The organism is Campylobacter concisus (genome assembly GCF_015230015.1).
Lineage (GTDB): Bacteria > Campylobacterota > Campylobacteria > Campylobacterales > Campylobacteraceae > Campylobacter_A > Campylobacter_A concisus_AF.
In genome coordinates, this window is the sequence record NZ_JAAKZC010000014.1 from 1 (window position 1) to 57,315 (window position 57,315).

Annotated in this window: 57 protein-coding genes and 2 pseudogenes; 17 read left to right on the forward strand and 42 right to left on the reverse strand. The window is 38.7% G+C overall.

The genetic code is table 11. The annotated features are described in order from the left end of the window. Positions 1-418, forward strand: a 418-nt coding sequence (locus G6W42_RS07675) for a hypothetical protein (RefSeq protein WP_194173556.1), incomplete at its 5' end; no start/stop codon positions are given. Positions 419-436: 18 nt separating this feature from the next. Here the strand turns inward: G6W42_RS07675 and G6W42_RS07680 are convergent. Next, positions 437-2,800, reverse strand: coding sequence for an EAL domain-containing protein (locus G6W42_RS07680; RefSeq protein WP_194173557.1), 2,364 nt, complete (start codon positions 2,798-2,800; stop codon positions 437-439). After that, complete coding sequence (ciaB, locus tag G6W42_RS07685) at positions 2,793-4,637, reverse strand: invasion protein CiaB (protein WP_194173558.1); 1,845 nt, start codon at positions 4,635-4,637, stop codon at positions 2,793-2,795. The genes G6W42_RS07680 and ciaB overlap by 8 nt, the downstream gene beginning before the upstream one ends. Before the next feature lie 90 nt (positions 4,638-4,727). Here ciaB and G6W42_RS07690 point away from each other — a divergent pair, with 90 nt between their 5' ends. Both G6W42_RS07690 and G6W42_RS07695 read left to right on the forward strand, forming a co-directional pair. Continuing rightward, the gene (locus tag G6W42_RS07690; RefSeq protein ID WP_021084995.1) at positions 4,728-5,141 is read left to right on the forward strand and encodes an acyl-CoA thioesterase; all 414 of its coding nucleotides are present in this window, start codon (positions 4,728-4,730) and stop codon (positions 5,139-5,141) included. A 149-nt stretch (positions 5,142-5,290) separates the two neighbouring features. Further along, complete coding sequence (locus G6W42_RS07695) at positions 5,291-5,929, forward strand: Crp/Fnr family transcriptional regulator (RefSeq protein WP_194173559.1); 639 nt, start codon at positions 5,291-5,293, stop codon at positions 5,927-5,929. A 2-nt stretch (positions 5,930-5,931) separates the two neighbouring features. Here the strand turns inward: G6W42_RS07695 and G6W42_RS07700 are convergent, their stop codons facing one another. The 8 genes from G6W42_RS07700 to G6W42_RS07735 all read right to left on the reverse strand — a co-directional run bounded on the left by G6W42_RS07700 (position 5,932) and on the right by G6W42_RS07735 (position 12,741). Further along, a complete protein-coding gene (locus G6W42_RS07700; RefSeq protein ID WP_194173560.1) occupies positions 5,932-7,038 on the reverse strand; it encodes an NnrS family protein in 1,107 nt (368 codons plus the stop codon). Further along, positions 7,031-7,720, reverse strand: a complete 690-nt coding sequence (locus G6W42_RS07705) for an ABC transporter ATP-binding protein (protein ID WP_194173561.1) — start codon at positions 7,718-7,720, stop codon at positions 7,031-7,033. Before G6W42_RS07705 ends, G6W42_RS07700 begins: the two co-directional genes overlap by 8 nt. Next, on the reverse strand, positions 7,720-8,517 hold the full coding sequence (locus G6W42_RS07710; RefSeq protein WP_194173562.1) for an ABC transporter permease: 798 nt from the start codon (positions 8,515-8,517) through the stop codon (positions 7,720-7,722). Before G6W42_RS07710 ends, G6W42_RS07705 begins: the two co-directional genes overlap by 1 nt. After that, the gene (locus G6W42_RS07715; protein WP_194173563.1) at positions 8,514-9,479 is read right to left on the reverse strand and encodes an ABC transporter substrate-binding protein; all 966 of its coding nucleotides are present in this window, start codon (positions 9,477-9,479) and stop codon (positions 8,514-8,516) included. The genes G6W42_RS07710 and G6W42_RS07715 overlap by 4 nt, the downstream gene beginning before the upstream one ends. 11 nt (positions 9,480-9,490) lie before the next feature. After that, on the reverse strand, positions 9,491-11,341 hold the full coding sequence (locus G6W42_RS07720) for a TonB-dependent receptor domain-containing protein (RefSeq protein WP_194173564.1): 1,851 nt from the start codon (positions 11,339-11,341) through the stop codon (positions 9,491-9,493). Positions 11,342-11,605: 264 nt separating this feature from the next. After that, positions 11,606-12,073: a molybdate transport repressor gene (locus G6W42_RS07725; RefSeq protein WP_107714139.1), complete on the reverse strand. Its 468-nt coding sequence runs from the start codon at positions 12,071-12,073 to the stop codon at positions 11,606-11,608. A 10-nt stretch (positions 12,074-12,083) separates the two neighbouring features. Continuing rightward, complete coding sequence (locus G6W42_RS07730) at positions 12,084-12,518, reverse strand: molybdopterin synthase catalytic subunit (RefSeq protein WP_194173565.1); 435 nt, start codon at positions 12,516-12,518, stop codon at positions 12,084-12,086. Position 12,519: 1 nt separating this feature from the next. Beyond that, complete coding sequence (locus G6W42_RS07735; protein WP_002941462.1) at positions 12,520-12,741, reverse strand: MoaD/ThiS family protein; 222 nt, start codon at positions 12,739-12,741, stop codon at positions 12,520-12,522. A gap of 84 nt (positions 12,742-12,825) precedes the next feature. Between G6W42_RS07735 and nspC the strand changes: the two genes are divergently transcribed. Next, positions 12,826-13,965 carry a carboxynorspermidine decarboxylase gene (nspC, locus tag G6W42_RS07740; protein WP_194173566.1) on the forward strand — a complete coding sequence of 380 codons (1,140 nt, stop codon included), beginning with the start codon at positions 12,826-12,828 and terminating at the stop codon, positions 13,963-13,965. A gap of 333 nt (positions 13,966-14,298) precedes the next feature. On the opposite strand, the gene G6W42_RS07745 is transcribed toward nspC, so the two are convergent. Further along, entirely contained in the window at positions 14,299-14,895 is a 597-nt protein-coding gene (locus G6W42_RS07745) for a DJ-1/PfpI family protein (RefSeq protein ID WP_194173567.1), read from the reverse strand. A 398-nt stretch (positions 14,896-15,293) separates the two neighbouring features. On the opposite strand from G6W42_RS07745, the gene G6W42_RS07750 reads away from it, so the two are divergent. From G6W42_RS07750 to G6W42_RS07795, 10 genes and pseudogenes are all read left to right on the forward strand, one after another. Beyond that, a complete protein-coding gene (locus G6W42_RS07750) occupies positions 15,294-16,241 on the forward strand; it encodes a formate dehydrogenase subunit gamma (protein WP_021092159.1) in 948 nt (315 codons plus the stop codon). Positions 16,242-16,387: 146 nt separating this feature from the next. After that, positions 16,388-16,990 (forward strand): sulfurtransferase-like selenium metabolism protein YedF, encoded by a 603-nt coding sequence (gene yedF / locus G6W42_RS07755; RefSeq protein WP_194173568.1) that lies wholly within the window; start codon positions 16,388-16,390, stop codon positions 16,988-16,990. After that, positions 16,987-18,009, forward strand: a complete 1,023-nt coding sequence (selD, locus tag G6W42_RS07760) for a selenide, water dikinase SelD (RefSeq protein WP_194173569.1) — start codon at positions 16,987-16,989, stop codon at positions 18,007-18,009. The genes yedF and selD overlap by 4 nt, the downstream gene beginning before the upstream one ends. 111 nt (positions 18,010-18,120) lie before the next feature. Continuing rightward, positions 18,121-18,749: pseudogene (locus tag G6W42_RS07765) on the forward strand (NAD(P)H-dependent oxidoreductase). Positions 18,750-18,868: 119 nt separating this feature from the next. Beyond that, positions 18,869-22,921 carry a diguanylate cyclase domain-containing protein gene (locus G6W42_RS07770; RefSeq protein ID WP_242042723.1) on the forward strand — a complete coding sequence of 1,351 codons (4,053 nt, stop codon included), beginning with the start codon at positions 18,869-18,871 and terminating at the stop codon, positions 22,919-22,921. Then, positions 22,914-23,774 carry an ATP phosphoribosyltransferase regulatory subunit gene (locus G6W42_RS07775; protein ID WP_002941488.1) on the forward strand — a complete coding sequence of 287 codons (861 nt, stop codon included), beginning with the start codon at positions 22,914-22,916 and terminating at the stop codon, positions 23,772-23,774. The genes G6W42_RS07770 and G6W42_RS07775 overlap by 8 nt, the downstream gene beginning before the upstream one ends. Before the next feature lie 2 nt (positions 23,775-23,776). Next, positions 23,777-25,027, forward strand: coding sequence for an adenylosuccinate synthase (locus tag G6W42_RS07780; RefSeq protein WP_194173571.1), 1,251 nt, complete (start codon positions 23,777-23,779; stop codon positions 25,025-25,027). Beyond that, positions 25,024-25,446: a flagellar export protein FliJ gene (locus tag G6W42_RS07785; RefSeq protein WP_103573801.1), complete on the forward strand. Its 423-nt coding sequence runs from the start codon at positions 25,024-25,026 to the stop codon at positions 25,444-25,446. The genes G6W42_RS07780 and G6W42_RS07785 overlap by 4 nt, the downstream gene beginning before the upstream one ends. Beyond that, complete coding sequence (locus G6W42_RS07790) at positions 25,446-26,009, forward strand: MotE family protein (RefSeq protein WP_194173572.1); 564 nt, start codon at positions 25,446-25,448, stop codon at positions 26,007-26,009. Before G6W42_RS07785 ends, G6W42_RS07790 begins: the two co-directional genes overlap by 1 nt. A 92-nt stretch (positions 26,010-26,101) precedes the next feature. Next, positions 26,102-26,611: an NAD(P)/FAD-dependent oxidoreductase gene (locus tag G6W42_RS07795; protein ID WP_194173573.1), complete on the forward strand. Its 510-nt coding sequence runs from the start codon at positions 26,102-26,104 to the stop codon at positions 26,609-26,611. A gap of 31 nt (positions 26,612-26,642) precedes the next feature. Here G6W42_RS07795 and G6W42_RS07800 read toward each other — a convergent pair. The 7 genes and pseudogenes from G6W42_RS07800 to G6W42_RS07830 form a co-directional block, all read right to left on the reverse strand. After that, positions 26,643-26,930: pseudogene (locus tag G6W42_RS07800) on the reverse strand (hypothetical protein); the annotation flags it as partial. A gap of 274 nt (positions 26,931-27,204) precedes the next feature. Continuing rightward, positions 27,205-27,843, reverse strand: a complete 639-nt coding sequence (locus G6W42_RS07805; protein WP_194173574.1) for an HAD family hydrolase — start codon at positions 27,841-27,843, stop codon at positions 27,205-27,207. Between the two features lie 72 nt (positions 27,844-27,915). Next, positions 27,916-28,929, reverse strand: coding sequence for an OmpA family protein (locus G6W42_RS07810; RefSeq protein WP_194173575.1), 1,014 nt, complete (start codon positions 28,927-28,929; stop codon positions 27,916-27,918). A 154-nt stretch (positions 28,930-29,083) separates the two neighbouring features. Further along, complete coding sequence (gene rpsI / locus G6W42_RS07815) at positions 29,084-29,473, reverse strand: 30S ribosomal protein S9 (RefSeq protein ID WP_002939337.1); 390 nt, start codon at positions 29,471-29,473, stop codon at positions 29,084-29,086. 2 nt (positions 29,474-29,475) lie between these two features. Beyond that, a complete protein-coding gene (rplM, locus tag G6W42_RS07820; protein WP_002939292.1) occupies positions 29,476-29,904 on the reverse strand; it encodes a 50S ribosomal protein L13 in 429 nt (142 codons plus the stop codon). A gap of 80 nt (positions 29,905-29,984) precedes the next feature. Next, entirely contained in the window at positions 29,985-32,804 is a 2,820-nt protein-coding gene (locus tag G6W42_RS07825; RefSeq protein WP_194173576.1) for a RecB-like helicase, read from the reverse strand. Beyond that, a complete protein-coding gene (locus G6W42_RS07830) occupies positions 32,801-35,146 on the reverse strand; it encodes a PD-(D/E)XK nuclease family protein (protein WP_194173577.1) in 2,346 nt (781 codons plus the stop codon). The genes G6W42_RS07825 and G6W42_RS07830 overlap by 4 nt, the downstream gene beginning before the upstream one ends. Positions 35,147-35,296: 150 nt before the next feature. Here G6W42_RS07830 and G6W42_RS07835 point away from each other — a divergent pair, with 150 nt between their 5' ends. The 3 genes from G6W42_RS07835 to G6W42_RS10680 all read left to right on the forward strand — a co-directional run bounded on the left by G6W42_RS07835 (position 35,297) and on the right by G6W42_RS10680 (position 37,363). Further along, on the forward strand, positions 35,297-35,884 hold the full coding sequence (locus G6W42_RS07835) for a flavin reductase (protein WP_194173578.1): 588 nt from the start codon (positions 35,297-35,299) through the stop codon (positions 35,882-35,884). Positions 35,885-35,968: 84 nt separating this feature from the next. Further along, complete coding sequence (nhaA, locus tag G6W42_RS07840) at positions 35,969-37,129, forward strand: Na+/H+ antiporter NhaA (protein WP_194173579.1); 1,161 nt, start codon at positions 35,969-35,971, stop codon at positions 37,127-37,129. A 105-nt stretch (positions 37,130-37,234) separates the two neighbouring features. After that, entirely contained in the window at positions 37,235-37,363 is a 129-nt protein-coding gene (locus G6W42_RS10680) for a hypothetical protein (protein ID WP_258031921.1), read from the forward strand. A 66-nt stretch (positions 37,364-37,429) separates the two neighbouring features. Here G6W42_RS10680 and G6W42_RS07845 read toward each other — a convergent pair whose 3' ends face one another. From G6W42_RS07845 to G6W42_RS07960, 24 genes are all read right to left on the reverse strand, one after another. Continuing rightward, positions 37,430-37,900, reverse strand: a complete 471-nt coding sequence (locus G6W42_RS07845; protein WP_194173580.1) for a FixH family protein — start codon at positions 37,898-37,900, stop codon at positions 37,430-37,432. Next, positions 37,893-38,462 (reverse strand): hypothetical protein, encoded by a 570-nt coding sequence (locus G6W42_RS07850; RefSeq protein ID WP_194173581.1) that lies wholly within the window; start codon positions 38,460-38,462, stop codon positions 37,893-37,895. Before G6W42_RS07850 ends, G6W42_RS07845 begins: the two co-directional genes overlap by 8 nt. 103 nt (positions 38,463-38,565) lie before the next feature. After that, positions 38,566-38,781, reverse strand: coding sequence for a DUF4006 family protein (locus G6W42_RS07855; protein WP_103634443.1), 216 nt, complete (start codon positions 38,779-38,781; stop codon positions 38,566-38,568). Then, positions 38,781-39,644, reverse strand: coding sequence for a cbb3-type cytochrome c oxidase N-terminal domain-containing protein (locus G6W42_RS07860; RefSeq protein ID WP_194173582.1), 864 nt, complete (start codon positions 39,642-39,644; stop codon positions 38,781-38,783). The genes G6W42_RS07855 and G6W42_RS07860 overlap by 1 nt, the downstream gene beginning before the upstream one ends. Then, positions 39,632-39,844: a cytochrome c oxidase, cbb3-type, CcoQ subunit gene (locus tag G6W42_RS07865; protein WP_002939259.1), complete on the reverse strand. Its 213-nt coding sequence runs from the start codon at positions 39,842-39,844 to the stop codon at positions 39,632-39,634. The genes G6W42_RS07860 and G6W42_RS07865 overlap by 13 nt, the downstream gene beginning before the upstream one ends. A 9-nt stretch (positions 39,845-39,853) precedes the next feature. Further along, the gene (ccoO, locus tag G6W42_RS07870) at positions 39,854-40,519 is read right to left on the reverse strand and encodes a cytochrome-c oxidase, cbb3-type subunit II (RefSeq protein WP_103558642.1); all 666 of its coding nucleotides are present in this window, start codon (positions 40,517-40,519) and stop codon (positions 39,854-39,856) included. After that, positions 40,519-42,009, reverse strand: a complete 1,491-nt coding sequence (gene ccoN, locus G6W42_RS07875) for a cytochrome-c oxidase, cbb3-type subunit I (RefSeq protein ID WP_194173583.1) — start codon at positions 42,007-42,009, stop codon at positions 40,519-40,521. The genes ccoO and ccoN overlap by 1 nt, the downstream gene beginning before the upstream one ends. Positions 42,010-42,101: 92 nt before the next feature. Beyond that, positions 42,102-42,785: a response regulator transcription factor gene (locus G6W42_RS07880; RefSeq protein WP_012001191.1), complete on the reverse strand. Its 684-nt coding sequence runs from the start codon at positions 42,783-42,785 to the stop codon at positions 42,102-42,104. Then, a complete protein-coding gene (locus G6W42_RS07885; RefSeq protein WP_194173584.1) occupies positions 42,778-43,518 on the reverse strand; it encodes a sensor histidine kinase in 741 nt (246 codons plus the stop codon). The genes G6W42_RS07880 and G6W42_RS07885 overlap by 8 nt, the downstream gene beginning before the upstream one ends. Further along, positions 43,511-44,176: a sulfite exporter TauE/SafE family protein gene (locus tag G6W42_RS07890; protein ID WP_194173585.1), complete on the reverse strand. Its 666-nt coding sequence runs from the start codon at positions 44,174-44,176 to the stop codon at positions 43,511-43,513. The genes G6W42_RS07885 and G6W42_RS07890 overlap by 8 nt, the downstream gene beginning before the upstream one ends. Then, a complete protein-coding gene (carA, locus tag G6W42_RS07895) occupies positions 44,176-45,294 on the reverse strand; it encodes a glutamine-hydrolyzing carbamoyl-phosphate synthase small subunit (protein ID WP_194173586.1) in 1,119 nt (372 codons plus the stop codon). Before carA ends, G6W42_RS07890 begins: the two co-directional genes overlap by 1 nt. Next, entirely contained in the window at positions 45,294-45,845 is a 552-nt protein-coding gene (locus G6W42_RS07900; protein WP_012001188.1) for a DUF507 family protein, read from the reverse strand. The genes carA and G6W42_RS07900 overlap by 1 nt, the downstream gene beginning before the upstream one ends. 49 nt (positions 45,846-45,894) lie before the next feature. Continuing rightward, positions 45,895-46,335 carry an isoleucyl-tRNA synthetase gene (locus tag G6W42_RS07905; RefSeq protein ID WP_194173587.1) on the reverse strand — a complete coding sequence of 147 codons (441 nt, stop codon included), beginning with the start codon at positions 46,333-46,335 and terminating at the stop codon, positions 45,895-45,897. Between the two features lie 241 nt (positions 46,336-46,576). Then, positions 46,577-47,437, reverse strand: coding sequence for a formate/nitrite transporter family protein (locus G6W42_RS07910; RefSeq protein ID WP_194173588.1), 861 nt, complete (start codon positions 47,435-47,437; stop codon positions 46,577-46,579). 185 nt (positions 47,438-47,622) lie between these two features. Continuing rightward, a complete protein-coding gene (locus G6W42_RS07915; RefSeq protein ID WP_021087517.1) occupies positions 47,623-48,069 on the reverse strand; it encodes a hydrogenase 3 maturation endopeptidase HyCI in 447 nt (148 codons plus the stop codon). After that, positions 48,069-48,413: a formate hydrogenlyase maturation HycH family protein gene (locus G6W42_RS07920; protein WP_012001185.1), complete on the reverse strand. Its 345-nt coding sequence runs from the start codon at positions 48,411-48,413 to the stop codon at positions 48,069-48,071. The genes G6W42_RS07915 and G6W42_RS07920 overlap by 1 nt, the downstream gene beginning before the upstream one ends. Then, entirely contained in the window at positions 48,410-49,234 is an 825-nt protein-coding gene (locus G6W42_RS07925; RefSeq protein WP_021087529.1) for an NADH-quinone oxidoreductase subunit B family protein, read from the reverse strand. Before G6W42_RS07925 ends, G6W42_RS07920 begins: the two co-directional genes overlap by 4 nt. Further along, a complete protein-coding gene (locus tag G6W42_RS07930; RefSeq protein WP_002939210.1) occupies positions 49,231-49,770 on the reverse strand; it encodes a formate hydrogenlyase complex iron-sulfur subunit in 540 nt (179 codons plus the stop codon). The genes G6W42_RS07925 and G6W42_RS07930 overlap by 4 nt, the downstream gene beginning before the upstream one ends. Continuing rightward, positions 49,767-51,503, reverse strand: coding sequence for an NADH-quinone oxidoreductase subunit C (locus G6W42_RS07935; protein ID WP_009294856.1), 1,737 nt, complete (start codon positions 51,501-51,503; stop codon positions 49,767-49,769). Before G6W42_RS07935 ends, G6W42_RS07930 begins: the two co-directional genes overlap by 4 nt. Continuing rightward, a complete protein-coding gene (locus G6W42_RS07940) occupies positions 51,500-52,981 on the reverse strand; it encodes a hydrogenase 4 subunit F (protein WP_194173589.1) in 1,482 nt (493 codons plus the stop codon). Before G6W42_RS07940 ends, G6W42_RS07935 begins: the two co-directional genes overlap by 4 nt. Positions 52,982-52,983: 2 nt before the next feature. Then, positions 52,984-53,628, reverse strand: a complete 645-nt coding sequence (gene hyfE, locus G6W42_RS07945) for a hydrogenase 4 membrane subunit (RefSeq protein ID WP_002939315.1) — start codon at positions 53,626-53,628, stop codon at positions 52,984-52,986. Position 53,629: 1 nt separating this feature from the next. Beyond that, complete coding sequence (locus tag G6W42_RS07950; protein ID WP_002939300.1) at positions 53,630-54,550, reverse strand: respiratory chain complex I subunit 1 family protein; 921 nt, start codon at positions 54,548-54,550, stop codon at positions 53,630-53,632. A 9-nt stretch (positions 54,551-54,559) separates the two neighbouring features. Beyond that, complete coding sequence (locus G6W42_RS07955; protein ID WP_009294858.1) at positions 54,560-56,527, reverse strand: proton-conducting transporter membrane subunit; 1,968 nt, start codon at positions 56,525-56,527, stop codon at positions 54,560-54,562. Position 56,528: 1 nt separating this feature from the next. Next, positions 56,529-57,098, reverse strand: a complete 570-nt coding sequence (locus G6W42_RS07960; protein ID WP_009294859.1) for a 4Fe-4S dicluster domain-containing protein — start codon at positions 57,096-57,098, stop codon at positions 56,529-56,531. Between the last annotated feature and the right edge of the window lie 217 nt (positions 57,099-57,315).

Consider the following 57,315-nt stretch of genomic DNA (forward strand, 5'->3'; position numbering starts at 1 on the left):
CATTATAGCTGGATTTATCGCTGATATGCTCTTAAAAACCAAAATTTTTACTATTATTGGCACCATTTTTGCTATCTTTTGGATCATTTTTTATCCAATTTTTTTAAAAAATAGACGAAGAGTGGCGCTAAAAAGCTTAGAAATTTCAGACTTTAAAAAAGAGATGATCTTTGAAGTAGATGAGAAAAATTTGGCATTTTATGAAAATGAGCCAAAAGAAAATGAAATTTTTGACATAAAAGATGTAAGTGAAATTTACGAGCTTAAAAATATCTTTGTCATCTTTATAAATGAAAAAATTCATCTTGTCTTGCCAAAAAATAAAGAAACCTCAGAGCTAGTAAAAGCACTTATAAAAAAGAGCAGAAAAGAGCTACTACTTTTTGAAAATTTAGACTACAAAAGCGTTATGGGCTAAGCTTGTAAATTTACAAGCTTAGATGTGATCAAGCGTGCTTCTTATGAGCTCTTCAAAGTCTTTAGCGTTCATCGGCTTACCCCAGAAATAACCTTGTATCTCATCGCAGCCTAGCTCTCTTAAAATTTCAAGCTGAGTTTCATCTTCAACACCCTCAGCGATCGTCTTTAGCTCGATATTTTTAGCTAGAGTTATAACGCTTTTTACAACGTCTCTATCGATCTCGTTTATAGCGATGTTATCAACTAGTTCTTTTGCGATCTTTAGCCTATCTAGTGGATACTTTTTGATGTAGTTCATCGATGAAAAGCCAGTGCCAAAGTCATCAATGGAGATGCTCATGCCCTTATCTGAAAATTTCTTTAAGACTGTTTGCATGATCTCTTCGGCATTGACGAGACTTGCCTCTGTAAGCTCGATATCAACGCACTTTGGATCCATGCCAAATTCTTCAACATAGCCAAAGATGTCCGATGCAAAATTTACATTATCAACCTGTTTTGGCGAGATATTGATGCCAACTTTTAGGCTGATACCATACTTTTTGTTCCAGTAGCTCATCTGCCTTATGGCCTCTTTTGCCACCCATATTCCTATTGTATTTATGATAGAGCTTTGCTCGGCTACTGGGATAAATTTAGCCGGACTTACAAAGCCTTTTACCGGAGAGTTCCACCTTATAAGAGCCTCAGCACCTATTATCTTTTTACCATTTAGCAGATACTGCGGCTGGAAATTTAGGCTAAATTCCTCATCAAAATTCATAGAATTTAGCAAAATTTCTATGTAGTTTTTCTCCTGAATGATCTCTTTTATATCATCGTAAAAGACATATTTTGTATTAACATCTCTTTTTGCTGCATCAAGTGCCGCTCCAGCTTGCATGATAAGATCATCAGCTAAAATTTCACTTGTTTGCGTTGAGCTAACGCCAACCTTTGCTCCAAGAGCTATCTTATAATCGCCAACTGAGATTTGCTCGGCTATGATGTTTAGCAGATAGTATAAAAATTCTCTATAATGCCCCTCATTTTTTTGCTTTAAAACTATCATAAAGTCATCGCCGCCAAACCTTGAGACGATAGCGCCCTCTGGCAAGATCGCTTTTATATTTTTAGAAAATTTCAAAAGCACCTCATCACCCACGTAGTGGCCGTATGAGTCATTTATAGCCTTAAAGTGGTTGATGTCGATGCTATAAATATCTATCTTTTCGCCAAGCGCTTTGGTCTTTATCATCTCTGATAGTTTGCTTAAAAATGACTGTCTATTTAAAAGCCCAGTGAGTGAGTCAAATTCGCTAAGCTGTCTTAAGCGCTCATTTTTCTCTTCAAGCTCTTTTAAGCTATCTTGGATATCTTCGTCAAGTTGAGCGATGATATGCCTTTCAGATCTAGCTAAATCCCTCATAGCAACTGTGCTTGAGATACTATAAATTAGCGCTGCATAGGCTAGCAAAACCATAAGTAGAAAAACTATCCAAACAGAGTAAATTTTATCTGTATTAGCAGCTCCTAAAAAAAGTAGAGAGATGAAAAGCAATGTAATAAATTTATATATAATCACTCTTATATAGTCTTTTCTACAGCTTCTTATCTTGATATTTGCCTCGTTTTCCTTTAAATGCAAGCAAGCTACAAATATAATAAAAAATGCAACTTTAAAGAAAAACTCGTAATGAACATTTGTACCACCGTATGCCAAAAAGGCCTTTGACGAGTAGTATGCATCACAAACACAAATGATAAGCAAAGCTAATAAATATAAAAGAAGGCTCACTCTTTTATAGCTAAAAATTGGTTTTTTTGATACGAAATTTAGTGAAAACGCGACAACAAAGACAAAGCAAAAGATAAAAATATCCATTATGATGTATGAAAGGCTAGTTACGAATTCTTTATTAAGCGCTACTGCTAGACTTCTATCAAAAACTACAAACCAAAAAAAACTAACCACAATAAGCATCAAAGCAAGCGCATCTACTGCGACTTGTTGCCATATCACTCTTTTTAAAATCCTTGTAAAAAAGGCAATAAAAGAGACAATAAACATAAAAAATGGGATCAAATATAAAATTTGCATAAGCTCCGTGCGAGAGATATTTTTTCCTTGCATGATAAGTGATCTATCATAAAGTAGCAAAAGGATATCTGCTAACGCCCAGCTCGCTATAGCTAAAAATATATAGGTCCAGTATGAGTTTAAATTTCTACTACTTTTTAATAAAAAGAACAAAAATATGGCGATCACTACATCAGTGCCAACTGATAAAGCCGTCAGATAAAACTGATCTCCCAGATAAATAGCAGAAAAATAAGCAATAATCAGGGCAAATATAAATAAAAAAGAGCCACTATGAAAATTTGTTATCCTATCAAGCACGGCTCTTCTCCGCTTGTTGGGCTAGTTTTTGCCACCTTTGCCACTCGCCACTATCATCGACATCGTTGCCGATAGCCTCGTAGCTAGCGTAAAAATGCTCAACAAATTTCTTGCACTCTTCATCTTTTGGCAGATAGCTTTGCTCATCTTTTTGGCAAAATTTCTCCAAAAACACGCTCGCATCATATTTTTTAGCGTATGTTTGCGCTAGATCGAAGTAGTTTTGCAAGCAAATTTCTTTAAATTTAGCGTAGGCTTGCTCGCTCATATCCACGCTTAGTTTGCCGTCAAATTTAAGCACTCCAGCCCTAAAAAGCAAGCTAAGATGTATGAGCCCCTCGCAGTAATAAGCCCTCACCTCATCGACCTTTCGCCACGCGATAAGCCCAACCGCGCGAGCTATCAGCTCATGAAAGACGGCCATTTTATACTCCGCCTCTTCGTGCAAGAAGAAATTTACTAGCCCACCAGTCGTCGCCTTGTACTCTTCGATAAATTTAAAGACGCCACTTTTATTCATGCTCATCTCAGTATCAAGTCCGATAAAGAGGATGTGTCCAAACTCATGGCCGATCGTTGAAATTTCATATACTTTTTTCCAAATTTTTGGCTTTAAAAATAAAATTTCTCTACCAAAATCCAAAAATTCCTTGCTAAAAATTTCAGCCCCAAGCTTCATAAAAGGCTTTGCTTTTGCGCCCTCGTAGACGTGATTTACAAAGGCAAAAATTTTCTTGCCGCATTTTGCACTCACGCTCTCATCATTTGGCACGACCTGAGCGCTAAAAAGCCCGTTTAGCTCCGCTGCGTAATATATCATCGGCACACTTATATAAAGCTGCGTTCTAGCGATATTTTCGCTAACTGCTTTGTTTGTCGCGGCGTTATCAAATTTGATCTTTTCGCAAACGCTCTCGTAAGTTTTTGTCACTTTTTCTTTAAATTTAAGCTCATCAATGCCCTCGCTATCGACCAGCCTGATGTCCCACTCAAGTGCGACTGCGTGCGTGTAGGCATCCTCGTAGTACTCTAGCGGATGGCCTGGCTGAAGCGCGCCTTTTACACCCATCCACGCTATCTCAGCCTCTTGCCAAGCGTTTATAACCTTTGCATTGTCCTCTTCACAAAAGGCATTTTGCAGCTTTTCAAGGTATTTTACGTAGGATTTTTGCTCGTCGCTCTTAGCTAAATTTCTTAAAATTTCAAGATTTTTTATAAATACTTTTTTAAGCTCTTTTACCTCATCTTTAAAAGCAAGCGCGTAAGGTAAAAAGCTAAATTTCTCGCCCTCTTTGCAAACTGCGCCATACGTTCTATCAGCTCTTACGCCGTTACTATCACACTGAAATAAGCCGTTTTTAGTAATAAACTCATTTGCCTCGCCTAAATCTTTAAATTTAGCCTCAAACTCTTTATTTGTGGTGTCTATTATCTTATCTTGCCATGAAATTTGCCACGCATTTAGACTAAGCCCAAGCTCGTGCATAGCCTCAACAAAAGCTTGATAAAACTGGTCTAAAATTTGCTCATCACGTGCCTTTTTTATAAGCTCGGCGTGCAGATTTTCATATAAATTTCTAACGTAGCCGTAGATCAAATTTAGCACGCGCTTTTGCTCGTCCTCGGCTAAATTTAGCTTTTTTAGCTCATTTTGAAGTGGATCAACTTTAAGATCAACTATCCTTCTAGCAAGAGCTAGTTTTTGGCTCGGCGTGCCAGCAAGGGCGCAAATTTTCACAGCATCAGCTATGATCTTGTCATCTAAATTTTTATAAATAGCATTTAGCTTGGATTTTTGCTCTTTTGTAAGTTCGTTTAGTCTTTTAAAATCATTCATCTTTTCATCCCTTAAAGTTGCAGGATTTTAGCATAAAGCCATTAAAATTTGCTACAATTTACCAAAAATTTAAGATCTAAAAGGCAAAAAATGGATATTTTAAAGGACTTTGGCGAGCCTCGTATAAAGCAAGTTATGCTACCAAAAGATACAAACTCAGCTGGCAATATCTTTGGCGGCTGGATAATGAGTCAGATAGACCTTGCAGGTGCTCAGGCTGCCAGAGAAATTTCGCCTGAGCGAGTTGTGACAATTTCGATGAAAGAGATCATATTTAAGCAACCAGTCTTTGTTGGCGACGTGCTAAGCTGCTATGCAAAGATCATCGCAGTTGGCAAAACATCGATAACAACGCAGATAGAAGTAACTGCACTTAGGCTAAATGATGGCGGTTTTAGAGAGACTATACACGTCACAAGCGCTACTGCGACCTATGTCAGTGTGACAAAAGATGGACACAAAAAACCTATAGATGAGAAGCTAAAAAAGCTTCACGGCTTTTAAAATTTGGTTGCGATTTATGCAACCAAACCCCTAAATTTATCGCTATTTTTAAAAGAATTTGAAAAAAAATAACTTCAAAAAAGAGAAATTTCAACTTATTTAAATGCTTTATAAAGTAAAATCTGCCCTTACACTTTTTTGGGAGAAAGATGAAAAAATCACGCTTAGGGCTTTTACAAACGCATATTTTAGATATCTTAACACAAGATGAGCTGGAGAAATTTGAGTTTAAAGAGCTGCCAAAAACAAGCACGATCTACACCGAAGATATCGAGATAATTATCCTAAAAAGCGGCTCAGCAAAGCTCTCATTTTTTGAAGATGGCGAGGAATTTATCCTTTATCATTTAGAAAAAAACAACATCGCCATACTTGATGACAACTGCGCCTTTGAAGTGCTTGAAGATGCCCAAATTTACGTTATTAGACTAGATAATATCGGCGAAATTTTACACAATCCAAAAGCTGCAAGCGAGATTTTAACAACCACACTAAACACCATCATCGTGCAGCGCCAAATCACAAAGTCGATACTTTTTGAGGACGCAAAGGGCAGGATTGCAAATTTCTTAATCGAGCTTGCAAATGAACAAGATCTAAAACAAAACGGCTACCGCTACGTCTTTTTGCCATTTTCCCTAAAGGTGCTATCAAGCTTTGTTGGTCTTAAACGCCAAAGCGCCTCAACAGCATTTAATGAGCTTATCAAAGACGACATCATCAGAAAGATCACACCGCACGAATTTCTCATCATCGACCACGAAAAACTAGAAAGTTATACAAACTAATATCACTCAGGATCCTCAGAGAATTCATTATCTCTAAAAATTTCATAAAAATTTATGAGCCAAAAGATAAAAGCAAGTGCTATCAAAGTGGCTGGCAGATGAATATAAAATCCACTCCAAAAATATGCCAAAATACCTCTACTAATGCCAGCTAAAATAACTAAAATAAAAGCAATTTTGCTAAGGCGTAAAAATTCGAGTTCTTGTCCGCTGTGACGAAGTCCAGCAATATTAAAAATAAGCATAACACTAAAAATAACGGCATTTATGGCTATTAAATGCATAAAATTTATTTCAAGACCTAGATTTAAAAGCCCACTTGCCCCGATACCTAAAAAACCAACCGCTAAAAATATCTGCATAAAGTAATAGTAAATCACAAAATTATGCCTCAAAAGCTGCTTGTAGTGCCACTCTTTAAGTTTTGCAAGCACCGCACATCCGCAAGCAATGGCTACATAGTGGGTGCCGATGCTTTTTTCAAAAAATATATTAAAAAGCAAAAATGCACAAGTCATGCAAATAGCGATATTTTTATAGATAAAATTTGGTACAAAGATAGCCTCATCCATATCTTTTTCTCGCTTTAGCGCTTCTTTGCCAAGTACAACGCTAACACGATATGAAATAAGCAAGATAGCGATGATATGAAGATAAATTTGCAAATTTAAAAATTTTTCGTTGCTACTTATTAGATAATAAATTTCAAAGCCTAAAATACCAAACAAAAATCCAAGTACGCCAAATTGATCAAGATTTTTATCTCGCCAGATCATATAAAGGCAAAGCATCACTAGATATGCCCAAAAAAGCATAATAAAAAAATGTGCTAAAAATAAGCTAAAAAGTGCAGCTATAAAGCTAGTTGCAAAGAGTGAAAATAAAATGTAAGCGTGGGCTTTTAGTGAGGAGCTGAAATTTGTCCAGTCGGTTAGTCCAGTGAGTAAAAATCCAGCATAAGCAAGTGCTAGAAAAAGGTGTAAAAATATAAATTTATGCAAACTCACAAAATCAGTTGGTGTAAAAAATATAGCAGCTCCCAGCACAGCACAGGCAGCACTGGTAAGAAAAAATATCCTCATAGGATAGGTAAAAAAGTTGTTAATCATAATAAATTTGCCCTTTAAAATTTTCATCTATTGTTTTGCTAATAAATGCAAAATCACGGTTTTTAAAAGCCTCATCTAAAATAAGCTCTTTTTGTATGACCGCACCTTTATTTGCGAGAAAATAAATTCTATTTGACATCTTTACGGCCTCCATTCTGTCGTGCGTAACGAGTATTATGCTCATACCCTCACTCACTCTTTGGCTAACGATATCGATCAAAATTTCTTTCATATCATAATCAAGCCCAGAAAATGGCTCATCCATTAAAAGCAGGTCAGGTTTTGTCACAACCGCTCTTACAAAAGCAACCCTTTGCCTCATGCCACCACTTAGTTCATTTGGGTATTTTAGTGCGTCTTTTTGACTAAGACCAACCTTAGCAAAGAGCTTTAAAACGCTGTTTTGATCAGCTTTATCCATAACCAAAAGCACATTTTCAAGAGCATTTTTCCATGTAAGCAGACGATTTTCTTGAAAAAAATATGTAGTCTTTTTAAATTTATTAAAAATTTCCCCTTTTCTAGGCTCATTTAGTCCGCTAATAAGGCGCAAAATGGTAGTTTTTCCACAACCTGATGGTCCAAAAAGCGTCACCACTTCGCCTTTTTCTACCTTTAAATTAAAATTTCTTACGACCTTATCTCTTAAAATTTCATACTCTACATTTTTAAGCTCAAGCATCATCTTCTCCAAGGCATCAGGGCTATTTTTAAAGGCTCAATGATGAGGTACTCAAAAAGCATGATAAGAGCGATGCTTAAAAGAACATACGCCATCACTTCAGTTGTTTCAAGCATTGCCCTTGCATTTGCTATCTTTGCTCCCATGCCGTTATTTGCACCTAGTAGTTCGGCCATTATGACTATTTTTACACCCATTGCAACAGCTACGCTAACAGAGCTTATGATATAGCTTGTAAGATGTGGGATATAGAGGTGTTTTATCTTTTTTAAAAAGCCTAAATGATAGGCATCAAACATCTCTTTTAGCTCCTCATCTACACTACTCATAGCAACTGCCGAGCTTGCAAAAGTAAGCGGTAAAACGGTTATAAAGATAGTAAAAATGGTGCTAAAATTTCCAAATCCAAACCAAAAAATAGCAAGCACTATCCAAATAATTGGTGGCATCGATAAAAGCAAGGTAATGACAGGTTTTAAAAGGGCTGCAAAGCTTTTAAAGCTACCTGCTATTAGCCCTAAAAATATACCAAAAAATGTTGCCGTGCTAACCCCAACTAGCGATCTGCAAAGCGTTATATTTATCTCGCTATTTTTGTAATCTTTTGTAATTTCGCAGGCTTTTAAAAATACATCTTTTGGCGATGGGAGTAGGAGTGGGGAGCTAAACTCGCTTCCCACTTGCCAAATGGCTAAGATCAAAAAAACTACGGCAAATCCGCTAAATCCACCCCAAAAATAATCAATTATTTTTAAAAAGGCTGAGCGATCTTTTTTGACGCCGTCGATTAGTATCATAAAAATAGACCTTTATCTGGCATCTTGCCGCCTAGAAATTTTGGATTGAACTGATAAATTTCTTCAAAAAATGCCATGATCTCATTTTGTAGTTCATTTGCTTTTGTCACTGTTAGATTTGCCTTATCAAAGGCATTTGCAAGTGCCACTTCTGGAGCTGGTAAGTAGCTTGAACCTATCTTTGCTGCACTTTGCTTGTTCTCAAGTATCCAAGAAAGAGCATTTTTAAGATCGCTATGAAGCGTATCAAATAGATTTAAGCTCTTCTCATAAAAGCCCTTTTCTACGATAATGCCAGCCATTGGGATTATCGGTTTTGTATTAAAGCTCTCGCCCCAAATTTTTGGAAAATCAACTGAGTAATATACGCTAACGCCTGCTTTTTTACCACGCAAAATAGTCGCTTCGCCAAGAGGTTGCGGGACTAATAAAATGTCAAAATCTTTTTGTAAAAATAAAAGTAGAGCTTCAGGAGGTGTTGCCGTATAGGTGATATCTATTTTGCTAGCGTCTATGCCTCGCTTCTTGCAAAGTGCCCTTAGGACAAGATCTGGCATGTCGCCACGAAATGGCATGACTAGCTTTTTACCTACAAAATCTTCTAAATTTTTGATATTTTCATCCTTGACCATAGCGTTCATTACGCCAAGGGTCAGTAAATTTAACATCGCAAAGTCAAGCCCTTGGTTTCTTAAATTTGCAGCGACATTTGATGGTGACATCGTGACTTTAATATCCCCACTAGCCACGCCTGCACGAAGCTGATCTGGTGTTTTCCAGATATTTAGGCTCACATCATAAGTTTTATTTAACTCCCCTTGCAGTGCAGCAACTGCCATTATGACACTTGGGATCGCTGGTGCGCCCCACATACTAAAGCTCTCTTTTGCAAATAAATTTGGTGCAAACGCGCTAACGCCTAAAGCTGTGCTAAGTCCTAAAAATTTTCTTCTATCTAACATATTTTTCTCCTTTAAAAACTGCTGTGAAAGCTAATAAAAAATGTCCTGCCAGGGGCATGAACGACTACCGGATCAAGTGCTGCTACGTGATCACCGCTAATAAATTCTGCATAATCTTTATCAAATAAATTTGCTACGCCAAATCTTATGCCAACTTTGTTTTTAAACTCTACGCCACCATAAAGATCGAGCAAACCAAACCCCTTTGCGGCCTCTTTTTTGTCGATACCTAGACCATTTTGCTTGCTAAAATCGCCTCTAGTTTGCTTTGAAACTAGTCTTAGTGCAGTGCCTAGGTTGTAGCTACCAAAGCTTGCATAGTCTTTGTAGTCAAACGCAAAATTTGCCTCAAAAGGCCTTATTTGATAAAGTGGCCTGCCATCGGTTTTATTTTGTCCGTAGTTGTAGTAAAGTGAGCTTTTTAATCCAAAGTGCCTTGCAAAGCTGTATTCTGAGTTTAAATTTAGACTATAAAGCGTTGCATCAACGTTTCTTGAGATGACAGCATTTTTGTTTAATGGCATAGCAGCTTTTGAGTGGCGTCTATCAAAAATGATTAAATTTTTAACGCTATCAGCGATGAAATGTCCGCTAAAACCAAATGCATCTTTGTTTTGCAAAGAATTTAGGTACTCTTTATAAAACTGGCTGCCAAATTTAAAGCCAAGAACTGCTCTATTGTGTCTCTCTGGTTCTAAATTTGGATTTGCTATCCAGCCAGAGTCATTTTGTCCATAAAGCGCGTTAAAACGCTCCATATTACTTGGCAAGCGAGATAAACTCTCAAGTTTTGCAAAATAGCTATCCTTGTCGTTTGGTGTAAATTTATATTTTAAACTTGCACTAAAAGCGTCTTTTTTGATCTTATCACTTACGTCTTCGCCATAAATTTGACGAAGTAGCCCACGAGGAGTGCTAATGGCTGGATTTGGTGCAAAATATTTAGTGTCAAGCCCATTAAGCTTACTTCTTTGCTCTTCATATTTTAAGGCAAGAGAAGCTTCGTTAGCTTCATTAAATTTATAAGCTAGTGTGTCAAAAAGCATAAATTTATCATTTCTAACATCAGCAAATCTATATCCGTTAAATACCCAGTTACTGCCTTGCTTTATGTATCTTTTGCCATCATGTTTATCTTTTTCAAAGCCAGCACCTATTTGATTATGAAAGCTTGAAAAATCAACATCATACTTTAAATTTGCCTCAAGTACATCTCTTCTTATATCAACTTTTACATTTGGAGTAGAATTTCTTAGGTGAAAATTATCTGCTTTTCTCTCAATCTTTTTTGCAGCAAGTTCAAGATTTAGCGTGTTTGAAAGATCTTCTTCGCCCAAGCGAATATTTAGCTTGCCGACTTTTCTGGTTGTTTTAAAGGCGTCCATTGCGTGTTCTGGCTGCTTGTCTTTATCGATATTATCCCTTAAAAACGTAAGTCTAAGCTCGCTAAGCTCATTTGGCACGAAACCTAAAATAGCGCTTTGGCCCTGTCTGTTGTAGCCATAGTCCCATCTTTTGCCACTTCCATCTTTATAGCTATTTGCCTTAGTGAAATTTGCGTTTAAAATGGTATAAAAATTTGTGCCACGATATTTAAAAAGCGATGAGTTGTAAAAGCTTTTGCCATACATTCCAGCTGAAATATGAAACATATCGGCTGAGTTGTCGAGCAAATTCGTAACAAATGGATATTCGCTTCTTTGAGTGCGGTCAAACTGATTTTCTATAAAGGCGCTTTGTGCAACATTTGGCGTTATAATTGGCGGTGGGGCAAATTCTTTAACAGGCTTTATAGTGTCCAAATTTGCTTCATTTGCTAAAAGCAGTGACGAAAAAACTATTAGGCTTAAAACTTGCCTCATAAAAACTCCTTTTAAAATACAATTATGATTTTTCTTATCGAAATTGTAAATAAAAATCTCTTATAAAATATTGATATAAATCATCATATATTTTTATAAAAAAATTATTGAATACATAATTAATCAGCAGGTAAAAATAACATAATAAGGCAAAAAATAATGTAAAATTTTGCTATATATTTTGATAATTATTATATAAAAATAAAATTTAAACTATAAATAATTAGACAAAGGACAAAAAGTTAATTAAAATTTTTTACCTAACTAAGCCCTATCTTTAAATTTAGCCAGCCTATCTCGAAGCTCTTTTGAGAGTGTAAATTGTGAGAGTTCGTATCTGTCAAAAATAACGATCATGTCATCGCCAAGTGCCTGAACTAGCCCAAAACAAGCATCTCTATCAAGGCGATTTTTTCTAAATTTAACACTTAACGCATCGACCTTTTTCTTATCACCAAAGCTCTTAATAGCGATCTCATCGATATCTTTGAAGAAAAATTTGATATTTTTTGAGCCTTTTGTGATGACAAATCCATCATCATCTATCTCAAAAAAGTTATTTTGCAAAATTTTTCTCACGCAAAAAAAGGTTGAAACGGCGCCAACGATGATGCCAAAAAGAGACGGCGTGCCAAGATCAAGATAAAAGTAGCCAATGATGCTAAAGACAAAGAGCCCAAGCCCAAAGGCAAGCGCCCAAAAAACATCTTTTTTACTCTCTTTGGTTATCATTTTTGCCCTTTTATGCCAAAAGTCCGGCGCCATTTATCGCTTGGCTGCGCTCTTTGGCGTAAATTCTCTCGCCATTTATCACGTCATATTTCCAGATCGGCGCATTTGCCTTAAAGTCCTCGACAAACTCGTTTATAAGCCTTAGCGCGACCTTTCTTTGAGGGCTTACTACACCTGCTACATAAGAGCTCGTATGCACCGGCACATCGCCTTTTGAGTGAGCAAAAAGCACGTAGGCATTTTCTTTTTTGGCTCGCTCCTGCCAAGTATCTAGCCATTTTTTAAGGATTGGCTCATAGATATCAAAGCTAAGCGCCGAAATTCCGCCCTCTTCTCTTACTATGCCTACAAAGGTGATGAGCGCGCCACAGTTTTTATCTTTAAATTTATCATACCACTCGTTTGTGATGCTTTGAACGTCCAAGCTTCCATTATAAATTTGCATCTTAGCCTCCACAAACTGGTGGCAAGATAGAAATTTTATCGCCTGATTTAAGAGCGAAATTTATATCGCTCACGATCTCGTCATTTACAGCCACAGCGCAGATATTTAGCCACTTTTTAAGCTCTTCTTTCTCGCTTAAAGCCGCCTTTACCTCGCCTAAATTTTTCGCTTCTACTTTTATACTCTCAAGCCCGATAGGCCCAAGAAATTCGATCTCTACCACATTTTATCCTTTGAAATTTTTGCTGATTTTACTTAAAAATAAATTTAGATATACTTATTTGAAAATTTACAAAAGAGAAAGAAAATGAACGAAATTTTAAAAAGCATAAAAACCCCAGCCTACGTCTGCGAAGAGGCCAAAGTACGTAAAAATTTAGAGCTTTTAAAGTATGTCAAAGAGCAAAGCGGAGCTAAAATTTTAGTGGCTCTTAAGGGCTTTGCTTTTAGCGGTGTGATGGATATGGTGGGCTCATATCTTGATGGAGCGACTTGCAGTGGGCTTCACGAGGCTAAATTTGCAAGCGAATACGTAAAAGGCGAGATCCACACATATAGCCCAGCCTTTAAAGATGAGGACTTTGATGAAATTTTAAAAATTTCAAAGCACATCACCTTTAACTCTTTTGCGCAATGGCAAAAATTTAAAGGCATTGCCCTGCAAAATGGCATCATCTGCGGCCTACGGGTCAATCCAGAGGTCTCACTTGCACCAACTGATAGCTACAACCCATGCGGTAAATTTAGCAGGCTTGGCATTACAAGGGCAAATTTTAAGCCCGAGCTTCTTGATGGCATTAGCGGGCTTCACTTTCACGCACTTTGCGAGGAGAGTGCGAGCAGCTTGCAGACTGTGCTAGAGGCGTTTGAGGAGAAATTTGGCGAGTTTATACCAAAGATGAAGTGGATAAATATGGGCGGCGGCCACCACATCACGAGGGCTGACTACGACGCGGAGCTGCTTATAAAGATCATCAGACGCTTTCGCGAGAAGTACGGCGTAGAGGTCTATCTGGAGCCTGGCGAGGCCGTGGGCTGGCAGACTGGCTTTTTGATAAGTAGCGTGCTTGACATCGTGCATAACGAGAAAGATATCGCCATACTTGACACTTCAGCTGAGGCGCACATGCCAGATACTGTGCTCATGCCCTACCGACCGGCCGTTAGAGGCGAGAGCGAAAATGGCAAATTTGCTTATAGATTTGGCGGTAATACCTGCTTAGCTGGCGATATAGTGGGGCTTGAAGCGGGCGATGCGGAGTATAAATTTGATAGTGAGCTAAAAATCGGCGACCGCGTCATCTTTGAAGATCAAATCCACTACACGATCGTGAAAAACACGACCTTTAACGGCATAAAACTGCCTGATCTGCTACTTCTAAAAGAAAATGGCGAGATAAAGATGATTAGAGAACTAGACTACGAAGAGTATAGGCGCAGAAACTAGGCTAAAATTTGTTTTTTGAAGGTAAATTTGGCTATTTAAATTTAAGATAGGTCAAATTTATCTGCCACGCAAATTTTGCCAAAATACCTTTAAACTGCCGCCTAAATTTAAGCTCTAAAGCTTTTTGGATTTGTATTTAATATGAAAAGATGGGATAAATTTAGTTTCTATAAATTTATCTTTATGGCATTTTTGGCAAAGTTATTTTTATTTTAAAATTTAAACTCGCCGAATTTGGCGAATTTCTAGCTAGTTCTGTGAGCTACAAACTACTTTAAATTTAAAGCTACATCACCAAATTTAATTTACTAAAAACCGCAAACCGCTTTAAATTTAATACCCATAAATTTTGGCAAATTTATCTATCTTTGAGCTTTTTTGCCAGTTGTATTCAGTTTCGTTTGCGATATTTTGGGCTAGCTCCTTGCCAAAATGATCGCTGATAAAGCCAAGCGCCATATCCATGCCAGCAGCCACACCTGAAGCTGTGTAAAACTTACCTGCCCTCACCCACCTAGCGCGCTCTTGCCACTTTACCGCCTTGCCGCAACTTTTTACCCACTCAAGCGATCTTTTATTTGAGGTAGCCTTTAAGCCATCAAGCTCTCCAGTGCGAGCGATGAGCGCCGAGCCAGTGCATACACTTAGGCAAATTTGAGATGCCAAAACGCACTCTTTTAGCCTAGAGATAAACTCACTATCATTTACAAGCGCCCTTGTGCCCTGACCTCCAGGAACTAGCAAAACGCTCTCTTTTGGCATCTTGCTAAGCTTTTTTGTTTTTATAAAAAAGCCCTGCTTGCTTCTTTTTATCCCACCATCAAACGAAACATAGCTTATCTTCATCTCAGGTACCCTTGCTAAAAACTCTACCGGCCCCATAAGATCAAGCGTCTCATAATCATCAAAGATAAGAGCGTAAATGTCCATTGATTCGCCTTTTAATAGAGATATAAAATGCTTTTGATATTTTAATTCAATTTTTAGAAAATATAAATTTAATAAGGTATTTTGAGTTAAAAATCTAAATTTATAAAGCATTAGCTTTTTGATAAAAATATTCAAATTTATCTAGCACCATTTCTAAATTTGAGTTTAACCACGTTTTTAGGTAAAAAATTGAGATTTTTACTGCTCAAAATTTATATCAGCGTTTATCAAAATTAACAAAACTTAAATATTTTTTATAAAAATTTTAGTAATCTTTTTTGCTAAGGTTTGCTTGTGATTAGCTCTGATATAATAGCCACAAAACGGCATAGCTGTGTGATTTTAGCATATTTAACCAAAGCTTAAATCATTTAAGCTTTAGCAAATAAAGGAATAAAATGACGAGAATTCTTACTCTACTTTTTACATTGTCCGTTGCGGCAATGGCCATTGAAGGACCAACTGGTGTAAATCAATTTGACAGCACCATTTGGGCAGCACAGAGGATAGAAAATATCAAGCCTTATGAGCATGGCTGGGGCCCGATATTTACTTTTATACAAGGCAACGACTACTTCGCGATAGCTGCACTTTCTATCATTTTAGCTGTTATCGGCGCGTTCGTGCTACACTTCTTGATCATCGGACCAAAACACTTTAGTCACGATGGCAAAAAAGTATTTGCGTTTTCACTGATCGAACGTATAGCTCACGGCTTAGCTGCGATCTCTTGGATCATCTTAGTGCCAACTGGCATCATCATCATGTGGGGTGCAGAGCTTGGTGGTGGCACATTTGTGCGTTTCTGTAGATACTTGCACGATATAGCGACTATTATATTTGCTATTTCTGTGCTTCCTATGTTATTTGCTTGGACTATCAGAATGCTTCCAGCTGTTTATGATATCAGATGGATGATGATAGTTGGTGGTTATCTATCAAAGAAGAAAAAACCAGTCCCTGCTGGTAAATTTAACGCAGGACAAAAAGCATGGTACTGGATCGCCATCCCTGGTGGTATCGTGATGATCATCACTGGTGCGATCATGTATTTCATGGATATTAAAGAGCCAGCAGTTGCTAGTTGGTTTGGTATCTCTCAAATCGATCTTTTAAGATATAGCGTAGTTATCCACAACTGCCTTGGTATCGTCTGTGCGGTATTCTTCTTAGTTCATATCTATATGGCTGCGATCGCTATACATGGCGCTATCTGGTCAATGGTTACTGGATACAAAGAAGAAGAAGAGGTTTATGTACTTCACCACTACTGGTATCAAGAGCTTGTTAAGGAAAACAAGATCCCAGTATCTGACTACGAAAAATCTTACACAAATTTAAAATAATTAATCTTGACCTTGCGACTTACGCAGGGTCAAACTCTCTTTTATAGCAAATTTCACAGCACATATCCTTTTAAAAAATTAATATTTTTTAGCTATAATCCAAAATCAGTTTCAAGGTTTGAAATACTAATCACAAAGGAAAAACAATGACAAGAACAATTGATTGCAGAAATTTAGAGTGCCCAAAACCAGTCATCATGACTAAAAACGCACTTGAGGGTTTAAATGAGGGAGAGAGCCTAGAGATCATCGTAAATGCCCTAGCTCCAAAAGAAAATATATCAAGATTTTTAAAAAATCAAAATATAGAATTTAGCCTAGAAAGCAATGGCACTGAGACTAAAATTTTAGCCATCAAGGGCAAAAGCGTACTTGAGCTTACAAATTTTGACGAATTTGTCTGCGATATAACACCAAAAAACGAAAAAGTGCTCTATCTAAACGAAGAGCGCGCAGGTAGCGGCGAAGTTGGCATAAATTTGCTATCAAAATTTCTAGGCGCACTTCTTCAAGTAGAGAAAAAACCAAAGATAATAATCTGCGTAAATAACGCCGTTAAGATGACCACAAACCGCGCGCATCCAAGCTTTAAGCCACTTAAAGATCTTGAAGCTGCTGGCGTTCAAATTTTAAGCTGCGGAAGCTGCTTAGAGGCTTATAAGCTAGTAAGCGATCTTGCGGTTGGCGAAATTTCAAACGCTTATGAGATCATCGACATACTATCAACTCACGAGCAGATCAAACTATGATCTACCACGACAAAAAGCTTACGCAGTTTGTTAGAGCCGCTGGCTGAGCTGCTAAGCTTGACCCGTCGGGTCTTCACAAAACGATTAGTAGTTTAAATTTATCTCATCCAAACCTGCTCTCAAGCATCGGCTCAAACGAAGACGCGAGCGTTTTTAAGCTCTCAGACGATCTTGCACTTGTTCAGACGCTCGACTTTATCACGCCAGTAGTCAATGACCCATTTATATATGGACAGATCGCTGCTGCAAACAGCCTAAGCGACGTCTTTGCGATGGGCGGCGAGGTGATAAACGCTCTAAACATCGTGGGCTTTGATAGTTGCAACCTTGCGCCTGAAATTTTAGGCGAAATTTTACAAGGAGGAGCCGATAAAGTAAGAGAGTGTGGCGGCGTCATCGTTGGCGGACATACAATAGAGACGCAGCAGATGTATTATGGGCTAAGTGCGACTGGTAAGGTGAGCCCACAAAATTTCTGGGCAAACAACACTGCAGAAGTTGGTAATGTTTTGATCCTCACAAAACCTCTTGGCAGTGGCATCTTAAGCACAGCGATCAAGGCTGATCTACTAAGCATGGAACAAATAAGCGAGGTCGCAAGCATCATGGCTCAGCTAAATTTCTACGCTCTAAAAGCGCTAAGTGGCATCAAGGTTTATGCTGCTACCGATGTGACTGGATTTGGATTTTTAGGGCATTTAAGTGAGATGTTAAACGACAAGATCAGCTTTAAAGTCTTTGAAAAAGATGTGCCAGTGATCGCAAGCGCGAAAGAATTTGCCGATATGGGCATCATCCCAGAGGGAAGCTACAAAAACCGCGAATTTGCAAAGCATTTTGTGAGCAAAGAGGCTGATATCTTGCTTTACGATGCGCAAACTTCTGGCGGACTTTTGCTAGCCGTTGGCGAGAACGATGCAAGCTTAGCCCTAAAGCGCCTAAGAGAGGCTGGCTATGAGCGCTCAGCTATCATTGCAGAAACGATCCAAAAAGGCGAGTTTGATATATTTTTAAACTAACTCTAGGCTAAATTTAGCCTAGTTTTCATGCACTAGATGATAAAATTTTTAAATTTCTTTTAATTTACCTAACCACTTTATAATGTCAAGAAATTTAACAAAGGAGATATGATGAATTATCTTGAAATTTTAAAATTTCGTCACGCTTGCAAAATTTTTGACGAGAGCAAAAAGATAAGTGCTGGCGAATTTGACTTTATCCTAGAGGCTGGCAGACTAAGCCCAAGCTCAACTGGCCTTGAGCAGTGGGACTTTTTAGTCGTGCAAAATAAGGAGCTTAGAGAAAAAATCAAAGCAGTTTCGTGGAACCAAGCGCAGATCACCTCTTGCTCGCATTTGGTTGTCATCTTAGCAAAGATCAAAGAGATAAAAGTTGGCAGCAGCTATGTGGATAAAATGATCGCTAGACGCGCAGATAAAGAGCCTGAGATGATCGCTGCAAGGCAGAAATTTTATCACGACTTTTTGCTATCAAATTTCAAAAACGATGATGAGCTAACATTTCAGTGGTCACACGAGCAGTGCATGATAGCTGCGACAAATATGATGAACGCAGCCGCGAGTCTTGGGATCGACAGCTGCCCGATCGAAGGCTTTGATAGACACGCTTAAATGAAATTTTAGGGCTTGACGAAAGCGAGCAAAGAGTGGCTATCGTAGTGCCATTTGGCTACCGCCTAAATCCACAGCCAGAAAAATACCGCAGACAAAGATCTGAAGTAGTTACTTGGATCTACTAACTCACGGGGCAAAACGCCCTGTGTCTATTTAAATTTAAACAAAAAGGCATTTTATAAGCTAAAAAAAGTAAATTTGCGTTAAAATCATGACTAGTTTTAAAAAGCGAGGCTTAAATTTAATGCAAAAAAATAGCGCTAAACCAGTTTTGCAGATTTTTAAAAGGTTCTATGTAAAGACAGCACTACTTCTTTTTGCTTTCATCTTTCTTGCACTCTTTGTCATATTTGCCGGCATAAACGACATAAAATATGAAATTTCAACACTAAATTTAATCACTAGAAACAACATCACCAACGCATTTTCAGATGTAAAAGATAACATATCTACAAAGGCAAGACTCATTGCAAACGGCATAGAGCCGTTTTATGAAGATACTATTATAAGTAAATTCTACGCCTCTTTTTACGTGATATCAAAAGATAACTCTTTGCTTTACGAGCGTAAATTTGACGGTGCTTTAGAGCTACACGACTACGATATTGCATGGTTTTCAGATATTAAAGCGGGCGAGTTTAGGCTCTCTGATAGATTTTACAAAAATAGACGCTTTAAAGATATCTACATAGCTTATGGGCTAAAAAATGGCAATAAAATTCTCGCTCAACTAAGTCAAAATTTTTTAAAAAACAGAGTCGATACAGGCTATAACAAAAATTTTGCCGCATACGTCTTTTTGGTTGATAAAGATGGCAATCTCTCAAGAGATGAGTTTTATAAAAAATTTGTAAAAGAGGACTTTGACAAGTATATCTCGCAAGGTGGCGAGTTTAAAAGTGACAAGATCATTTTTATACTAAAGGATATGAATTTTTACAAGATCAGCTACCTAGAAGAGCAAAAGCTATTTGTCATAACAGGCTCTAGCAGGCAGCTCCAGATATTTATCCAGCTAGTTCTAGTCGTGCTTTCGTTTTTCTGCTTTGTAGCATTTAGCATACTTTGGCTACGTGATAACTCATATATAAAAGATAAAATTCTCTTTGCATTTACCAGGATCGCTCTTTTTGCAACAGATAAAAGCAAACCGACTGATGAGGACTTTGATGTAAAAGAATTTATCTTGCTAAATAACAGCATAAAAAAACTCTACGAAGATAGAGATAAAGCTTACGAGACAGCACAAAGCTATGAGAGCAGATTTGGCTATGTCTTTGAAAAGAGCTTTTTAAAGATCGTAGTCTTTGACGCTTATACTGGCGTCATCACGGACATTAGCAACGCTCTTTTAGAAAAACTAGGCTACAAAAAAGATGACGTAGCAGATCTAAACATAAAAGAACTTCTTGAAGATGAGTCTAAAAATTTAGCAGAAGATAGAGAAAACTCTATCAATAATAATCTATCATACGAGGCTAAGCTAAGGCGTAAAAATGGTGAAATTATCGACGTTTTAGTGACCCAAAGTAGCTTTGAGCTAGAAAACACAAGGCTAAATTTCATACTCATAAAAGATATCACTCAAGAAAAGATGACGCAAAGAAATGACGATATCATCAAAAGCTACGTCTTTTTATCGCCAAATGTCATCGCCATCGCTTCGGCACAAGAGCCATTTTTGATCATCCAAAGCACAAACAATGTCGAGAGAATTTTTAATGTCCAAAGCCAAGGTCTCATAAATTTAGAAGATATCATCGCAAGCGAGGACTTTGATAGCTTTAAAGCTGCCGTGCTAGCAAGTAAAAAGGCCTTTTTGCAAGCAAGCTTTAAAAATGAAGAGCTAAATTTCATAGCAAATATGACAAACGCTTACGGCAAGAAAATTCCATTTAAGATAAAGGCTAAATTTATCGATGCAGACGAGCAAAAGGTCATCTACTCATTTACCGATCTTAGCGATATGCTAAAGCTTCAAGAGAGATTTGACAAGCAAAGCAAAGAGAGTAAGGCGCTGCTTTGGGCGAGTGAGGCAAATATCTTTACTTGGGATAAAAGAAGCGATATGCTCAACATCTCAGACGAGCTAAGTAAAATTCTTGGCACGCAAAGCACTCTAAATTTCGAGCAAGCAAAGTCGGTCTTTGTCGATGAATTTGATAGTTTTTATAGCTTTTTTGAGAGCTTAAGAGATGCTCAAACATACATCAAAGATATCAAGCTTTACAGCATAGATAAAGAAATTTTACACTTTAGACTAAGGGCAAAAGCGCTTGAATACGACGAATTTGGCGAAGTAAGCTTGATAAAAGGCACATTAAGAGACCTTAGCCTAGAAGATAGCTTTTTTGTCTGCCAAGACCTGCTTGCAAAAATTTTCTCATTTAGCAAAGAAGAGGTTGTCTTGCTTGATGAGGAGATGAGGGTCATTGACGCAAATGACGCATTTTTTGAAAGTGCGGGCGCAAAAGATAGCGTATATCTAAAAGATATCACCTTTATAAAGCAAGGCTTGAGCGATATAAAACACCAGATCATAGAGACCATAAACCAAGGTGGCTCGTGGAGTGGCAAGGTTTGGAGCGAAAATAATAAAAACAAAAGCAAGCTTGAAGTCATAGAAATTTTACCGCTTATCGATGCGAACGAGAAAAAAACTGGCTACATCATGCTAGCAATGCTTGCAAATAACGAAGCGCAAAATGAGAAATATCTAGAATTTATCGCATATCACGATCCGCTCACAAAGCTACCAAATAGATTTTTACTCTACAACAAGCTAAATTCTCTCATACAAAAAAATGAACAAAAAATAGCCGTCATCTACCTTGATATGGATGATTTTAAGAGCATAAACGACAACTTCGGCCACCAAATAGGCGATAAATTTTTAGTAGCTATCTCTGAAAAGATAGGCGCTATGTTTAATGGCAAAAATATCTTTGCAAGGATAGGCGGAGATGAGTTTGTAGGCGTCATCAACTACGAAAATTTAGGCGAAGTCTATGAGATAGCGCAAAATATGTTAAGGCTAGCTTCAGATGAAGTAAAGATAGACGAGCTAAAACTAAAAGCAAGCGCTAGCATAGGCATAGCCTTGGCTGATAGTGAGCTTGGGGCTGATGATGTGCTACAAAGAGCCGACTGGGCGATGTACCAAGCCAAGATAAGTGGCAAAAACAGAAGCTATACATTTGATGCGAAAAAAGATGTCTATTTTAAGAGCCAATACGAAGATGGCTCAAAAATTTTAAAAGCGCTTGACGCTGGCGAGATGTTTTTAGAATTTCAACCAGAGATCAGCTTTAGCACGGGCGAGACTTTAAGTTTTGAAGCGCTTATTAGATGGAGAAAAGATGGCGAGATCATCTACCCAAGCGACTTTTTACCACTTATAAAAACAAGTAGCGCATCGAGCAATATCGCTTTATTTACGATAAAAGAGGCGCTTTTAGCAAGAAAAATGTGGCTAGAAAATGGCATAAGTGCAAAGGTTCGTGTAAATTTAAGCGTTAAAAAGCTCTTTACGGAGGAATTTTGGCATAAATTTAAAGCGATATTTGATGAGGATAAAAGCCTTGATCCAACTGGACTTATCATCGACGTTATCGACGCTGCAACAGCTACAAATTTAGAAGTTTTAGAAATTTATGTAAGAAAATATAAAGAGCTTGGCATACACTTCTCGCTTGATGACTTTGCCTCATACTCAAGCTCTATAGAAGCTCTTGGTATGCTAAAGACAAATCGTTTCAACATAGATAATAAATTTTGCCAGCATATCTTTAACTCAAAAGAGGCGCTTGAGAGCATAAATATGATAAGGTTTGTGGCTGATAAATTTGGACTAAATGCGACTATAAAAAATATCGATGACAAAAGAACGCTTGAGTTTTTACTTGGTCTTGGTTTTGATAAATTTCAAGGCAACATTTTCTCATTAGCGCTTTTGGCAAAAGATGCTGCTTCGTTTAAATTTGAAAGGCCATATCTACACATAAAAGACTATAAAAATAACGAAAATTTCGAGCTTTTTAAAGGCTTAGTCGTGCTAAAAGAGCTTGCAAACGAAGTGATAGCAAATTTAAATCAAGACGACAAACTAACACAAAGCCTAAAACAAAAAATAGAAGACGAGATAAAAAATATAGGTAAATTTAATCAAGAAATTTCTATAAATTTAAGCAAACTAGCAAGCAGTAGTGACAACGGCGAACTCTATAATCTAGCCATGTCCATCATCAAAGAGTGCGATATAAATTTAGGTTTTAGTAAGGAGATAAGAGTTGAGTGATGTAAATGTTTATGAGCACGAGATCCCAAACGGAAGCAAACTTTACTTTGCAAAAAGTGCGAAGTTAAAGAGAAAAATCGAGCAAAAAGCGAGTGAAATTTTAGAAGATGAAGGTTTTAGCGAGATCGTAACGCCGTTTTTTTCGTATCATCAACATCTAAGCGTAGATGCGACAAACCTTCTGCGCTTTAGCGACAGTCTAAACCACGAGATAAGTCTAAGAGCTGATAGCACGGTTGATACCGTTAGGATCGTGCTTAGAAGACTTAAAGCAAACGAGCCAAAGAGGTGGTTTTACATCCAGCCAGTCTTTCGCTATCCAAGCCAAGAAATTTATCAAATAGGCGCTGAACTTATCGGTGAAAACGACATTTTAAAGAGCATAAACATAGTAGCAAAGCTCTTTAGCGAGCTTGAGATCGGCGCTTGTTTGCAGCTTAGCAACATGCAAATTCCAAGGATAATTTGCGAAATTTTAAACTTAGAGATAGAAATTTTTGAAAACTCATGGCTAGAAAAGATCTTAGCCCAAAATGTGCCATGGCTTAGCAAACTAGCCCTTTTAAAGGACGCTAGCGAGCTTGATGAGATAATAAATTTAGTCCCTGATAAGCTAAAAGAGGCGCTAAAAAATTTACAAAGCGTAGCCAAATCACTAGAATATAAAAATTTAAGAATAGTTCCGCTATATTACTCAAAAATGAGATATTATGATAGTTTATTTTTTAGATTTTTAAAAGACAACGCCATCTTAGCAAGTGGCGGAAACTATGAAATAGACGACATTTCAAGCAGCGGGTTCGCTGTTTATACTGATGCATTAATAGAAGAAAAAATTAATTTAAGGAAGTAAGAATGAGAAAGGCTGATTTAGTAGTTGGTGTTCAATGGGGTGATGAGGGCAAAGGCAAGATAGTTGATATGCTAGGACTAAACTATGACATGATTTGTCGCTCCCAAGGTGGCCACAATGCTGGTCATACGATCTGGGTCGATGGTGTAAGATACGCACTTCACCTTGTCCCAAGCGGAATTTTGCACAAAAATATCGTAAATATCATCGGCAATGGTGTCGTTGTCTCTCCAGAGGTGCTCATCACTGAGATGGCGCAATTTGACAACTTAGAGGGCAGACTTTATATAAGCGACAAAGCACACTTAAATTTAAGCTACCACAGCCAAGTCGATCAAGCAAAAGAGCGCTTAAAAGGCGAAAAAGCGATCGGAACGACTGGCAAAGGCATCGGACCAACATACGCAGACAAGATAAGCAGAAGCGGCCACAGAGTTGGCGAGCTACTTGAGCCAGAGCGCTTATGCGATGCTTTGATGCATGATTTTGAAACAAATAAATGCGTATTTGACGCTCTTGGCGTAAAGATACCTGAAGAAAATGAGCTACTTGAAGAGCTAAAAAGATATAAAGAGGTGCTTGCTCCATTTATCGCAAACACTACAAATTTAGTTTGGAAAGCGCTTGATGAAGATAAAAAAGTCCTACTTGAAGGCGCTCAAGGCACACTTTTAGACATCGATCACGGCACATATCCTTATGTAACTAGCTCAAATACCATAAGTGCTGGTGCTTGCACTGGTCTTGGACTAAATCCAAAAGAGATAGGCAAGGTCATAGGCGTCATCAAAGCATATACAACTCGCGTAGGCCACGGACCTTTCCCAACTGAAGACAAGGGCACAAATGGCGATAAGATGTGCGAGATAGGTAAAGAATTTGGCACAACAACAGGCCGCCGCAGACGTTGTGGCTGGTTTGACGCAGTAAGCGTAAAATACGCTTCAAGGCTCGACGGCGTCGATACTTATGCACTTATGAAGCTTGACGTGCTTGATGGCTTTGAGGTTGTAAAAATTTGCAAAGCATATCAATATAATGGTGAAACTATCGACTACGTGCCAACAGATCTTGAAAATGCAACGCCTATTTATGAGGAGCTTGCAGGCTGGGATAGCGTAAAAGGCATCAGCCGATATGACGACCTGCCAGCAAACGCAAGAGCATATATCGAGCGTATCGAGGAGCTAACTGGCGTGAAGGTCGGCTATATCTCAACAAGCCCTGAAAGAAGCGATACGATCATTAGATGAAAAGTAAATTTACCTCCGTCGTCCGCGTCAAAAAGCAGGAGATGGATAAGGTAGAGGCTAAGCTCGTCGTTGCTAGACTAAATGTAAGAAGTGCCGAAGAAAAAATAGCACTCTTAAGAGCCAAGCTCAACGAGTTTAGCCTGCCAAAAAGCGGAAACATAGGTGAGCTAAGAGAAAATTTAGAGCTCATAAATATAGCAAGAGCCGAGCTAAATGCCTGCAAAGAGAGCTTAGAAATGGCAAAAAAAGAGGTCCTGCACTACGAGCATAAATATAAAAATGCAAATTTAGAGTATGAAAAGATGAAATATCTAGAAAAAGAAGAATTTAAAAAAGAGATAAAACGCATACAAAAGGCTGAAGCGCTTGCTCTTGATGAGTTTGCGGTGATGAAATTTGCAGCTAAAAGCGAGGCGTGATGAGAGCGGTTTTACTATTTTTTGTGCTATTAAATTTTGCATTTTGTTTTGAAGTGCCAGTTGATTGCACTCAGATCTTTGAAGCTAGAAAAGAGGAAATTTCAAAGGAGCTTGAGGTCATCGACGAGCAGCGCCAAGCCCTAGAGGTCTTTCGAGCAAGCTCGGCTGCAGCTTATGAAGAAAATAACAAAAAGCTCGCCAAAAAAGAGGCTGATCTAAATGCGACGATGAAAGTGATCGAGCAAAAACGCAAAGAGATCGACGAAGTAGTCGCTAAAAATGAGAAAATTTTAAAAGAGCTTCGCACGATGACTACCGACAAAGTCAATGAATCCTACGCCAAAATGAAAGATGGCGCAGCAGCCGAAGTGCTCTCGCAAATGCCAAGATCAAACGCAGCCACCATACTTTATGCCCTTGATGCCAAAAAGATCTCAACCATAATGGCAAAAATGAATCCAAAGGTTGCTTCTGAAGTGACAGCACTACTTCAAAAAGGTCCCCCATTTATCGACGAAAAAGGCGATATGCCATCTCCAGCTGGAAGTATAAATATGCAGTAAATTTAACTTACTGCAGCTCTATAAAAGCCAAATTTAACTGATAAATTTAACCTACTTGCTTGCCCTTTCTCAAATTTTTACCCCTGCTCTTGTTGTATAAATTTAGCGGCGATGTGCTTTTTACGCACAGGGGCATAAGCGGTCCAGCGATACTAAACGCCTCACTTTTTTGGCAAAAGGGGAGAATTTGCATAAATTTCTTGCCTAAATTTAGTGAGAAAAATTTAGTAAATGGCAAAAAACAGCTTAGCTCGGTTTTGCCTTTGCCAAAGAGATTTGTACTGGAGTTTTTAAGAAATTTTGGCTTAAAAGATAGGGCATTTTATGAATTTAGTGATGAAGAAAAAAGCATCATAAAAAGGCTTTTTGCTTACAATTTTGCCCCTGCTGGGACCTTTGGCTTTGAAAGGGCAGAAGTTACAAAAGGTGGTGTCAAAAGCGAGTTTTTGGATGAAAATTTAGAGAGTAAAAACGTAAAAGGGCTTTATTTTATAGGCGAAGTTTTAGATATTACTGGTATGCTTGGCGGATACAACTTGCATCTAGCCTTTGCAAGTGCTCTAAAAGTAGCAAGTGCTTTAAATTTAAAGAGTAGGATTTAGCTCGTGGCAGCCAAAACTGCCACTAAATTTATTATTTCTCGCTTAGATACTCTTGCAAGCTTTTTACTTCAAGTGCCTTGCCAGTTTGAACTGTGCTTAGAGACTTAGCAGCTGCGAGTGCTGCGCGGATGGTTGTAAAATATGGAATTTTAAATCTAAGCACATTTTGGCGTATCTTTTTGCCATCATCCACGCTTGATTTTGTATCGCTTGTATTTATAACAAGTGCGATGTCACCGTTTTTAAGCCTATCTTCGACGTTTGGTCTGCCCTCGCTTATCTTATAGACGAACTCAGCCTCCACGCCAGCTTCGCTTAAGTGTGATATTTATAAATTCTTGCTTCTTTTTAATGCCTACAAAATCCCTTGTTAGTAAATTTTAAAACTTATATGTAAAGATAGGTCTAAATTTACTAAAAGTAAGGATTGCCTAGATCAACGATCATAGAAAAATAGTTACATATATTTTTTTGATATGAAGTTATAAAGTCTATTTAGAATGTTTTTATGGTAAGTGAAAATTAAAAATTTTTATCAATAAATTTATATTTAAAATAGTATCAGGCTCAAGAGTTTTAATAAACTTTCACTATTAAACTTCTTTGATAAAGCTAACAACCTCATGTGGATTTGTAAATATATGCTCGCTAAACTGCCTTAAATCAGACTCTTTGCCATATCCGCATGTAAGTCCAACTCCAGTTATTAAAGCGGCTTTGGCAGCCTTTAGATCCATGATGGTATCGCCAACCATAAAGGCATTATCTTTTCCTTTGCCTAGTCTCTTTAAAGCTAAATTTATAGGTTCCGGATCTGGTTTTGGATTTACGACATCATCTCGTCCGACAACCGTTTTTATAAATTTCATAACGCCTAAATGCCCTAACAAAATGATAGAAAATTTTGATGTCTTTGTCGTAACAACACCAACATCAGCAAATGTGCTAGCTTCTTTTAAAGCGTCCATAGCACGCGGTAAAAGCACGGTCTCATCTAAATAAATCTTCTCGTAGCAAGCCTTATACTCTTTTACGTATTCACCTATTAAATTCTTCTTGGCACCAAGTTTTTCAAACATTATTTCAAGCGGATATCCTACTAGCGATTTTAGTGCATCATGATCAGACTCTTTCTTGTCGTGAGCTAAAAACGCCGCATCAAAACCTTTTAAAATAGCAGAAGTAGAATCTATAAGTGTGCCGTCTAAGTCAAAAAGTATAGTTTTTTTCATGATATTCTCCGCAGAAATAAAAAAGGGCTCAGCCGAAGCCAAGCCCTAAAGAAGTAATTTTAAATAGTAAAATTATTTGTTGAAAGTAGCTTCAACACGTCTGTTTTCAGCGCGACCTTCTTTAGTTTTGTTTGTAGCGATTGGTTTAAGTTCGCCGTAACCAACTGTAGAAATTTTAGCTTTTTCTACGCCGTAACCAGCAAGAACCTCAGCCACTGCTTTTGCTCTTTTTTCAGATAGTTTTTGGTTGTAAGCTTCTGTACCAATGCTATCAGTGTGTCCTGCAAGTACAACTTTATAATCTGGGTGTTCGCCCATAAAGTCAGCTACTTTTTTGATCTCAGCTGCATATTTTGGTCCAACTTTATAGCTATCAAATGCGAAGTTAACATCTAGATCTCTAAGAACGATAACTTTTTCACATCCTCTTTCGTCAACAACTACACCAGCTGGAGTGTTAGGGCATTGATCGATATCGTTTGGCACGCCATCGTTGTCATCATCAAGAACTGGAGCTGGAGCTGCTGCTGGAGCTACTGGAGCTGCTGCTACAACTGGAGCTGCTTTTGAATCAAGACCGATGCCAAAGCCTAGTGAATAGAATAGGTTGTGATCAGCATGCTCAAATTTGATAGCGTCTCTTGCCTCTGCTTTAAGAGCAAATCTATCAGTTACTTGGTATCTTAAACCAAGACCGTATTGACCAAAACCACCATCTTCATTTTTAACAAAAATAGCTGGAACATCTTCATAACCAGCACCGATTAAACCATATAGGCTAACTGGTCCAAAGTCAACGATATTTTTTACAAGGTTTGCGTGGTATCTAAGAGCTCTACCCTCTCTTACAACGTTGCCTGTTCTCTCTTTTAGTTTTTGAGAGTAATCAACACCAAGCTCAACTTGATCAAAGAAGAAATCTTCAAGGTTTCTAGCCGCTCTAATACCAACAAAGTTGTGGTCTTTTACACGTAGATTTCCTTCTGGGTGAACACCACCAATAGTTGGAGTGATCTCATAGTTGTATGCTGCGTTAGACGCAAAAACCGCTGTTGCGGCAACCATAGCTAAAGCAATCTTTTTCATAATAGAATTCCTTTCAAATAGGGTTTATTTTAAAGTGGTTTTATTTTAACTAAAAAAATATAAACCAACTCTAAATTCTAATTTAATTAATAATGTAAATCTGAAATTTACACAACCTAAATTTTGCAAATGCAAAAGCACTTGCAAAAAACCATTAACGTTTAGAGAATTGTGGGCTTCTTCTAGCCTTTCTTCTACCAAATTTCTTACGTTCAACAACACGAGAATCTCTAGTTAGCAAGCCTTTTGGTTTAAGAGCTGCTCTAAAATCAGCATCCATGTCAGCTAAAGCACGTGAAATGCCGTGTCTTAAAGCCTCAGCTTGTGCTGAATAACCGCCACCTAAAGTTGTAGCTACTACGTCTATTAAACTCTCTTGTTTTGTTACTAAAAGTGGTTGAATAACTTTAAGCTTGATAGCCTCGTGACCGCCAAGCCAAGTGTTAAGATCCATGCCATTTACTACGATTTTACCGCTTCCAGACTTTATCCAAACCTTTGCTACGGCAGTTTTTCTTTTACCAGTTGCATAAACTTTTGCCATAATTATTTTCCTTCTTTTTTAGCTATTTGTGCCGTATGAGGATGCTCACTGCCAGCATAAACTTTTAGTTTTTTTATCATCTCTCTTCCAAGTTTTGTCTTTGGAAGCATGCCACGAACAGCTAATTTAAATAGTTTTTCTGGCTTATTTGCTATCAAATCGCCAAATTTCTCGCTCTTTACGCTACCAAAATATCCTGAGTGTCTGTGATAAAGTTTATCTTCAGCTTTGTTATTACCAGTAAATTCTACTTTAGAAGCATTTATGATGATAACATAGTCGCCACAATCTACGTTTGGCGTGAAGCATGGTTTGTTTTTGCCACGAAGTATAGTTGCTACCTCAGTTAGCAATCTACCAAAGCGCTTACCAGCTGCATCAACTACGATCCAGTCTCGCTTAACTTCGTTTGGCTTTGTTATTTTTGTCATTTTCTTACCTTTGCCAAGTTAATTTTTGAGTTGTGATTGTATTTAAACAATGCTTTAATAAAGCTTAAATTAAGTAGCGTTTAAACTTCAATATATGAAATTTTGCCTTCAAGTGCGTAGAAGATGACGGCGATTATACTATGTTTTTCATAAAATTTAGCGAGTGCATCTTTATACTCTTTTACCTGTTTTTTGTTCTCTTCTATGTTTTTTTCTGTCGTTTTATAATCAATCACGCAAATTTCTCGCTCATTAAAGCAAAAAAGATCCATCTGTTTTAGCTCATTTTTTACTTTAAATGGCTGCTCTTTATAAATTTCCTTACCCTTTATGCACTCTATAAATTTTGGCTCACTTATAAGCATTTTTGCCCTAGTAAGGGCATCTTCAAGGACTTCAAGCGGCAAAAATTTATGAAATTTATTTAGCATCAAATTCTTAGCTTTTTCTAGTGAAATTTCATCAAATTTTTCGCTCATCTCAAGCAGATAGTGAAGCGCCAGGCCAAAATATATCGCGCTTAAATTTTTCCCGCTCGTCTTTTGCTCTTTCGCCTCAACCTCTTGCCTCTCTATCTTTAAAATTTCAGGCATTTTCTCATCTTTTTTTAGCTCTTTTTGCTCGCTCTTGCTAGGCAAAATTTTGCCGAAGCTAAACTCTTTTAGATCGAGATAGTCGCTTGCTTCGCTCTTGTCGCTTCTTGTGTAAAATGAAAAAAAGCTTGGACTATTTCCGCTTGGGACGGCTTGCTTGATGATGATGAGCGACTTTGTTGCCCTTGTGAATGCGACGTAAATTTTATTGATATTTTCTTGCTTTTCAAGCTCTTTCATCTGCTCTAAAACGATTGCATAATCGCTATCAAAATTCTCTCTGCCTGAAATTTTACTCTTTACGATCCACTCGCCCTTTTCGCTGTATTCGGTTATGAAATTTGAGTCATCTCCCCTGCCCTTGCTCATCATGTCGCAAACTATGACGTGAGCAAACTCAAGCCCTTTTGACTTATGCACGGTCATCACTCTCACGCCGTCGCTACTTTTTGGGCTGATCTTTGAGCTAAAGTTTTCAAGGTTAAATATAAAATCACTTAAATTTTTATACCCTGCGCTTAGCTCAAACAGCCTCAAGATATCAACGTCTGCCATACTTATGCCTAAATTTTTCGCTAAGTAAAATAGGCTATTTGTAGCGCTTTCTTCAGGCTTTATATTTAGTTTTTTGACGCTTGCATTTACTAGCGCTTTTACATTTTTCTCATAAATTTCTTCTTTAAATAGGCAAAATTTCGCATACTCGATGATCGCTGCAACAAGTGGCGTTCTTTTTAGCTCCAAAGTACCTTCATTGACGCTTTTTATCCCTTCACTGCTAAGCACTTCTGAGATGAGACTAATGTCGCTATTTTTCCAGCAAAGCACGGTTATATCGCTTGCATTTACACCAGCTTTTAAAAGCTCACTTGCTTGCGAAACGACCACACCTGCGATATCTTCATCGCTTAGCACACGCAAGTAGCCGTAGTCGTCTTTTTCTACTTCAAAGTATGCACACTCGCCGCTTACTGCGTAGCCTAGTGTCTCATCTTTTTTAGCTGGCTCTTGAGGCTCAAAACTAAGCCCATATCTGTGATAAATTTCTTCAAAAACGGCGTTATTAAATTTCACCAACGCCTTTAAACTTCGGTAGTTGCTTGGTAAATTTTCTATATCTATCTGGCTAAAATCATCTCCCAGCTTGTCAAAAAGCTCCTTTTTACCACCCCTAAATTTATATATGCTCTGCTTTGTATCGCCCACATAAAAAAAGCTTCCAAGCCCGTTTTGACCGTATCCAGAGACGATTTCAGCGATTAGCGGTAAGATGATCTCATACTGGATCACGTTTGTATCTTGAAACTCATCGACTAAGAGGTGATTTATCCTGCCATCAAGCCTAAAATAAAGCGCCTCTTTGTCCAGGCTTTGCACCAAAAGCTTAAAAACCAGCTTGTTTATATCAGCAAAACTTAGCGCATTTATCTCCTTGTTTAGCTCTAAATTTGAAGCCTTATAAAGCTTTAATAGCTTACTAAAGCCACTTAGCCTATACTTTTCGACCTCTAGGATGTAGTTTTTCGCAGCCTCTTTTAGCTCGTTAAATAGCCTATCAAGCTCAGGGGTATAAATTTTGCTAAAAGTGCGGTAGTCTAGGCTTTGCCTAGCAAAAACCTTACTCTTAAATAGCTCAAATAAATTTTGCTCGCCAAATGTCTTTTTAGCCACATCGCTAGCGCCATTTTGCAAGGCTATATGCTCATTTAACGCCCTTTGCGCCGCCCTTACCTTGCTATCATCTGGATAGCTTGCGCCACTATCTTTTAGCTCTCCGCCAAAGCTCTCATAAAATTTCGCCAAAGTCTGCGAAAAACTAGCCTCTTTTTGGCTTGAGATGATCATCATTAAGGCTAGCTCGCTAAGAAGCTTTTTATCCTTGCTCGCCTCTTTTACAAATTTTTTCCACGCCATATCTTGCAAGCTATCTTGCACGCTGTAATCAGGGCTAATGCCTAAATTTTGGCTAAATTTCTTTAAAATCCCAGAGAAAAACGCATCAAATGTATAAATTTTTAGCTCACTTTGCAAAAAGACGCCAAGCCTCTCATCTCGCCTTTTTATCGCCTCGTCTTGGCTTATATCAAGCTCCGCGCACACCGCTTCAAGTTCGCCTTTTTTGTTTTGCAAGTCCAAAAAAGTGGCGATTATGCGCTCTTTCATCTCGTTTGCTGCTTTTTTTGTAAAAGTTAGAGCGACGATCTCGTTTATATTTTCACCTCGAAGCATCAAAGCGATGTAACGAACGCTCAGCGCAAAGGTCTTACCGCTTCCAGCGCTTGCTTTTAGGGCTAAAAAATTTTTCATAACTCTCTCCTGCAAAGTGTAGCGTATTCGCAAAATGCGCAAGCACCGCTCTTTCTTTCAAAATTTATCTTGGTTTTGTTTATGGCTTTTAGCTTTTCTATCTCGCCGCTTAGATCCTCTACGCTTTTTTTCGAGCTAACTAAGCTAGGCTCGTTTTTTAGGGTATAGTAAGCACTTCGCACCTTGCCACCGTAAAGCGCCTCGTAAAAGGCAAGCTGGAGCGAATTTACATTTGCTTCGCCTGTTTTATAATCAAGTATAAGCACGTCGCCGCTTGCGTCCGCATCGATCCTATCGATAAATCCCTTTATCTGCACGCCACAAAACTCGCTTTGCATCTCTTTTTCGCACTCAAGCACCCTAAAACCAGCCCTAAAACGAGCGTTTTCATAAATTTCATACTCTTTAAATTTATGCGTCCAAATTTCAAACTCAAGTGGCGTAAGATTTTGCCTTGCTAGCATCTCTTTAAAAACGGCTAGATCAAAGGTGTTATTTTGCTTATAAAATTCGCTCGTGTAATACTCAAAAAGTGCGCTATGAACGCTATTTCCTTGTTTTGTACCAAGCTCTTTTGCTACGCCTTTTGCAGGCTTTATGCCAGCTATCTTTGTGTAGTAGTATTTTCTTGGGCAGGTTAGAAATAAATTTAGCGTCGAAAACGAGAGTGGGTTTGTGAAAAAATCATGCTCTAAAACGATCTCATCATCCTTTAAATTTAAGCTCGCCTCTCCCTTTAAAAATAGCTTCAAATAGGCCTCGTCGCTAAAATTTTCATCTTTTATCGTTTTGAAATTTTTTAAAAATCTTGAAGGTATGCTCTCCTCATTTACGCAGCAGCTTATCGCCACTTTTTTGGCGTTATTTATGAGGCTTTCGTAGTAAAATCTCTGCAAATTTTCACGCTCCACATAGCTTATAAGCCCCGCTTTTTGCCTCACTTTTGAGTTTAAAAACATCTCATTTGCGCTTCTTGCTGGGATGAAATTGTCGTTAAAATCAACTATGATGACGCCATCAAATTTCATCCCACGGCTCTCTAGCATGCCCATGACGCTGATCTTTCCGCCGCCCACGTCGTCGATGCTTAGGCGCGAGATATTTAGCAAGAAAATTTCACTTAGCTGCTTTAGGCTAAAGCTAAAATACCTGCATAAATTCTCCATCCTAAAAAGCTCAAGTGCGAGCTTCTCTTCGCATCTTGGCTCATTTTCAAGCACCAAAAGCTCATCTATTAGCTCTTTAAATTTAGCAAATTCACACAGCTCAAAATAGCTAGCCTTAAATTTCTTAAAAAGCTGCTCACTCACGCCAAATTCGCTCAAAATAAAGCCAAGCTCCTCGTAGCTCTCACACTTACTTTGATCAAAAACTGGGCTTGCTTCTTCGTTGATCGCTCTTGTGATGTAGTAAAGTGCTTCATAAAATTTTGTATTTTTAAAGCTCTCGCCCATGGCGTAGTTAAAAATTTTAGCACCATCATGAAGCCTTAAAATCTCGCTAAAGCCCTCATCTGGCAAGATAACAGCGATATTTTCAGGTTTTATGCCCTCACGCACAAACTCGCTCGCCTTTGCCATAGCATAGGCGCACTGCAAGCTTCTTGTGGCAAATTCTCTTACTAAAACTGGCTCAAATTTTGTGATATTTTCTAGACAGACTAGCTCGTTTGTATTTAAATTTAGCTCATATTTTTTATAGTTTTCAAACTCGCTAATGGCTGAAATTTGCCTTATCTTATCGATAAGTTTTTTATTAAAAATACTAGTTTGAAAGATGATCTTTAGCGTGGTTAGTTTTGAAATTTTCTCTAAAATTTCCCACTCAAACTCGCTTAAAATGCCATCAATGTGCAGTGAAATTTCACTAAAACTTCTTATGTAAGCTTCATTTATCGAGTAAATTTTTGGCAAGGTTATATCATCATAAAGATCCTCTTTATCAAGTAAGCTCTCATACTCTTTTAAAACCGCTTCAAGGATGCTTAGATGCTCCTCAAAATCAGCGTAAATGTCGTTAAATTTAATATCTGCAATGCTCTTTTTGCTGATGACAAGCTCTTTAAAAAACGAAAAAAGATAGTCGTTGTTTTTCAAAAACCCAAAAAACTCAGTTGGGATTTTAAGCACCGAATTTGCCTCTTTGACGCTGGCACAGGCTCTGTTCATAAGCACCAAAGCGTAGGTGCTGTCAATCTCAAAGCGGCCATTTACAAAAACAGCTTTTTTATAAAACTCTGCGATGCTTAGACTTTTTGGAATTAGCTCGTCATTAAAACCAGCGTTAAATTCCCTGATCTTACGCGAGTTTGTAAAGACGAAAAGTTGATTTAGATTGCGCATTTTACTCTCTTAAATTTTTAAAAAATGATAGCCAAAAGCTGATAAAAGAGCGCTTTTTCTCACTTAAAGCAAGCTTTGAAAATTTTTCTAAATTCATTAAAATTTTAAGCCTTAAACTGCCTGGGGATACAATCTAAAAAAGGAGCAAAAATGCATAAAGAGTTAAATAGATCTGGCTTTTACTACGGCTTTCCGGTTTTATTTGCCACTACAAAAGATGAAAAAGGGCGAGATGATATCACCGTGCTTTCGTCGTCTTGGACGCTAGGAGATAGCGTGGTGCTTGGTATCGGAGTTGATAACAAAGGCTATAAAAATATCCAAAATGGCTCAGACATCACGCTAAATTTATGTGATGAGAGCTTGCTTGAAGCTATAAAGAAGATAGAAAAACTAACTGGTGATGAGGACGTGCCAGAAGAGAAAAGAGCCCTTGGATACAGCTACGAAAGTGATAAATTTAAGGTGGCAAATTTGCACAAAGAACCTGGCATAAACGCAAAAAGCGTGCGCATAAAAGAGTGCAAGATACAGATAGAAACGATCGTAGAAAAGTGCGAGATAAAGGAGTGGTTTTGCATCGTCACTTGCAAGATAGTTGGCATCTTTGTGGATGAAAGATTATTAAAAGATGAAAAGCTAGATACTAAAAAATACTCGCCACTTATCTATAAATTTAAAGAGTACGTTGCAACTAGCAAGCGTTTGGGCTTAAATTTTGGCTTTAAAGAGGTTTGATCTAGCATTTAGCCAAATTCGCCCGAATTTTATGCGAGCGTAAAAATACGCTATAATCGCCAAATTTTATAAAAAGGAAGCAAAATGGGCGGAATAAAAGAGTTTTTAAAACACGAAGCCAGCGGCGGGATTTTGCTGATGATCGCTACGGTCGCGGCGCTACTGTGTCAAAATACGTTTTTGAGCGATTTTTACAACGAATTTTTAAATACCAAATTTACCATGAGCTTCGGCGAATACGGACTAAGCAAACCCCTGATCTTGTGGGTGAACGACGGGTTGATGGCGGTATTTTTCTTTCTCATCGGACTTGAGCTAAAGCGCGAGGTGCTGGAGGGCGAGCTAAAAAATCCGTCGCAAATCGCGCTGCCAGCGATCGGCGCGGCAGGCGGCCTGATAGTGCCTGCGGCTATCTTCTATCTTTTTACGAAGCACGACTCCTTCGCGCTTGGCGGCTGGGCGATACCGACGGCGACGGATATCGCGTTTGCTCTGGGGATTTTGAGCCTACTCGGGCCTCGCGTACCGACTAGTTTAAAAATTTTCCTCATGACGCTAGCGATCGTCGACGACCTTTGCGCGATCGTGATTATCGCGCTATTTTACACGAGCGAGCTTAGCGCCCAAATGCTTGCGGTCGCGAGCGTTTGTCTAGCCGCGCTTTTTGTGCTAAACAGACTCGGCGTAAAGAGCAAGGCGGCGTATCTGATCGTAGGTGCGGTGATGTGGGTAGCGGTGCTAAAATCAGGCGTTCACGCCACGCTTGCCGGCGTCGTGGCGGCCTTTTTCATACCGCTTAGCTTTAAAGACGAGCCGGGCAAATCTATGCTAAAAAGCATCGAGCACGACCTGCACGGCTGGGTAGCGTTTGGCGTGCTGCCGATATTTGCCTTCGTAAACGCAGGCATCTCACTGCGAGGCGTCGGACTGGACGAGATTTTGTCTCCGGTCGCGCTAGGCACGGCGCTGGGGCTTTTCGTCGGCAAGCAAATCGGAGTATTTGGATTTAGCTTTTTAGCGATCAAATTTAAGCTAGCCAAGCTGCCCGAGGGGTCAAATTTCATCCAGCTTTACGGCATTGCCGTGCTTTGCGGCGTAGGATTTACGATGAGCCTTTTCGTTAACGGCCTAGCCTACAACGACACGGACGCCTTTGCCTACACCGACAAGCTCGCTATCTTGCTAGGTTCGGTAGTTTCGGGTGCCGCGGGGTTTATATTGCTTAAATTTAGCGCCAAAAACTAAAGCGCGCGCATAAAAGAGTGCAAGATACAGATAAAAACGATCGTAGAAAAGTGCGAGATAAAGGAGTGGTTTTGCATCGTTACTTGCAAGATAGTTGGCATATTTGTGGATGAAAATTTACTAAAAGATGAAAAGATCGATACTAAAAATTGGTCGCCTCTAATCTATAAATTTAAAGAGTATGTTAAAACTGGCAAGCGTTTGGGCTTAAATTTTGGTTTTAAAGAGGTTTGATCTAGCGTTTAGTAAAATTTATTTGTTTTTAACTTTGGCTAAAAAACTTTTGGGTACAAATTTAGTCTATTTTGTAGCGTTAAAATCAAATTTATAATATCTCGTATCTTGCTTGTCGCTAAGCCTTAAAAGTAGCTGCCACCTGCCCTCTTTTAGGCTAACGCTCTCGCTTACAAGCTCATTTTCTTGCCATGAGGCGTTTAATGTTTTGTTATCTTTGTTTGTTTGTGGGCGGGTTAGTAAAATTTCATAGCTAGGGCTTGAAATTTCACCGTTTTTTGGCGTTAAAAGAAATTTAAATTTGCCCTGCAAGCCTTTAAATTCTGGCTCAAATTTAAGCTCAAATTTCTTATCAAACCTAGCCTCACTCTCTTTTATAAATGTGATGTTTTCATCGACACTTTGGTGACTTTGCATATAAGCACTATCCATCTCGACTGGGTTGTTGATCGCAACAACGATGGTTGCGACGCAAGCTAAGATGATAGCTACTATGCTAAGCACGATGCCATAAGGCCAAAAGCTCTTTTTAGCCATTTTTTACCTTTTTATAAAAGATGATGAGAATGAAAAATGCGATCAAGCCGTAGATAAAAATTCGCAGGAAATTTAAGGTCGTTTTGTTTGAGCTGCCGATACCGCTTTCTAGCTTTAAATTTAAGCTCCCAGCGATCTGCTCGGCGATATCTGCGTAGCCGTTTAAGATAGCGGCGTTATAGACATCTTTGCCGTTTTTTGAGACTAAAATGGGGATGATTGTGCCTGATTCTGGATTTACGCTTAAAATTTGCTCCTTGTTAAAGAGCTTTGAAGTGTTTGTATCGCTAAAAATTTCAACCTTTTGCTTATCTTTTATGAGCGCTAAGAAGACAAATGGCGAGCTTAAATTTTGCTCTTTAAAAAGCATGCCAAGCTCGCCATCTTTATATACGCCAACTACTAAATTTATGCCGCTTTTTTGATAAAGCTCGTCTCCTATCTCATTTAGCTTTTGGCTCACTTTTTGGCTTAAAATTTCATCATCATTGATAACAAAATTTGCACCCCAAGCCAAATTTTGCCAGAACAAAATGATAAAAATGAGTGCAAATTTCTTCAAATTTAGCCTACAAAGAGGTGATTTGGTGTAAGCACTGACCACGCACAAATGGCGCCTGCGACGATTATTAGCAGGATAATGGCTTTTTCTATTATGCCTAGCATCACTTCTCCTTTACAATGACATGTTTAGCGTTATCTACGCTCTTCATCTCGATGCTAGCTGCATCTTTTAGTGAGTAAGGCTTGGTTGCGACCTCTTTTTGCAAGCCGATGCCAACGTAAGTAAGCACTGCTAGGATAGAGAGCAAAAGCACCACCGCTATTAAAAACCCGCTAATGCCATTTAAGGCAAAGATGTTTCTATTTTTATTTTCCATTATTCGCCCTTTGATAGCGATATGACGTACTCGCCAACTGCGCTTTGCTGGATCTCGTTTAGCCTGCCATCATTAAATTTAGGCATAGTGCCGATCGCTCCTTTTTTGCCGCGATTTAGCACGTCAGCCACAAAACCGGCCGAGCCATATTTGCTAAGATCAACCGACATGCCATCCATGCCCTTGCCATCTTCGCCGTGACACGACGCACAAGCTGCATAAAGCTCTTTGCCAGTGGCTACTAAATTTTCATTTTTAGTGCTTTTTATAGCGCTTATCTCTTTAGCTACGTATGCTGCGATCGCCTTTGCGCCATCAGCGTCAGCTAAACCTGCTGGCATCTCACCCATAGGATAATCAAGCCCTTTTGAGCCATTAAGTATAGTCTCAACTATGCCTTTTTCGCTACCCCAAATTTGTAAATTTGCAGCCTTGCCGCCTATGCCATCGCCTGTTATGCCGTGACATGCTGAACACTGCACGAGATATATGCTCTCGCCCATAGCGTGAAGCGTCTCTTTGCTTGGATTTGCATACTCTTTTTCAAATTTGGCATTTGCTTCCTTAACCTCTTTGTTATACTCGCCGATTTGTGAGTAAGAATTTAAAGGATAGCCAAGTAAATAGTACCAAATAGCCCAAATAAGCGTTAATAGAAAAACAACTGCCCAGCCAAATGGGACTGGATTTTTGTATTCTCCTATGCCGTCCCAGTTGTGCTCGCTAAGCTCAACGCTCTCATCTTTTTTAACCTTCATCTGCCCAACATACCTACCAGCTACAACGATGGTAAGCACGATGATTAGAGCCGCTCCTATTAGAGCTAGTAAATTTACATTATCTTCTAAATTTAGCCATTGCATACGCTCTCCTTTGTAGCCTTACGCTCTAAAATTTCGCCACCGATCTCATCGTTAAGCGCTAGTTTTGAGTATTTCTCGTAGTTTCTTCTGCCAGTTTTTTCGCTCTTATAAAGATGAAAAAAGTAGGCATACAAAGTGATCGCCAAAAATGCCGTCAAGAAAAAATAGCCATAAGCTTGAAACTCTCTAATGTTTTCCATCTCTCGCTCCTACTTTAGGCTGTTTAGATAAGCGATAAGTGCTACGATCTGGCGAATTTCACCTTTTGCAAAAGCACTTTTTACCTGCTCATCTTTCATATTTTCAACGATAGCTGCAGCCTCAGCCTTGACGTTAGCATTAGTCTGCTCTAGCGTGCCAAGTGCTGGCATATCTTTTTCGTCATAAGGCGTATTAAAGACCTTTTTAACAGTTAGGGCTTCAGCGTATGCAGTCTCGATATCAGCATTTTTCTTAAATAAAAATGGATATGCTGGCATAATCGAGCCTGGCACTACTGAGGCTGGATTTAGCATGTGATTTTCATGCCAGTCAGTCGTTCTATAGTTGCCCACACGCATAAGATCTGGTCCTGTTCTTTTTGAGCCCCAAAGGTGCGGACGATCATATGCAAACTCGCCACTTAGCGAATACATACCGTATCTATCGGTCTCTGCTTTAAACGGACGGATCATTTGAGAGTGGCAAGTGTTGCAGCCATTTTGCATATAGATATTTTTACCAGCTAGCTCCAAAACGGTGTAAGGCTTTGTGCCCTCAAGCGGTCTAGCTCTGTTTGCAAAGTCTGGCAAAATTTCAACTATGCCAGCGTAAGCGATAACAACAAATACGCAAACCGCAAAAAAGAATGGATTTTTTTCTAACCAAGCAAACATCACATCACCTCCGCACTAGCTTTTGCCCCGCCACCCATTGGCGAAGCGCTTTTTGGCTCTGCTAAGATAGCTTTAGCAGAAGTTGATTTGTAGATGTTATAAGCAAACATCAAGAAGCCAACTAGATAAAGAAGTCCGCCAATAGCCCTTATATAGTAGTATGGGATAAGCACAACTACCGTGTCTATAAACGAGTAGAGTAAATTTCCATAGCTATCAGTCGCTCTCCACATCATACCTTGTGTGATACCAGCGATCCACATAGACGCAAAGTATAAAACAATACCTGTTGTTTGTATCCAAAACTGAGCTTCCATTAGCGACTTTGAGTAAATTTCACGCTTAAATACACGTGGTGTCATGTGATAAAGCGCTGCCATAGTCATAAAGCCAACCCAGCCAAGTGCGCCGTCATGAACGTGTCCTGGCACCCAGTCAGTATAGTGAGCTAGGGCATTTACTGATTTAATCGCTAAAATCGGACCTTCTAGTGTTGAAAACATATAAAATGTTGAAGCTAGAATCATAAATTTAATAAGTGGGCTCTCACGCAGTTGTGTCCATTCACCTTTCATCGTAAGAAGGATATTTATCGCTGAACCCCATGAAGGAAGTATCAAAACGATAGAAAAGACAGAGCCCATAGTCTGCATCCAATCAGGTGTAGCAGTATATATCAAATGGTGACCGCCAGCCCAAAGATAGATAAACATCAGACCCCAAAACGAAAATAGCGATAATTTATATGAAAATATCGGCTGGCCGCTCTCTTTTGGCAAGAAATAATAAATTTGAGCGATGATAGCCACTGTAAAGACGAATGCAACTGCGTTGTGTCCGTACCACCACTGAACCAAAGCATCGTTTGAGCCAGCGTACATAGAGACAGAGTGTAACCATGAGCCATATCCGCTAACAAGTCTTGTTGGAACTTCCATATTATTAAAGAGATATAGCATCGCAACGCCTAAAAATGTAGCGATGTAGTACCAAACTGAGATATAAAGTGTCTTTTCACGGCGGATACCAATGAGGCCAAATATACTAACACCCCAAAGCACCCAAACAACAACCACTGCGATATCTAGTGGCCACTCAAGCTCGGCGTACTCTTTCGCTGTGCTCTCGCCCATAAAAAGCGTAACAACAGCTAAAATCATAACAAGCATATATAGCCAAAAGTGAAGCTTGCCAATAAACATCAAAAATGGCGACTCGCTCATCGAGACCTTTAAAACACGCTGTCCGATGTAGTACCAAGTGGCAAAGATGCCTGAGAGCATGAAGCCAAAGATGATGCCGTTAGTATGAAGAGGACGCAACCTCCCAAACGCCGAATATTCGCCGGCTATGTAGTTAAGCTCTGGACAGGCCATTTGAAAAGCTATAACTACGCCAACAACCATGCCTATGATACCAAAGAGTATCGTGGCAAACATAAATAGCTTTGCTACACTATAATCATAGTGTAGTAGCTGAGATGGTCGCATAAAATATCCTCCTAGTTAAATTTATATTAATGATTTGTTATTTTAGAGTATAAGGACTATAAAAAAACTTAATTAATATAAATTCTCTTTAACTAGGAAAGTCTTCTGTCTATTTTGTAACCAAGTCCTGGGACATTTTTTATAAAGTTGTTGCCAACCTTATCTCTAACACGCTTAACAAAGGTTCTGATAGCTGCCTCAGTAACACTCTCACCAACCCAAACGACGCTTTTGATCTCATCATGAAGTACAAGCGTACCAAGTCTTTTTATCAAAAGTGAGATAAATGCAAGCTCTTTTTTAGTAAGTGAAATTTCAACGCCGTCTCTGATAAGCACGCGTTTGATCTTATTAAAGCTATATCCGTTTGCAACTTGGATGATGTTTGCAGTTTCTATCTTACTTTTTGCGACATTTTCTATGGTTTTTAAAAGATCATCTGCCATGATAGGTTTTATAAGATACTTATCTACACCAACATCGATCGCCTTTAACAAAGTCTCTTTTTCGCTATGCGCACTTAGGACGATGACAGGTGTGTCTTTAGAAATTTCCTTGATATATCTTGTCATATCAAGTCCATCACTAATTGGCATAAATACATCTGTAATTACCATATTTGGGTTGTATTTTTTAAATTTTTTCAAACCTTCATCGCCATTTTGAGCAGTAAAAACTTTCTCAAAATTGTCACTTAGCACATCGTGCATGATCTTTTTGCTGTCGCTATCGTCTTCGACAAGCAAAACCGTTAGGTTCTTTAAAATTTTATTCATCTATCTCTCCTTTGTGTGGTAACTTTATTAAAAAACAGGCCCCATTGTCGCTGTTGCCCGCTGTTATTTCTGCGTTAAATTGATCGATTATTTGCTTTGACATATAAAGTCCTAAGCCAGTGCCTTTGGCATTTTCTTTGGTGGTAAAATATGGCTTAAATATCTCATCTATCACATTTTTATCTATGCCACCGCCATTATCTTCTACGCTTAGATAAGCATATTTTTCATCACTATCGATCTTTATTTTTATATTTTTATCTTCTATCTTTTTTAAATTTAGTGCGTCTTTTGCGTTATTTAGTAAATTTATGATGACTTGCATGAGCCTGTTTTTATGACCATAAATTTTAGAATCGCCTAGCACCTCAAGCTCTATACGAATGCCATCTTTTTTCATCACGCCTTTTACGATCTGTATCGATGCTCTAGCTGCGTCTGCTAGGCTAAATTCTTGCGAAAGTGTGTTTGGGTTTAAAAACGAGCTAAACTCATCAGCAGTTTCTGACATATACTTTATGATCTGCATAGCCCTCTCATAAGAGCCAATAAATTCGCCATCTTCGCTACCTGCGAGCTTTTTCATCTTATATAAAACTAAGCTTAGCTCATTTAGCGGCTGCTTCCACTGGTGAGTTATATTTGCCATCATCTCGCCCATCATCGCAAGCTTAGCAAGTCTCATACCCTCGCTACTTGAAAGGAATTTTTCATCTAAATTTAAACTAGGCATTTGCTCTATATCCTAAAAATGATAGATAAAGTCCGTTTAAGATCATTATGCAAGCTGAGAGCTTAAACATGATCTCTTTAAATTTCTCTCTTAGCAAACCAAAAACAAAGCTAGCTAACAGCATCGCTGGTAAGGTGCAAAGCCCAAAAATAAGCATTATTAGCGACGCATCGGCTGCATTTGCACTTAAAATTCCAAGCGCTAAGAAATAATAGACCACGCCACAAGGCAAAAGCCCATTTAAAAAGCCAAGTAGCAAGAAATTTGCTAAATTTCTCTTTTGCACGCTTATTTTTGCCATTTTTACTATAAATTTAAGTGCTTTTTCGCTCTCTATAAATTTTAAAAGCTCACCCCTAAAAAGCAATGCGATGCCAATAAATGCGATCACTAGGCCTACTATGAAAAATATAACACCTCTTGCTTGCAATCCAAAGCTAATGACCGCTCCAAAAGCGCCAAATAACGCGCCCAAAGCCACATAAGCAAAAATTCTAGCTAGGTTATAAAGCGTGCTTAGCATTAAAATTTTACTCTTACTTTTGCCTTTAAAAAATAGAGCTTGCAAGCCCAAAAACCCGCTACACATCCCGACACAATGACTAAAGCTGCTCATAAAAGCAACCGCGATGATCGTGTAGAGGCTTATATCTTGCATTATAAAATTTCTAAAAACTGCTTAAATATATATTTGCTCTCGTTAGGACCGCTGCTTGCTTCTGGGTGATGTTGCACCGAGAAGATCGGATAGTCCTTGTATCTTACACCCTCGATCGTGTTGTCAAACAAATTTCTATGTGTCACAACCGCTACTTCAGCGATGCTCTCTGGTACGTTGTAGTTGTGATTTTGTGTTGTTATCTCGATCGCTTTTGTTTCTAAATTTAAGACTGGATGGTTTGCTCCATGCTGACCAAATTTAAGTTTATATGTCTCGTATCCAAAGGCATTTGAAAGTAGCTGGTGACCAAGGCAGATGCCAAATATCGGAATCCTAGCCTCTATCATCTTTTTGATCTCGGCGATCTCAGCCTTTAAATTCTTTGGCTCACCTGGGCCATTTGATAAAAATACCCCATTTATCTCGCCATTTTTAAATTTTTCTATCAAAACCTCAGCCTTAGTATCGTGTGGTACGACGATAACCTCAAGACCAGTTTCGCATAGCTCATTTAGGATATTTCTCTTTACACCAAAGTCAAAAACGGCTATCTTTTTGCCGATACTTTTTAGCGGCTTATATGACTTTAAATTTCTATCCCAAGCGCCTTTTTTATGCTCGTACTCATCCATTGCGCTGACTGTTTTTACATAGTTTATATTTTCTATGCGTCCGCTGCTTTCAAGCCTGCGTTTTAGTTCGTCTTTGTCACTTATCTGCGTTGAGATGTAGGCCATCAAAGCACCTTCGTCACGTAGCATCTTTGTCAAATATCTAGTATCAACGTCATAAACGCCAAATTTACCCTGCTCTTCAAAAAATTTGCCTAAAGACTTTTGCGAGCGGTAGTTTGATGGAATTTCATTGTAGTTTCTCATTATGACGCCACTTGCGTGAATTCTAAGGCTCTCCATATCATCTTCGTTTATGCCAACGATGCCGATCTCTGGCATAGTAAAGACGATAAACTGACCAGCATAGCTTGGATCGCTCATGATCTCCTCATAGCCAGTCATAGAGGTATTAAAAACGAGCTCGCCTGCACACTCGCCGTGAGCACCAAAGGCCTTTGCCTCTAAAAAAACGCCGTTTTCAATGTATATATAAGCTTTCATTAAAGCATTCCTCTTTTTTTAAGCTCATCTTGATATAAACGCTCAAAAATCAGGTCGTATTCATCAGTTCCTGGGATAAGTTTGCGTTTGTAGTTTTGCATCATCTCATAGACGCTATCTTCTATCTTCTCATAGCTCTTTAGATACTCATCTATCGAGCCATATATCACGTTTTTTACGCGGTTTTCAGATACGCTATAATCAACCAACCCGCTCTTCCAAATAGTTTCAAGTATCTTGTGGGCGACATTGCTAAATCTATCTTCGTGAGTTAAAATGACGTCAAATTCGCCAGCAAGTTTCTTTTTAACGAGCCAAAACATATTTTTGCGGTCGATTTGCATCGTTTGCATCTCGTCCTCGTTTTTTTCTAAAAGCTCATTTACTCGCTCATCTAGCGCTCTTTCTTTTTGAACGTCGGTAGTTAAAATTTCACTTGCTTTTGCTACGATTGGCTCAATACCTTTGTTTAACTTTACAAAACCACAGTTTAAAAGATCTATTGCTATTTTATGTGAGACATAAGGTACGTGTGGAAGTTTTATACGCATTTTAAACCTTTAAATTTTTATGCCATTGTAACTAAATAAAGGTAAAACTTTACTTTGAAATTTTAACGACTTTATCATTGTCACTTCTTAGAAAATAAATTTCTCTTCGTCCGTCATAAAGGACTTTGCCGCTTATTTTTTGCTCGTTTTGTAAATTTGAAGATAGATCTATCTCAAGTGGCTTACTCATAAAATAAGCCTCGCCCAAGCTTCGTCCAAAATCAGGATACCAACTAAGTGCGCAAAGCACGAGCAAGAGCAGATAAAAGGCTCTAAAAATTTTTCTAAATGGCGCATAAAAGAAACAATATCCAAATATAAAAAACACAGGTAAAAGCCACAAAAAAGGCACGTTATCTACAAAAATCACATTGAAATACTCATTTATGCCATAAAATGAAAAGTAGTTGTTGTAAATTCCAACAAATAGCGTAAAAATAGGAGCAAGAACAAATATAATGCCAGTAAAAAATGCATTTAGAATTTTCATAAACTCTCCTCTTGGGCGAGATTATATTAAATATAAGCTTTAATATTGCACTAAATTTAACCTATAAAGTAAATTTTAACTTGCTAATTTCACAAAAAATTTAAAAAACTAGGCGCAAAAGGTGAAATTTAAGCTAAGTGTGACATTTTTTATATAAATTTTTAGGATATATTTTTGAAACTTTTAGAGGAATTTGAAAAAGAAATTTAGTCTTTGCTGTATAGCAAAGACTAAAGGTTGATTAAGCTTTTTTCTTCATATCAAATTTATTAGCCATGAAGCCAACAAGACCAACAAAGAAAAGACCACCGCAGATATTGCCAAGTGTAACTGGAACTAGGTTTTTACCTATGAAATTTCCCCAGTTTAGCATATCTAGCTTATCAGCTGTAGTGTGAAGTAACGCTGCTGCTGCATTGATGTCGCCGCCACTTGCTGCGATATAGTGAGCTTTAGAGATGATAGCTTCAGTGATGATGAACATATTTGCAACGCAGTGTTCCATTGAGCAAGCAACGAATGCGCCGATCATCCACATGATCGCGAAGAATTTACCAGATAGGTTGCTCTCGCTTGTCGCAGTCCAGATAGACATACAAACAAAGACGTTACAAAAGATACCGCGGATAAATAGCTCGTGAAATGGCGCTGTGATCTTGCCGATACCAGCTGGTACGAAGTGCTGTAAGATGTAGCCGTCGTATTTTAGTGGCAAGCCTGAGTAGTAGTACATATAAGCGATCAATGCACCGCCAATAAAGTTAAATATCCAAACGATAGCCCAGTAGCTTATGGTTTTGCCAAGTGGCAATTTGCCATCATATGCACTAACGCCGCTTAAAATAGAGCTAGTAAATAGGTGACCACCATAAAATACAACCATCATGAGGCCGCAACTAAATGTGATACCACCGATGAAGTTTGAAAGACCGATAGACTGTTTTTCAGCCATACCAACTGTTGAGTGAGCCCAAAAAATATCACCCATTGCAATAGCAGCTCCAGCCATAATAGCAAGGAATATAATGCTTACAAGTGGCGTATGAGCTTTATGCTCCATAGAACTTGACACCGCTTGAGCGGTTTCTGCCGGATTTAACATCACGTCTCCTTTTTATTTGACCTTCTTTGATCTATAACAAATATAAAGCAAAGAAGTAGTGCCAAAGATAGACATTTTAGCGTCAAAATTTAATGTTTAAAAATTAGTTTTACACTAAATTTCAAATCCAAAATGATCAAATTTATCTTTAGCAAACCCCAGATTAAATTTAGCTCTTACTAAATTTAACCAACTAAATTTTTATCAATCTCTACAATTCTTAAAAAAGCTTTTCTGGCACTTTTTTTAGCCTGCTCGCTTAGCCCCTCCTCAAAATCAAGGACATTTTCAAGCAAGACACTAATGCCAAGAAAAAGCGTCTTTGGACAAATTTTACGCAAATAGCTTAAAAGCACCGGCGTTGGGAGGTTGTGGGTTGAGTAGATGTAGTCTCTATCGTCACTTAGGTCAAAAAACTCTATCTTATCCTCATCAAAGCCGCTCATCGCATCGACTACTATCAAAATGTCAGGCGCAAATTCTCTAATAGCTGAAAATTCATTCTCAGGCACATCCTGCCCAAAAAAGACCTTCCACTCTTTTAGCTCAGTTTCTACGATGCGGCCGACTTCATTACCAACATCATCGTCGCCACGCATAGGATTACCGATGCAAAGGATGGCCTTTTTCATCAAAAGTCCTTCCTAAGCACGATATATCCCTCTTTTAAATTTGCCAAAATTTCTTTAAGCTTACACTCACAAAGCTGTGGCAAGAGTCTAGCGATATGCTCAGCAAAAATTTCAACTTCAAAATACTTGCTTAAATTTCCGATCTTAAATTTCACATATTCGCCTGAGTTTTTGATCATCTCGTCAAATTCCTCATCGCTTAGCTCTAAGACCTTCTCGCTAAAATCAATCGTACCAACGCCGTGTCCCACGCAAGTGGAGAAAATTTTTATCTCCTTTAGCTCGCGTGGAAGCTTTTCGTTGTCGTCCATATGCCTTTTTGTAAGCTTATAAACTTGTATCATCTTTTACTCCAAACCTCACTATCAACATCAATCGCAAAATTTTTACCAGCTTTTGCATATTTTAGATAGACATCGTTGTGTAAAAGTGCCATACACTCAGCATATCTAGGATCATCTTCTTTTTTGATAGCTGCTATAACCGCTTCACGTGCAAGCTCTGGGTTGTGGATATCACTTGAGCCCTTGATAGCGTCCATATATTTTTCAAATAGTGTTCTACCAAAGATATAACTCATCAGCCTTTTACTTTCAGCATGCAAGTCACGTTCAAACAAGATATCGCCCATTACTGACTTTTTAACCGGAGGAGGCGTAGTGCTGTCGTTTTCATAGCTTTTTTTGTGTAGCTTTTGATCAATGATGCCAAGAGCCATACCTAGACCATAAATAACACTTGCTGGGTGTGGAGGGCAGCCTGGGATATAGACATCAACTGGTATGATCTTATCTATACCACCCCAAACGCTGTAAGCGTCGTGGAAAATTCCGCCAGTACTTCCACAAGCACCAAAAGCAACTACGATCTTAGGATCTGGAGCTGCTTCATAAGCACGAAGAAGTGGGTAATACATCTGTCTTGTGACTGGTCCTGAGCAAAGCAAGATATCAGCGTGTCTTGGGTTTGCTACAAGCTTAAAGCCAAAGCGCTCTGGGTCCCACATCGGAGTGATAGCAGCGAAAATTTCGATCTCACAACCGTTGCAGCTTCCGCAGTCGATCCTATAAACGCTAAAGCTTCTTTTGATATTTTTTAAATGCTCTAGCTTTGCAGTTAGGTCATTTGCTGTTTTTATGTCCTCTGGGACTTGATATAGACTCATTTTATAGCCTCCTCAACACCTTTTGTTAGCCTCTCAGCAGATTGATTTTTCTTGCACTCTGGGCAGATAAAAAGATACTCTTTTGCCTCTTCAAGTCTGCCTGGGAGTAAATTTGCTGTGCCAAGCTTTTCAAGGGTGAAATTTATAAGCCTTTTTGGCGTAAATGGCTTGCCGCAGCATTTGCAAGTTTGCATCTCAAGCTCGCCTCTTTGTATAAGAGCGCTCTTGTCAAATTTAACCGCAAGCTCAAAGCTATCGCTAAGTCTTACAGCTCCAGTTGGGCAAACCTCATCGCAGCGTCCGCAGAATATGCAGCGACCGCAGTCAAACTGCCAAACAAGTCTTGTTTGCTCATCGTTCATCTTAAGCTCTATTGCGTTACTAGGACAAGCGATACCGCAAGCTGCACAACCTATACAAAGATCGTATGTATAGTCTGGCTGACCGCGGAAATTCTCAGGCACAATATATGGCTCAAATGGATAGGCGTATGTCGCCTTTCCATATTTTTCTGTGATGTCAAATAACTTCATCATCTTAAATCCTTCTTACTAACCCCGCCATCTTGACAGAATTTTTTAAGGTCTTTTTCTGTTAAAATTTTACTTTTTTTAGTCCTTACATCAACCAAAGTAACACGCTCGGTGCATGAGTAGCAAGGGTCAAGTGAGCAAACGATAAGTGCAGCGTCACTTATGTTGTTTCCTCTAAATTGATACCTTAGGCTTGGCCAGTTGTTATATGTCGCAGCCCTACATCTCCAGCGATATACTTTTTGAGCGCTACCTTGCATGATCCAGTGAACGTTCTCACCACGTGGTGCTTCATCGTGACCAAGTGCGAAATTCTCAGGTTTGATCATAGTCACAGGATCGATCATGATCGGAGTTTGAGGCATCATCTCAAAGCATTGGCGGATGATGTGGATAGAGCTTTTTAGCTCTTTATATCTAACCATCTCACGAGCAAAAACGTCGCAACCATGCTCAACTGCTACTTCAAATTCTATCTGTTTGAAGAAGTCGTATGGGTGATCGTAGCGGTTATCGCGTTTGAAGCCAGAGCCTCTCATATTTGGACCAACTGGGCTAAAGTCACGTGCTATTTGACGGTCTAAGATACCTACACCTTTCCAGCGTCCGATTTGGCGTTTATCTTCCAAAACTGCATCCCAAATTTCTGAAATTTGAATATCGAGTTTATTGATGATCTCTAAGCCTTTTTTGATCTCATGGTTTGTCATATCACGTCTTAAGCCACCCATAACGACGTTGCCGTATGTTTTACGTCCGCCAGTTACAAGCTGAGCTAGCTCCATAGAGTACTCACGAACCCTAAAGATATGCATAAATGCGTTGTAGTTACCAGTAACCTCACAAGCTAGACCGATATTTAAAAGGTGGCTGTGAAGACGCTCGATCTCAAGACAGATAACGCGTATAGCTTGAGCTCTTAATGGGATTTCAAGCTTGATAGCTTTTTCTGCTGCCTCGATACACGCAATAGCGTGAGCATAACCACAAATTCCGCAAACACGCTCTGCAAGATAGCCCATTTGATCATAGTTCATTCTGTTTTCAGCTAGCTTTTCCATACCGCGGTGTTGATAGAACAAGCGATAATCAGCGTCGATGATCTCGTCACCGTCACAGAAAAGTCTAAAGTGACCTGGTTCATCAGATGTAACGTGTAGTGGTCCAAGTGGCACATCAACTACTGCATCACCTGTTGGGAACAAAAACTCCGCATCAGGCTCATCTCTATGATCCACTGGATCAGGGCGGTAGCGGTAGTCCATAGCATCTTTTCTAAGTGGGTGAAGTCCGTCTGGCCAGTCATCACTTAAAACTAGACGTCTTTTATCAGGCAGACCCTCAGCTACTAGACCAAACATATCATAAGCTTCTCTTTCATACCAAACACAAGCTGGCACAAGCGGAGTAACTGATGGAAATGTCGGATCGCTTCCTGGGATAAGAGTTTTAACTGTGATAAAGCACTTATCCTCAGCTGCAAAGTCGTCCGCCTCAGTCATCTTGCTACCTTCCATTGAGATAGCATAGTAAAGCGCATAGCAGCCATTTATCTGACGCTCGTCGTTTGGTATCATAGTGCTTATAAAGCCACCGATATCATAATAAAGTGTTTTAACAGCTAGTGGAAGATCGTTTCTATCAACCAAAACTGTGATCTGATCGTCTGCTTGACGAGTTACTTCTAAAATTTTTACCTTTGTTTTTAGGATTTCAACAAATTTATCGCCTCTCATTTTAAAGCTCCCATCATTATATTAACACCGTTATTTACTAGCGTATAAAAGCTATCTACGTGCCATACGCCAAAGATTATGATAAGGGCACAGAGTGCTATAAGAGGTAAATTTTCAAATAAACTCATCTCTTTATTATGAACAACCACACCTTTTGGCTCGCCAAAACTTGCCATGTTAAAGTGCGCAAAGTCAGCTATGAAAATAACTGCAAGTGCAATAGCAAATAGCGCAACTGCAATGTATTGACCACTTGTGATAGCTCCGACAAAGACGTTATATTCGCTAACAAATATAGCAAATGCTGGAACACCAACTAGTGAGCATACAGCTGCACCAAACATAATAGTTGTAATAGGTGCGATCTTAACCATGCCGCCCATCTTACTCATATCTTTGTGGCCGTAAATTCTTGCTATGTTACCTGTTGAGCAGAAAGCCAAAGCTTTTGTGAAGCTGTGAGCTAAGCAGTGGAATATCGCTGCAAATAGACCAAATTTACCGCCAACACCAAGTGCAAATGCGATAACACCCATGTGAACGATTGAGTGGTATGCAAACATTCTTTTTACGTTGTGTTGTCTTATTAGGAAAAATCCTGCTACAAAAAGTGTGATAGTTCCTGATACGATCATTACGCCTTCAACAAAGCTAAATCCAACTGCTTGAGCTGTGATAGCGTAGTATCTTAAAAGTGCAAGCATCGCACATTTTAAAAGTACGCCTGATAGCAATGCTGAGATAGGTGCTGGACCTTCAGCGTGAACGTCTGGCAACCAAGTGTGAGTTGGAGCTAGACCAGCTTTTGTACCAAAACCAATTAGCGCAAACACAAAGATAAGTTTTGCTGCATCTGGGTTTAAATTTTTAGCGTTAGCCATTATGCTTGAAAACTGCATAGAAGCCTCGCCGTCTCCTAGTGTGCTATATGTAGCTGAGTATAGAAGAACGGTTGCATAAAGAGCAAATGCTAGACCGATTGAGCAAAGAACGATGTATTTATAACCACTCTCTGTTGATTTTTGATCTTTGTGAATAGCAACCAAAAATACAGAAGCTAGTGTAGTAGCCTCTATAGCTGCCCACATAAACGCAACGTTGTTGCAAATAACACTTAAAGTCATTGTAAAGATAAATACATGGCTTAGTGCGTAGTATTTTTTAAGATCACTTAAATGAATGTGTCCATCTTCAAGTTCCCATCTCATATAGTGGATAGAGTAGAAATTTACTATAAATCCAGTTACGGCGATAAGCACTAAGAAAACACAGCCTAAGCTATCTAAAAACAAAAATTTATCAAAACTATAAAAAGTTCCGCCACTTAAAACTTTAAGAACATTGTTAAGTAAAGCCACTGATGTCGCAGCAGAAAACAAGACATGAAGTCCGCTAAGTACTGCATAGCTTTTAGGACTTAAAAACAAGATCAAAGCACCAAGGAGCGGTATGATAAGTATTAAAGCTAAACTATCCATCTCTAACCCCTTAAATTTGAAGCTTTAGAAGTATCTAAGCTATCATAAGCTTTATAAAATCTAATCGCTAGAACGCTCATGATAATAACAGCAAATATCGCATCTGTTAAAATTCCAAGCTCAACTAGCTCATGTGAGTTGTAAGCCATTAGAGCAAGGCTTAGGTGGATACCGTTTTCAAACAAGCAGTAAGCTAGAATTTGTTTTACAAATGAGTTTCTTAACATAAAGCCAAAAATTCCCATCATAAAGACTGTTCCAGCAGCGATTAACATAATCTCTTCTTTGATAAGAGAGAATTTTAAAAATATAGGGTGGATACTCATTGAAAGAGCTAGAGAAAATCCCATAGCAATAACAGGGCTTACAAAAAATCCACCAACTGGCTCGTCTTCGCTAACTACGCCAAGTTTTTTGATAAGCCAGAACAAAATTCCTGGCACGAAAAGAACTTTGGTAAAAAACGCAACGATCGCCCAAGTTTTTAGCTGCTCAGCGTTAAATTTCTCAGATAGCAAGAAAAATATACTAACTAAAAGTAGCGTCTCTATCGCATAAGCGATGATTGAGAGTTTCAAGCTTCTAAGGCCAAAAACTGCAAGCGAAGTTACGATCATGCAAATGGCTAATATATCTAGTGTTTGCATCTCACGCTCCTACTACATAAAGTGTTAGTGCAACAAACGAAATAGCAAGTGCACCAAGAGCATTTTTGCGTAAAGATGAAGTCATTTTAAAGCGTGGTCCAAAGTTGTCTATAAATACAGCTGCGACGTAAAATACTCCAGTTTTTATCACAAAAACGATAATAGCTAAGAAAGGATTGCTAAAATTCCATGGCTCAAATATGCTTAGGAAAAGTCCTATCATAGCAAACTGTTTTAATATAAGTGATGCTTGAACTAAGCCAAGGTCGCTACCAGCATACTCACCAAGAACACCCTCTTGAAGCTCTTGTTCTGCTTCAGCTAAGTCAAATGGCTTTCTACCAGTCTCAACATACATACACCACAAAAATGCGATAGAAGCAACGGCAAAACTTGGAATTTGATATCCGATAACGCCAGTTCTTACCATCTCTTGGATCTCAACTAAATTTGATGTTTTAGCTGCAAGCATAACTACGATTAAACACATAATCATAACTGGCTCAACATAAACACCAAGCATTTGCTCCCTGCCGCCACCTGTTGCTGCAAATGGGTTGCCACTATCCATTGAAGCTGCACCAAATACAAATCTAAGTAGCGCACCAAGATAGAGGATAACAAATATATCTGAGTAAGCTCCAAATACAGTGTCTTTGCTATAAGTGATAGGTATAGCAGCTAGCACTGCAGCTGAAGTTGCAAAAAGGAAAAATGGAGCCCATCTAAATACCCAGTGTGAGCACTCAGGGACGGTTCTTCCTCTTCTAAAAAGCTTTATAATGTCGCGATATGTTTGAAAGAAATCGCTACCTTGTTTTGATTGAAGTTTAGCTCTAAGTTTTCTTGCCATACCATCAAACAAAGGAGCTACCAAAACGATAACGACTACTTGAAATATCATTAAAAGTATAGTTTGCATTTTCGTCTCCTAAACTAAAAAGTAGCCCACAGCAAGTATGACACAAAGATATAGCAAGATATAAAGTGCATATACATTTGTATAACCACTTTGAACGATACCTAGCTTATCAGCAAATTTCACACACCATTTAATGACTGGCTCATAAAACATTCCCCACCAAATATCTTTTGGATGGTTGTGATACTCAACCGCGTCAAAATAATTTCTAGTAACTACTTTTTTATCAGCTCTAAATAGCCATTGCATAATCTTTCTAAGGTCGCCAGTGAATGGACCACCTGTCATTTGCATACGTGAGCTATATTTAAAGCCACAAGCCCAAGGATCAGTTTCGCGTGGTTTATCTCTGTTTGCTTTCATAACAGCAAGGATGATAAATGGCAAAATCATAGTCGCACATAGGACTAAAGCGATAAGTGGAGTTGAGATCATGCTACCCATAGGTGAAGTTACATTTATAGCACCAAGGCTAGCTTTATAGTCGCTTATAGCGATAGAATTTACAGCTTGCATGATGTAATCAACTATGTAGTTTGCGCCAAGACCAAAGCCAACGCAGCCTATCATTAGGATGATCATACCAAGAACCATACCTATCGGACTCTCTTTAGCATTTTCCCAAATTTTTTGATCTCTTGGAGTACCTGCAAAGATAACAGCATAAAGTTTAAGGTGCATACCAACCAAAACGCCTGTTAGCGCAAGAGCTACGACGCCAAGTGTAAATGCATATCTAACTAATGTTCCTTCTCCCATCGCACCTTGAAGCATACCTTGATATGTAAACCACTCTGAAACAAAGCCATTTACTGGAGGTAAAGCTGCGATACCCATGATACCTATAAACATACCAAGGCTTGTCCATGGCATTTTTTTAGCAAGACCACCAAGGATGTCCATATTTTGTGTATGAGTAGCGTGGATAACTGAACCAGCGCAAAGGAAAAGCAGACCTTTAAATATAGCGTGGTTAACTACGTGGTAGCAACCTGCTAGAAAACCTACTGCTGCAAGTGTTAAATTTCCAGCTGCAACGCCGTAAATACCAGTACCAAGACCTAACAAGATGATGCCTATGTTCTCAACTGAGTGGTAAGCAAGCAAAGCCTTAAAGTCGTGTTGGCAAAGAGCGTATAAAACACCAAATAGTGAGCTAGCTGCACCAAGAGCGAGTATTGTAAGACCAAAATATGTGCTAAGTGGTAGATAAAGTGTAAATTTAACTAGTGTAAATAGAGCAACTTTAATCATAACGCCTGACATAAGGGCTGAAACGTTTGATGGTGCTGCTGGGTGAGCTTGTGGAAGCCAAACGTGGAATGGCCACATACCAGCTTTACTACCAAAGCCGACCAAGAATAGTATAAATACAGCAGCAGAAGCGCCAAATGGCATCTTAACACCCATAAATGCGCTAAATTCAAAGCTTCCTGCGTAGTAAGCTGTGATAAGCAATCCACAGGTTATACAAAATGCACCGATTTGTGCGATGCCAAGATATACCATAACCGCTTTAAGTGTATTTTTACCGTCATTGACGATGATAAGAAATGATGATACAAGAGTCATAAGCTCCCATAAAACAACAAAGCAAAATACATTATCAGCGCTGATTACTAGAAGCATTGAAAGGATAAATGTGTTAAACAAACATGCAAACACACCAACATTTGCTTTTTTTATATACTCTTCTGCATAGCTCATACCATAAACACTACTTGCAAATCCTATGAAAACAACGACAAAGCTGAAGAAATTTCCAAGTGGATTTAGCGCAAATTTTGGCGAATACAAAAAGCCATCCATAAGAGCAAAGCTATCACTTACTCCCATATTTGCAACGAAGTGACACATCGCATAAAAGCAGCTTATAGCACTTAGTCCAAAACCAACTTTAACAGCGGCTTTTGGAGCGCAGTAGAGCAAGATACTAACGACGGCACTTACAAGAAATAGCATATAAACCGTAGTCATCTTATGCTCCTTGTCCGTTTAAAATTTTAGTAGCAAATTTATTCGCTGCATCGTAGTCTATCCTCTTGCCAAGCTTATGTTTGCCCTCTTCTGGATCTACCATTATAAGAGCGCTTGTTGGACATACATCAACGCAAGCTGGTCCATTTTCACGGCCAAAGCACATATCACATTTTACTGCGATGTTTTTTGCGCCTGATTGTGACTCTACTTCAAGATAGTATTTTGGCTCGACAGCGTAATTTACTGAAGGCATAAGCTCTGCACTTGAGCTTATCGCACCATAAGGGCAAGCGATCGTGCACATCTTGCAACCTATACAAATTTCCTCGTGAAGCTCGATGCAATTATCGTTAAATCGCAACGCTCCAGTTGGGCATACATTTGCGCAAGGGCCATCGTCGCATTGTCTGCACTGAGTCGGCATAACACCGCTAGCTTCTCTTAAGACGCTTAGCCTTGCACGTGATAGTTTGCCGCGTTCATAAGCACTTTTAAAACATGCAGCCATACAGGTCGCACATCCTATGCAGCGTTTAGAATCGGCAATCACAAATTTATGTTTTTTCATAAATTCCTCCTAAAAAACAAGGCAAGACCGCCCTGCTCACTAATAGAGTGATTGTTAATCACATGAATAGAGATAGTTAAATTTTTATTTAACATCTCAAACGCTCCTTCCTGAAATTTTTGAAACAATTCTATAACTTCTGGCGATTAAATTCCGTCAGCTATCTGACAAATTTTGTATTTTTGAAATTAAATTTTTATTTTATATTAGTTTAAGA

Bases quoted from the DNA above. Each gene is read 5' to 3' on its own strand.
- G6W42_RS07880 (WP_012001191.1), bottom strand. From the start codon at position 42,785: ATGAATAAAATTTTAAAGAACCTAACGGTTTTGCTTGTCGAAGACGAT.
- G6W42_RS07745 (WP_194173567.1), bottom strand. From the start codon at position 14,895: ATGGACATTTACGCTCTTATCTTTGATGATTATGAGACGCTTGATCTT.
- G6W42_RS07885 (WP_194173584.1), bottom strand. From the start codon at position 43,518: ATGCCTAGTTTAAATTTAGATGAAAAATTCCTTTCAAGTAGCGAGGGT.
- G6W42_RS07955 (WP_009294858.1), bottom strand. From the start codon at position 56,527: ATGACTACGGTTTATATGCTATTTCTTGTAAGTGCCGTCGTTAGTATC.
- G6W42_RS07930 (WP_002939210.1), bottom strand. From the start codon at position 49,770: ATGATGAAGTTATTTGACATCACAGAAAAATATGGAAAGGCGACATAC.
- G6W42_RS07770 (WP_242042723.1), top strand. From the start codon at position 18,869: ATGCAAAAAAATAGCGCTAAACCAGTTTTGCAGATTTTTAAAAGGTTC.
- G6W42_RS07700 (WP_194173560.1), bottom strand. From the start codon at position 7,038: ATGATTAACAACTTTTTTACCTATCCTATGAGGATATTTTTTCTTACC.
- G6W42_RS07710 (WP_194173562.1), bottom strand. From the start codon at position 8,517: ATGATACTAATCGACGGCGTCAAAAAAGATCGCTCAGCCTTTTTAAAA.
- G6W42_RS07790 (WP_194173572.1), top strand. From the start codon at position 25,446: ATGAGAGCGGTTTTACTATTTTTTGTGCTATTAAATTTTGCATTTTGT.
- G6W42_RS07695 (WP_194173559.1), top strand. From the start codon at position 5,291: ATGAAAAAATCACGCTTAGGGCTTTTACAAACGCATATTTTAGATATC.
- G6W42_RS07750 (WP_021092159.1), top strand. From the start codon at position 15,294: ATGACGAGAATTCTTACTCTACTTTTTACATTGTCCGTTGCGGCAATG.
- G6W42_RS07865 (WP_002939259.1), bottom strand. From the start codon at position 39,844: ATGGAAAACATTAGAGAGTTTCAAGCTTATGGCTATTTTTTCTTGACG.
- G6W42_RS07940 (WP_194173589.1), bottom strand. From the start codon at position 52,981: ATGGATAGTTTAGCTTTAATACTTATCATACCGCTCCTTGGTGCTTTG.
- G6W42_RS07950 (WP_002939300.1), bottom strand. From the start codon at position 54,550: ATGCAAACTATACTTTTAATGATATTTCAAGTAGTCGTTATCGTTTTG.
- G6W42_RS07715 (WP_194173563.1), bottom strand. From the start codon at position 9,479: ATGTTAGATAGAAGAAAATTTTTAGGACTTAGCACAGCTTTAGGCGTT.
- ccoN (WP_194173583.1), bottom strand. From the start codon at position 42,009: ATGCGACCATCTCAGCTACTACACTATGATTATAGTGTAGCAAAGCTA.
- ccoO (WP_103558642.1), bottom strand. From the start codon at position 40,519: ATGTTTGCTTGGTTAGAAAAAAATCCATTCTTTTTTGCGGTTTGCGTA.
- G6W42_RS07935 (WP_009294856.1), bottom strand. From the start codon at position 51,503: ATGAGAGGCGATAAATTTGTTGAAATCCTAAAAACAAAGGTAAAAATT.
- G6W42_RS07730 (WP_194173565.1), bottom strand. From the start codon at position 12,518: ATGCAAATTTATAATGGAAGCTTGGACGTTCAAAGCATCACAAACGAG.
- G6W42_RS07890 (WP_194173585.1), bottom strand. From the start codon at position 44,176: ATGCAAGATATAAGCCTCTACACGATCATCGCGGTTGCTTTTATGAGC.
- G6W42_RS07855 (WP_103634443.1), bottom strand. From the start codon at position 38,781: ATGGAAAATAAAAATAGAAACATCTTTGCCTTAAATGGCATTAGCGGG.
- nspC (WP_194173566.1), top strand. From the start codon at position 12,826: ATGAACGAAATTTTAAAAAGCATAAAAACCCCAGCCTACGTCTGCGAA.
- G6W42_RS07805 (WP_194173574.1), bottom strand. From the start codon at position 27,843: ATGAAAAAAACTATACTTTTTGACTTAGACGGCACACTTATAGATTCT.
- G6W42_RS07845 (WP_194173580.1), bottom strand. From the start codon at position 37,900: ATGGCTAAAAAGAGCTTTTGGCCTTATGGCATCGTGCTTAGCATAGTA.
- G6W42_RS07905 (WP_194173587.1), bottom strand. From the start codon at position 46,335: ATGAAAATTCTAAATGCATTTTTTACTGGCATTATATTTGTTCTTGCT.
- G6W42_RS07725 (WP_107714139.1), bottom strand. From the start codon at position 12,073: ATGATAACCAAAGAGAGTAAAAAAGATGTTTTTTGGGCGCTTGCCTTT.
- hyfE (WP_002939315.1), bottom strand. From the start codon at position 53,628: ATGCAAACACTAGATATATTAGCCATTTGCATGATCGTAACTTCGCTT.
- G6W42_RS07810 (WP_194173575.1), bottom strand. From the start codon at position 28,929: ATGAAAAAGATTGCTTTAGCTATGGTTGCCGCAACAGCGGTTTTTGCG.
- G6W42_RS07785 (WP_103573801.1), top strand. From the start codon at position 25,024: ATGAAAAGTAAATTTACCTCCGTCGTCCGCGTCAAAAAGCAGGAGATG.
- G6W42_RS07705 (WP_194173561.1), bottom strand. From the start codon at position 7,720: ATGCTTGAGCTTAAAAATGTAGAGTATGAAATTTTAAGAGATAAGGTC.
- rpsI (WP_002939337.1), bottom strand. From the start codon at position 29,473: ATGGCAAAAGTTTATGCAACTGGTAAAAGAAAAACTGCCGTAGCAAAG.
- rplM (WP_002939292.1), bottom strand. From the start codon at position 29,904: ATGACAAAAATAACAAAGCCAAACGAAGTTAAGCGAGACTGGATCGTA.
- G6W42_RS07960 (WP_009294859.1), bottom strand. From the start codon at position 57,098: ATGAAAAAACATAAATTTGTGATTGCCGATTCTAAACGCTGCATAGGA.
- nhaA (WP_194173579.1), top strand. From the start codon at position 35,969: ATGGGCGGAATAAAAGAGTTTTTAAAACACGAAGCCAGCGGCGGGATT.
- G6W42_RS07720 (WP_194173564.1), bottom strand. From the start codon at position 11,341: ATGAGGCAAGTTTTAAGCCTAATAGTTTTTTCGTCACTGCTTTTAGCA.
- carA (WP_194173586.1), bottom strand. From the start codon at position 45,294: ATGAAAGCTTATATATACATTGAAAACGGCGTTTTTTTAGAGGCAAAG.
- G6W42_RS07925 (WP_021087529.1), bottom strand. From the start codon at position 49,234: ATGAGTCTATATCAAGTCCCAGAGGACATAAAAACAGCAAATGACCTA.
- G6W42_RS07860 (WP_194173582.1), bottom strand. From the start codon at position 39,644: ATGCAATGGCTAAATTTAGAAGATAATGTAAATTTACTAGCTCTAATA.
- G6W42_RS07825 (WP_194173576.1), bottom strand. From the start codon at position 32,804: ATGAAAAATTTTTTAGCCCTAAAAGCAAGCGCTGGAAGCGGTAAGACC.
- G6W42_RS07830 (WP_194173577.1), bottom strand. From the start codon at position 35,146: ATGCGCAATCTAAATCAACTTTTCGTCTTTACAAACTCGCGTAAGATC.
- G6W42_RS07920 (WP_012001185.1), bottom strand. From the start codon at position 48,413: ATGATACAAGTTTATAAGCTTACAAAAAGGCATATGGACGACAACGAA.
- G6W42_RS07780 (WP_194173571.1), top strand. From the start codon at position 23,777: ATGAGAAAGGCTGATTTAGTAGTTGGTGTTCAATGGGGTGATGAGGGC.
- G6W42_RS07690 (WP_021084995.1), top strand. From the start codon at position 4,728: ATGGATATTTTAAAGGACTTTGGCGAGCCTCGTATAAAGCAAGTTATG.
- G6W42_RS07915 (WP_021087517.1), bottom strand. From the start codon at position 48,069: ATGAAAAAGGCCATCCTTTGCATCGGTAATCCTATGCGTGGCGACGAT.
- G6W42_RS07835 (WP_194173578.1), top strand. From the start codon at position 35,297: ATGCATAAAGAGTTAAATAGATCTGGCTTTTACTACGGCTTTCCGGTT.
- yedF (WP_194173568.1), top strand. From the start codon at position 16,388: ATGACAAGAACAATTGATTGCAGAAATTTAGAGTGCCCAAAACCAGTC.
- ciaB (WP_194173558.1), bottom strand. From the start codon at position 4,637: ATGAATGATTTTAAAAGACTAAACGAACTTACAAAAGAGCAAAAATCC.
- G6W42_RS07900 (WP_012001188.1), bottom strand. From the start codon at position 45,845: ATGCGTATAAAACTTCCACACGTACCTTATGTCTCACATAAAATAGCA.
- G6W42_RS07910 (WP_194173588.1), bottom strand. From the start codon at position 47,437: ATGTTAAATCCGGCAGAAACCGCTCAAGCGGTGTCAAGTTCTATGGAG.